The 57671-nt window shown below is 55.3% G+C and carries 51 protein-coding genes and 3 pseudogenes (1 of these 54 only partly in view); 45 read left to right on the forward strand and 9 right to left on the reverse strand.

What is annotated here, in order from left to right; all coding sequences use genetic code 11:
* From LKE23_RS09470 to tsaD, 14 genes are all read left to right on the forward strand, one after another.
* On the forward strand, positions 1 to 180 hold the 3' portion of the coding sequence (locus tag LKE23_RS09470; protein ID WP_291977099.1) for a YaaL family protein. The gene continues 69 nt to the left of window position 1, outside the view; only the last 180 of its 249 coding nucleotides appear in the window; the start codon falls outside the window, past its left edge; the stop codon is at positions 178 to 180.
* A gap of 14 nt (positions 181 to 194) precedes the next feature.
* Entirely contained in the window at positions 195 to 848 is a 654-nt protein-coding gene (gene tmk, locus LKE23_RS09475; RefSeq protein ID WP_291977100.1) for a dTMP kinase, read from the forward strand.
* 12 nt (positions 849 to 860) lie between these two features.
* A complete protein-coding gene (locus tag LKE23_RS09480) occupies positions 861 to 1181 on the forward strand; it encodes a cyclic-di-AMP receptor (RefSeq protein ID WP_291977101.1) in 321 nt (106 codons plus the stop codon).
* Positions 1182 to 1194: 13 nt separating this feature from the next.
* Positions 1195 to 2217: a DNA polymerase III subunit delta' gene (gene holB / locus LKE23_RS09485; protein ID WP_291977102.1), complete on the forward strand. Its 1023-nt coding sequence runs from the start codon at positions 1195 to 1197 to the stop codon at positions 2215 to 2217.
* Positions 2210 to 2560, forward strand: a complete 351-nt coding sequence (locus LKE23_RS09490; protein WP_291977103.1) for a DNA replication initiation control protein YabA — start codon at positions 2210 to 2212, stop codon at positions 2558 to 2560. The genes holB and LKE23_RS09490 overlap by 8 nt, the downstream gene beginning before the upstream one ends.
* A gap of 7 nt (positions 2561 to 2567) precedes the next feature.
* Positions 2568 to 3434, forward strand: coding sequence for a 16S rRNA (cytidine(1402)-2'-O)-methyltransferase (gene rsmI, locus LKE23_RS09495; RefSeq protein ID WP_291977104.1), 867 nt, complete (start codon positions 2568 to 2570; stop codon positions 3432 to 3434).
* A 13-nt stretch (positions 3435 to 3447) separates the two neighbouring features.
* Complete coding sequence (locus tag LKE23_RS09500; protein WP_291977106.1) at positions 3448 to 4203, forward strand: acyl-[acyl-carrier-protein] thioesterase; 756 nt, start codon at positions 3448 to 3450, stop codon at positions 4201 to 4203.
* 135 nt (positions 4204 to 4338) lie between these two features.
* A complete protein-coding gene (locus tag LKE23_RS09505) occupies positions 4339 to 5850 on the forward strand; it encodes an exopolyphosphatase (RefSeq protein WP_291977107.1) in 1512 nt (503 codons plus the stop codon).
* Position 5851: 1 nt separating this feature from the next.
* On the forward strand, positions 5852 to 8107 hold the full coding sequence (locus LKE23_RS09510) for an RNA degradosome polyphosphate kinase (protein ID WP_291977108.1): 2256 nt from the start codon (positions 5852 to 5854) through the stop codon (positions 8105 to 8107).
* Positions 8100 to 9053: a Ppx/GppA family phosphatase gene (locus tag LKE23_RS09515; protein ID WP_291977109.1), complete on the forward strand. Its 954-nt coding sequence runs from the start codon at positions 8100 to 8102 to the stop codon at positions 9051 to 9053. Before LKE23_RS09510 ends, LKE23_RS09515 begins: the two co-directional genes overlap by 8 nt.
* 148 nt (positions 9054 to 9201) lie before the next feature.
* Positions 9202 to 10197: a UDP-glucose 4-epimerase GalE gene (gene galE / locus LKE23_RS09520; protein ID WP_291977110.1), complete on the forward strand. Its 996-nt coding sequence runs from the start codon at positions 9202 to 9204 to the stop codon at positions 10195 to 10197.
* A 148-nt stretch (positions 10198 to 10345) separates the two neighbouring features.
* Positions 10346 to 11071, forward strand: coding sequence for a tRNA (adenosine(37)-N6)-threonylcarbamoyltransferase complex dimerization subunit type 1 TsaB (gene tsaB / locus LKE23_RS09525; protein ID WP_291977111.1), 726 nt, complete (start codon positions 10346 to 10348; stop codon positions 11069 to 11071).
* A complete protein-coding gene (rimI, locus tag LKE23_RS09530; protein ID WP_291977113.1) occupies positions 11055 to 11624 on the forward strand; it encodes a ribosomal protein S18-alanine N-acetyltransferase in 570 nt (189 codons plus the stop codon). Before tsaB ends, rimI begins: the two co-directional genes overlap by 17 nt.
* 2 nt (positions 11625 to 11626) lie before the next feature.
* Positions 11627 to 12658 (forward strand): tRNA (adenosine(37)-N6)-threonylcarbamoyltransferase complex transferase subunit TsaD, encoded by a 1032-nt coding sequence (tsaD, locus tag LKE23_RS09535; protein WP_291977114.1) that lies wholly within the window; start codon positions 11627 to 11629, stop codon positions 12656 to 12658.
* 48 nt (positions 12659 to 12706) lie between these two features.
* Here the strand turns inward: tsaD and LKE23_RS09540 are convergent, their stop codons facing one another.
* The 5 genes from LKE23_RS09540 to proB form a co-directional block, all read right to left on the reverse strand.
* A complete protein-coding gene (locus tag LKE23_RS09540) occupies positions 12707 to 12994 on the reverse strand; it encodes a DUF4160 domain-containing protein (protein ID WP_291977115.1) in 288 nt (95 codons plus the stop codon).
* Positions 12978 to 13238: a hypothetical protein gene (locus LKE23_RS09545; RefSeq protein ID WP_291977117.1), complete on the reverse strand. Its 261-nt coding sequence runs from the start codon at positions 13236 to 13238 to the stop codon at positions 12978 to 12980. Before LKE23_RS09545 ends, LKE23_RS09540 begins: the two co-directional genes overlap by 17 nt.
* A 111-nt stretch (positions 13239 to 13349) precedes the next feature.
* Positions 13350 to 14123 (reverse strand): pyrroline-5-carboxylate reductase, encoded by a 774-nt coding sequence (gene proC, locus LKE23_RS09550; RefSeq protein ID WP_291977118.1) that lies wholly within the window; start codon positions 14121 to 14123, stop codon positions 13350 to 13352.
* Between the two features lie 14 nt (positions 14124 to 14137).
* Positions 14138 to 15382 (reverse strand): glutamate-5-semialdehyde dehydrogenase, encoded by a 1245-nt coding sequence (locus LKE23_RS09555; RefSeq protein ID WP_291977119.1) that lies wholly within the window; start codon positions 15380 to 15382, stop codon positions 14138 to 14140.
* A gap of 21 nt (positions 15383 to 15403) precedes the next feature.
* A complete protein-coding gene (gene proB, locus LKE23_RS09560) occupies positions 15404 to 16192 on the reverse strand; it encodes a glutamate 5-kinase (RefSeq protein ID WP_291977120.1) in 789 nt (262 codons plus the stop codon).
* Between the two features lie 596 nt (positions 16193 to 16788).
* Here proB and LKE23_RS09565 point away from each other — a divergent pair.
* From LKE23_RS09565 to LKE23_RS09575, 3 genes are read left to right on the forward strand one after another with little or no spacing between them, the layout of a single operon-like run.
* The gene (locus tag LKE23_RS09565) at positions 16789 to 17574 is read left to right on the forward strand and encodes a carbon-nitrogen family hydrolase (protein ID WP_291977121.1); all 786 of its coding nucleotides are present in this window, start codon (positions 16789 to 16791) and stop codon (positions 17572 to 17574) included.
* Between the two features lie 14 nt (positions 17575 to 17588).
* Positions 17589 to 18767, forward strand: coding sequence for a pyridoxal phosphate-dependent aminotransferase (locus LKE23_RS09570; RefSeq protein WP_291977122.1), 1179 nt, complete (start codon positions 17589 to 17591; stop codon positions 18765 to 18767).
* Positions 18768 to 18782: 15 nt separating this feature from the next.
* Positions 18783 to 19745 (forward strand): ketopantoate reductase family protein, encoded by a 963-nt coding sequence (locus tag LKE23_RS09575; protein WP_291977124.1) that lies wholly within the window; start codon positions 18783 to 18785, stop codon positions 19743 to 19745.
* Positions 19746 to 19798: 53 nt separating this feature from the next.
* Here the strand turns inward: LKE23_RS09575 and LKE23_RS09580 are convergent, their stop codons facing one another.
* Positions 19799 to 21754 carry an ABC-F family ATP-binding cassette domain-containing protein gene (locus LKE23_RS09580; RefSeq protein ID WP_291977125.1) on the reverse strand — a complete coding sequence of 652 codons (1956 nt, stop codon included), beginning with the start codon at positions 21752 to 21754 and terminating at the stop codon, positions 19799 to 19801.
* A 227-nt stretch (positions 21755 to 21981) separates the two neighbouring features.
* Here LKE23_RS09580 and LKE23_RS09585 point away from each other — a divergent pair, with 227 nt between their 5' ends.
* From LKE23_RS09585 to LKE23_RS09610, 6 genes and pseudogenes are all read left to right on the forward strand, one after another.
* Positions 21982 to 22623, forward strand: a complete 642-nt coding sequence (locus tag LKE23_RS09585) for a redox-sensing transcriptional repressor Rex (RefSeq protein WP_291977126.1) — start codon at positions 21982 to 21984, stop codon at positions 22621 to 22623.
* A 190-nt stretch (positions 22624 to 22813) separates the two neighbouring features.
* Positions 22814 to 23098, forward strand: a complete 285-nt coding sequence (gene groES, locus LKE23_RS09590) for a co-chaperone GroES (RefSeq protein WP_047769278.1) — start codon at positions 22814 to 22816, stop codon at positions 23096 to 23098.
* A gap of 66 nt (positions 23099 to 23164) precedes the next feature.
* Positions 23165 to 24796, forward strand: a complete 1632-nt coding sequence (gene groL, locus LKE23_RS09595) for a chaperonin GroEL (RefSeq protein WP_291977127.1) — start codon at positions 23165 to 23167, stop codon at positions 24794 to 24796.
* A gap of 190 nt (positions 24797 to 24986) precedes the next feature.
* Positions 24987 to 26582 carry an APC family permease gene (locus tag LKE23_RS09600; protein ID WP_291977128.1) on the forward strand — a complete coding sequence of 532 codons (1596 nt, stop codon included), beginning with the start codon at positions 24987 to 24989 and terminating at the stop codon, positions 26580 to 26582.
* Positions 26583 to 26744: 162 nt separating this feature from the next.
* Positions 26745 to 28582, forward strand: a pseudogene (locus tag LKE23_RS09605) (APC family permease).
* Between the two features lie 53 nt (positions 28583 to 28635).
* Positions 28636 to 28896 (forward strand): hypothetical protein, encoded by a 261-nt coding sequence (locus LKE23_RS09610; protein WP_291977129.1) that lies wholly within the window; start codon positions 28636 to 28638, stop codon positions 28894 to 28896.
* Here LKE23_RS09610 and LKE23_RS09615 read toward each other — a convergent pair.
* Positions 28893 to 29537, reverse strand: coding sequence for a YigZ family protein (locus LKE23_RS09615; RefSeq protein WP_291977130.1), 645 nt, complete (start codon positions 29535 to 29537; stop codon positions 28893 to 28895). The genes LKE23_RS09610 and LKE23_RS09615 overlap by 4 nt on opposite strands.
* Positions 29538 to 29599: 62 nt before the next feature.
* Between LKE23_RS09615 and LKE23_RS09620 the strand changes: the two genes are divergently transcribed.
* The 13 genes from LKE23_RS09620 to LKE23_RS09680 all read left to right on the forward strand — a co-directional run bounded on the left by LKE23_RS09620 (position 29600) and on the right by LKE23_RS09680 (position 43567).
* A complete protein-coding gene (locus LKE23_RS09620; protein ID WP_291977131.1) occupies positions 29600 to 30931 on the forward strand; it encodes a DEAD/DEAH box helicase in 1332 nt (443 codons plus the stop codon).
* On the forward strand, positions 30928 to 31605 hold the full coding sequence (locus LKE23_RS09625) for a ComF family protein (protein ID WP_291977132.1): 678 nt from the start codon (positions 30928 to 30930) through the stop codon (positions 31603 to 31605). Before LKE23_RS09620 ends, LKE23_RS09625 begins: the two co-directional genes overlap by 4 nt.
* 132 nt (positions 31606 to 31737) lie before the next feature.
* On the forward strand, positions 31738 to 32280 hold the full coding sequence (gene hpf, locus LKE23_RS09630; protein ID WP_291977133.1) for a ribosome hibernation-promoting factor, HPF/YfiA family: 543 nt from the start codon (positions 31738 to 31740) through the stop codon (positions 32278 to 32280).
* Positions 32281 to 32482: 202 nt separating this feature from the next.
* Positions 32483 to 34846, forward strand: a complete 2364-nt coding sequence (secA, locus tag LKE23_RS09635) for a preprotein translocase subunit SecA (RefSeq protein ID WP_291977134.1) — start codon at positions 32483 to 32485, stop codon at positions 34844 to 34846.
* Between the two features lie 96 nt (positions 34847 to 34942).
* A protein-coding gene (gene prfB / locus LKE23_RS09640; protein ID WP_434737599.1) for a peptide chain release factor 2 occupies positions 34943 to 36059 on the forward strand; the annotation gives its coding sequence in 2 pieces (ribosomal slippage) (positions 34943 to 35014 and positions 35016 to 36059; 1116 coding nt in all).
* Between the two features lie 58 nt (positions 36060 to 36117).
* Positions 36118 to 36459: a PspC domain-containing protein gene (locus LKE23_RS09645; RefSeq protein ID WP_291977136.1), complete on the forward strand. Its 342-nt coding sequence runs from the start codon at positions 36118 to 36120 to the stop codon at positions 36457 to 36459.
* Positions 36459 to 36818 (forward strand): phage holin family protein, encoded by a 360-nt coding sequence (locus LKE23_RS09650; RefSeq protein ID WP_291977137.1) that lies wholly within the window; start codon positions 36459 to 36461, stop codon positions 36816 to 36818. Before LKE23_RS09645 ends, LKE23_RS09650 begins: the two co-directional genes overlap by 1 nt.
* A 15-nt stretch (positions 36819 to 36833) precedes the next feature.
* A complete protein-coding gene (gene hprK, locus LKE23_RS09655) occupies positions 36834 to 37787 on the forward strand; it encodes an HPr(Ser) kinase/phosphatase (protein ID WP_291977138.1) in 954 nt (317 codons plus the stop codon).
* On the forward strand, positions 37787 to 38608 hold the full coding sequence (lgt, locus tag LKE23_RS09660; RefSeq protein WP_291977139.1) for a prolipoprotein diacylglyceryl transferase: 822 nt from the start codon (positions 37787 to 37789) through the stop codon (positions 38606 to 38608). The genes hprK and lgt overlap by 1 nt, the downstream gene beginning before the upstream one ends.
* A 27-nt stretch (positions 38609 to 38635) precedes the next feature.
* Positions 38636 to 39652: an NAD(P)H-dependent glycerol-3-phosphate dehydrogenase gene (locus LKE23_RS09665; RefSeq protein WP_291977140.1), complete on the forward strand. Its 1017-nt coding sequence runs from the start codon at positions 38636 to 38638 to the stop codon at positions 39650 to 39652.
* Positions 39653 to 39713: 61 nt separating this feature from the next.
* Positions 39714 to 40628 carry a UTP--glucose-1-phosphate uridylyltransferase GalU gene (gene galU / locus LKE23_RS09670; protein ID WP_291977141.1) on the forward strand — a complete coding sequence of 305 codons (915 nt, stop codon included), beginning with the start codon at positions 39714 to 39716 and terminating at the stop codon, positions 40626 to 40628.
* A gap of 137 nt (positions 40629 to 40765) precedes the next feature.
* Positions 40766 to 41698, forward strand: a complete 933-nt coding sequence (gene trxB / locus LKE23_RS09675; protein WP_291977142.1) for a thioredoxin-disulfide reductase — start codon at positions 40766 to 40768, stop codon at positions 41696 to 41698.
* Between the two features lie 141 nt (positions 41699 to 41839).
* Entirely contained in the window at positions 41840 to 43567 is a 1728-nt protein-coding gene (locus LKE23_RS09680; RefSeq protein WP_291977143.1) for a phospho-sugar mutase, read from the forward strand.
* 105 nt (positions 43568 to 43672) lie between these two features.
* Here the strand turns inward: LKE23_RS09680 and LKE23_RS09685 are convergent, their stop codons facing one another.
* Positions 43673 to 44623, reverse strand: coding sequence for a glycosyltransferase family 2 protein (locus LKE23_RS09685; RefSeq protein ID WP_291977144.1), 951 nt, complete (start codon positions 44621 to 44623; stop codon positions 43673 to 43675).
* On the reverse strand, positions 44616 to 45503 hold the full coding sequence (locus LKE23_RS09690) for a glycosyltransferase family 2 protein (RefSeq protein ID WP_291977145.1): 888 nt from the start codon (positions 45501 to 45503) through the stop codon (positions 44616 to 44618). The genes LKE23_RS09685 and LKE23_RS09690 overlap by 8 nt, the downstream gene beginning before the upstream one ends.
* Positions 45504 to 45724: 221 nt before the next feature.
* Between LKE23_RS09690 and LKE23_RS09695 the strand changes: the two genes are divergently transcribed.
* The 9 genes and pseudogenes from LKE23_RS09695 (at position 45725) to LKE23_RS09735 (ending at position 57508) form a co-directional block, all read left to right on the forward strand.
* Complete coding sequence (locus LKE23_RS09695) at positions 45725 to 46711, forward strand: hypothetical protein (protein WP_291977146.1); 987 nt, start codon at positions 45725 to 45727, stop codon at positions 46709 to 46711.
* Positions 46708 to 47721 carry a hypothetical protein gene (locus LKE23_RS09700; protein WP_291977147.1) on the forward strand — a complete coding sequence of 338 codons (1014 nt, stop codon included), beginning with the start codon at positions 46708 to 46710 and terminating at the stop codon, positions 47719 to 47721. The genes LKE23_RS09695 and LKE23_RS09700 overlap by 4 nt, the downstream gene beginning before the upstream one ends.
* A 152-nt stretch (positions 47722 to 47873) precedes the next feature.
* Positions 47874 to 49048 (forward strand): annotated as a pseudogene (locus LKE23_RS09705) (glycosyltransferase family 8 protein).
* Positions 49049 to 49323: 275 nt separating this feature from the next.
* Positions 49324 to 50517, forward strand: coding sequence for an accessory Sec system protein translocase subunit SecY2 (gene secY2 / locus LKE23_RS09710; protein ID WP_291977148.1), 1194 nt, complete (start codon positions 49324 to 49326; stop codon positions 50515 to 50517).
* Positions 50518 to 50520: 3 nt separating this feature from the next.
* Positions 50521 to 52041 carry an accessory Sec system protein Asp1 gene (asp1, locus tag LKE23_RS09715; RefSeq protein ID WP_291977149.1) on the forward strand — a complete coding sequence of 507 codons (1521 nt, stop codon included), beginning with the start codon at positions 50521 to 50523 and terminating at the stop codon, positions 52039 to 52041.
* 12 nt (positions 52042 to 52053) lie between these two features.
* Entirely contained in the window at positions 52054 to 53562 is a 1509-nt protein-coding gene (asp2, locus tag LKE23_RS09720) for an accessory Sec system protein Asp2 (RefSeq protein ID WP_291977150.1), read from the forward strand.
* Positions 53562 to 54467 carry an accessory Sec system protein Asp3 gene (gene asp3 / locus LKE23_RS09725; protein WP_291977151.1) on the forward strand — a complete coding sequence of 302 codons (906 nt, stop codon included), beginning with the start codon at positions 53562 to 53564 and terminating at the stop codon, positions 54465 to 54467. The genes asp2 and asp3 overlap by 1 nt, the downstream gene beginning before the upstream one ends.
* Positions 54464 to 55033: pseudogene (locus tag LKE23_RS09730) on the forward strand (DEAD/DEAH box helicase); the annotation flags it as partial. The gene asp3 and the pseudogene LKE23_RS09730, both read left to right, overlap by 4 nt.
* Positions 55034 to 55300: 267 nt before the next feature.
* The gene (locus tag LKE23_RS09735) at positions 55301 to 57508 is read left to right on the forward strand and encodes a KxYKxGKxW signal peptide domain-containing protein (RefSeq protein WP_291977153.1); all 2208 of its coding nucleotides are present in this window, start codon (positions 55301 to 55303) and stop codon (positions 57506 to 57508) included.
* Positions 57509 to 57671: the final 163 nt, after the last annotated feature.

Consider the following 57671-nt stretch of genomic DNA (forward strand, 5'->3'; position numbering starts at 1 on the left):
GCGGTCAAGGGCAGCTGGGACCATGCCAAGGAGACGGAGCGGGCGGTCTACGAGGCCAACGTCAGCTCTGAGCTTCACGACCGGGCCCACATGCAGGAGCAGAAGTACCTTTACCTGTACCGCCTGGCGCGCAAGTACCACGTTCACGGCCAGCTCAACCAGGGCGTGATTGGCCGCTAGAGGGGATGAAGGCCATGAAGGGAAAATTTATTTCTTTTGAAGGGTCCGATGGTGCCGGAAAGACCAGTGTTCTGCGGGCAATCCGGGCCGACCTGGAAAAGCAGTTGGGAGATGCAGCGGTCATGTACACCCGGGAGCCGGGCGGTGACCACATCTCGGAACAGATTCGCCAGATCCTGATGGACAGCGAGAACACCGCCATGGACGCCCGCACCGAGGCGCTGCTCTTTGCGGCGGCCCGGCGCCAGCACGTGGTCGCCGACCTCAAGCCGGCCCTGGCGGCGGGGAAGGTGATCCTGTGTGATCGCTACGTCGATAGTTCGATTGCCTACCAGGGAGCGGCCCGCCACCTTGGTGAGCAGGAGGTCTGGCAGATCAACCAGTTTGCCATCGACGGACTGATGCCGGAGTTGACGATCTACCTGGACATCCCGACCGAACTGGGCTTAAAGCGGATCGCCACCCACCGGACGGATGAGGTCAACCGTTTGGATAAGGAACAGCTGGACTTCTACCACGCGGTTCGCCATTCTTACCTGCGCCTGGCGGAGAAAGAACCGGCGCGAATTAAGACGATTAACGCCAGCCAATCCCTTGACCGGGTGATTGCCGACGTCAAGGCCGCCATGCACGCCAAGTTTACCGATCTATTTGCCAATGAATTCTAAGAGGTGATTACTATGAAGATGCTCGTCGTGATTGTCCAATCCAAGGACAGCAACCGCCTGCGCAAGGCACTGACCGCCGCTAATATTCAGATGACCCAGCTTTCCACGACCGGGGGCTTTTTGCGTGAGGGCAACGCCACTTTCCTGATTGGAATTGAGGATGACCGGGTCCAGGATGTCCTGGACGTGATCAAGAAGAACGCCAAGTCGCGTGAACAGTACATCACGTCACAGATGCATGATGTCGAGGGCGGTTCGGCCTTCCCGGTCAACGTCAAGGTCGGGGGCGCCACCGTGTTCGTCCTGCCGGTTGATCAGTTTATCAAATTCTAAGTGAGGGATTAGCGTGACAACGAGTGCACAGCCACGGGCAGAACAGCTTCAGCCTCAAGTCGTTGAGCGATTAAAGCAGGTTTTAAATCATCATGAACTGGCCCACGCCTACCTGCTGGTGGGACCCACCGGCTCGGGCAAGGGAGAAATCGCGCGGTGGCTTGCCCTGCGCCTTTTCTGTCTGCACCCGGTGAACAATGAGCCGGACCTAACCTGTGCGGAGTGTCAGCGGATTCTGACTGGCAACCATCCAGACATCGTGACGGCCGCGGCCACGGGGCGGCAGATCAAGGTTGACGAGATTCGCCACCTGAAGGCCGAATTTACCAAGAGCGCGATGGAGGGCGACCAGAAGATCTTCATCATCCGGGACGCGGAGAAGATGACCACCGGGGCGGCCAACAGCCTGCTCAAGTTCATCGAGGAGCCCGGCCCGGGAGTCTACATCCTGATGCTGACTAGCAACAAGAGCGCCGTCTTGCCAACGATCCGCTCCCGGACCCAGGTAATCGAGATGCAGCCCTTGCCGCGAGCAGCGCTCTTAGAAGAGCTGGCCAAGGCAGAGGTGCCACTTGAGCAACGGTCCGTGGCGGTCGGCCTGACCGACTCGATCACTGAGGTGCAGAATTGGTGCCAAGACAATTGGCTCGGCCAAGCGATTGCCGGCGTCAGTAAATGGTACAATCAGGTCAGCCAGGGGAACATGTTGGCCTTTGTCTCGGTCCAGACCGTAATTCAAAAGCTGGCCACGGATCGGGAGAGGCAGCAGGTGCTTCTCGACCTGATCACCCTGATTTGGCGTGACACCCTCCTGGTAGCCAACGGCATTACCGGTGATGACCGCTTGCACTTCATCGGCGCCCAGTCGCAATTGCAGGCGGTGGCCGGCCAGTACACGATGGCCCAGCTGCTAGCGGTCAGTCAGCTGACCCTGGGGATTCGCCACCAGCTCAGCCAGAACATTAACTTTCAAAACATTGTTGAACAATTGACGATTCAGATCGTCCAGACCTTGCGGGGGCAAAAGCATGAGTGAACAAAAAGCAAATGAGAATATTTATGACCGCTTTGCCCAGGTGACCAAGCAGACCCGGGAATTGGTGGCCAACATGGAGCAGCTGCAGAATCAGATTACCGAGGTTCTGGAGCAAAACGTGGAGCTTTCCATCGAAAACGACCACCTGCGCCAAGCAATCAAGAAGATGAAGGATGCCAACGGGGAACCGCAGCTGTCGGGCTCACGGCAGAACTTAAAGGAGCTCTACCAGCAGGGCTTCCACGTCTGCAGCGAATACTTCGGCAAACGACTGGCCCCCGGCGAGTCCTGTGCCTTCTGCACCGACGTGATTTTCGGCCATGATCCGGACCAAGCAAAGTAGGTGAACCATGCAACAGATTAGCAGTTTCAAAAATCAAACGGGGGGTTGCCTCTACCTGGTACCAACCCCGATTGGCAACCTTGATGACATGACTTTTCGGGCGATCAAAACCCTCCGTGACGTCGACCTGATCGCCGCCGAGGACACCCGACACACCCAGCAGCTGCTCAACCACTTTGAGATCAGCACCCGGGAGATCAGCTTTCACGAACACAACACCGAGCAGCGCATCCCCGAGTTGATCGCCAAGCTCAAGGACGGGCAAAAGATCGCCCAGTGCAGCGACGCGGGGATGCCGTCGATTTCGGACCCCGGCAAGGAGCTGGTGGCCGCGGCGGTCAAGGAGGGAATTCCGGTCGTTCCACTGCCGGGTGCCAATGCCGGGCTGACGGCACTGATTGCCTCTGGCTTAGTTCCCCAACCCTTCTACTTTTATGGCTTCCTAGAGCGCAAGCACCAGCAGCAGGTGACCGCCTTAGAAGAACTGGTCAACCGGCCGGAGACGATGATCTTCTACGAGGCCCCACACCGCCTGAAAAAGACCCTGGCGGCGATGGCCGAGGTCTTTGGAGACGAGCGACCGGCCGTCCTCGCCCGGGAGTTGACCAAGCGCTACGAAGAGTTCAGCCGGGGAAGTCTCGGCGAGTTGCGGGACTGGTTTGAAAGCCACGAGGCCCGGGGCGAATTTGTCGTCCTCGTGGCGGGGAACCCGCATCCAAATAAACAAGAAGACGAGGGTCGGCCCCAATCGCTTCAGGAACAGATCGACGCGGCGATTGTCGACGGCCTGTCGACCAACGCCGCTATTAAGCTGGTGGCCAAACGTAACGGGATCAAGCGTCAGGACCTCTACAAGCAGTACCACAACCTCTAGGAAGGGGATTCGAATGGATTTACAACAAAACAAGCAAACCTATGAAATGCCCCACCTGTTGACCTATTACGAGTGTGACGATACCGGTCGCCCCAGCCTCAGCATGGTATTGAGCATGATGACGATGGTTTCCGATGCCCACAGCATGTCACTGGGGATGGATACCGCGACGGTGCAGTCCACCGGGGGTGCCTGGGTGATTACCGCCTACGAGGGGGAGTTCACCAAAGAGCAGCCAACCTTTGGCGACACCGTGATCCTGGGGACCCGGGCCCTAGCTTATAACCGCTTCTTCGCCTTGCGGGAATTCTGGCTGACCGACCCGGACCACCGGATCAAGTACGCCCACTTCCGGGCCAACTTTGTCTTCATGAATCTGGAGAAGCGGCGGTTGATGTCGATTCCCGAAGAACTGATCAGCCGCTTTGACTCGCCGCAGGAGAAGCGGCTGCCCCGCCTTGCCCAGCCCGCTGAAGTCACGGAGCCGGCCAAGGAGCAGGAGTACCGGGTGCGCTACTTTGACATCGACGTTAACCACCACGTCAACAACGCCCGCTACTTCGACTGGCTGCTGGATCCGCTGGGGAGCCAGTTCTTGCGGACTCACCACCTGACCAGAATGGCGATTAAGTATGAGCACGAGGTTCGCGAGGGTGCCACGGTCACCAGTCGCTGTCAGGTGCTTGACGAGCCAGGTCAGCTGACCAGCCGCCATGCGATCGTGGTGGACGGTCAGACCTGTGCCCAGGCCGAATTTCACTGGGCCTAAATAATTAGTAAAAGAAGTCATTTCGCGTGAAATGGCTTCTTTTTTATTAATATTTGGTCCTTTCGCTGTGGTGGCGGAGGTGAATGTTCTATAATTAACAATAGATGAAGAATTATCAAGATAGGAGTGGTTGGCGTGAAGAATTCATTGACTGCAGTGATTTATTTGGAGCCTGACCAGGTAAGCCTGCGCATCTTGGAACTGCCCAAGGGCCGGGTGATTAATGACGTCCGTTCGGGAGAACTGATGGTTGGCAGGGGCAACATTGCCAACTATGCCCAAAACATGGAAGCCATTGTGAACAACCTGGAGGGCTTCAAGCAGCTGCTGAAAGATTATCAAGTTGAAGACGTTCATTTCTACGGGGCAATTGAGGACCTTGATCCGGTCGACGCCCGTTACGTCGGCGATCAACTGGAGGTCCGGACCGGCCTGAAGGTACAGTGGCTCAACAACAACCAGCTGATGGCCCAGACGATGGGCTGCGTTGTGACCACCCTGCCTGAATTCAAGGAATTAAGCAAGCACTGCCTGTACCTGCTGACGCTGGGGCTGGACACGGTAACGCTGGCCTTCTTCCACCACGGCAATTTTGAAAAGCAGTGGGACCTCGATCTCGGGGGTGCCAAGATCAGCCGGCTCGTCCAGCGGCTCCGGCAGACGACCACGAACCCGCAGGAAATTATTCAGGACTACATCAACTCCAAACTGGAGTACATTTCACCTGAACTGAAGCGGAAGAAGCGGACGGTGCTGCTGATTCAAAACGCACCGGTTCTCAACCATCACTACATTCCACGTGGTGAGCACCTGGCAGAGGTTCCCGAAGCACCATTGGACAAGGTCGATCAGGAATTGGGCATTCGGCCGGGCAGCCACGGCGCTTGGATCAGCAGTGCGCTGACTGATGCGGAGCGGCGGGTTAACCTGCCGAACTACCTGGTCATTGCCCGGACCGCCCACCTGGTTCACCCGTTGAGCATCTACGTTACCGATATTTCGATGATGGATGGGCTGGTCAACGGGACGATCGACGCGGGCGCCCAGAGTCAGATCAATACGATGATCCGGACCTCGGCCGACGACATTGCCCAGCGTTACGGGATTGACATGGCCCACCAGGAGTTCGTGACCAAGTTTGCCTGCCAGTTCTTCGACCAGTTGCGGCCGATTCACCGGTTGGATAACCATGCCCGCCTGCTGCTGGAGATCGCCAGCAAGGTCGACGACATCGGGAACTTCATTAACCAGAAGGGCCACTACCGGCACTCAGCCTACATCCTGGAGGCTAACCCACTGATCGGACTGTCGGATAAGGATAACCAGATTATCGCCGAGGTGGCCCGTTACCACAGTGCCGAGTCGCCAACGGCCACCCAGGCCCACTATCGGCACATGGACGACGACATTCAATTGACGGTGGCCAAACTGGCGGCCATCCTGCGGTTAGTTGACGCACTGGATGACTCACGCCAGCAGAAGATCTCGGCCATTAAGTTAAAGCTGACGAGCGACCAGGTATTGAAGATCAAGGCCACGGCTAACGACGACCTAGTCCTTGAAAAGTGGTCATTTAGCAAGAAATCCAAGCTATTCAATGACGTCTTCGGCATTCAGCCGGTATTAATTGAGAGGGGCGAAAACTAACATGTACAAAGATTTCTATAAACCAGAAAACTATGTCAACCGGGAGTTGAGCTGGATCGACTTCAACGGCCGGGTCCTCGGTGAGGCAATCGACACCAACAACCCGTTGCTGGAACGAGCTAACTTCCTGGGAATCACGCAGAGCAACGTTGACGAATTCTTCATGGTCCGGGTGGCTTCCCTCCACAAACTGGCCGCTGCCAACGTCACGACGACCGATGCTTCCGGCCTGACGCCGCAGGAGCAATTGGATGCCGTCAACGAAAAGGAGCACCGGATGGTTGAGGAGCGTTACCGGGTCTACAACCAGGAGATCATCCCCCAGCTGGCAGAGCAAAACATCACCATTCTGCATATCGCCGACCTTGACGACAAGCAGTACGAATTCATCCGCCGGTACTTCAACGACGAACTGATGCCGGTGCTAACGCCGATGGCCGACGACAGCTCCCGGCCGTTCCCGTTTATCTCCAACAACTCCTTGAACATCGCCGTTCAGCTGCGTCGCGACCCGGAGCAGCGGGCTGAGTCGATGAAGACCAAGGAGATCCTGGAAGGGGACCAGGAAGTCGAACGCCACCAGAATGAGCCGCACGACGATTCCCGGGAGGCCGACATCAAGTTTGCCACCGTCCGGGTTCCGGACATTTACAAGCGGCTGGTGCGCCTGCCGGGTGAGAACAACTTCATCCTGATCGACGAGTTGATCAAGGAATTCATGTCCCTGCTCTTCCCGGGCTACCAGATCATCAAGACGGCAACCTACCGGGTCATGCGGGACATGGACCTCGATGTGGCCGAAGAAGATACCTCCGACCTGCTGCGGGCCGTTAAGCAGCAGCTGCGTGATCGGGAGCACGGTCAGGTAATGCGGCTAGAGGTCGAACACGACATCGACCCGTGGCTGGAAAACCAATTGATCGACAACCTCCACGTCAGCGAGCGGTCCCTCTACCGGGTGGACGGGCCGGTTGACCTGACCTTCCTGAAGAAATTATCTGGAATGGTCGACGGCCACGACGACCTGCGCTACAAGCCGTACAAGTCCTACCTCAACCCAAAGATGGACATGGATCACAACATTTTCCAGGCCATTCGGGAAAAGGACTACCTGATGCAGCACCCGTACGACAGCTTTGACGCCGTCGTCAACTTTGTCCACCAGGCAGCCCTCGATCCGAAGGTACTGGCGATCAAGATGACCCTCTACCGGGTTTCCGGCAATTCGCCAATCATCAAGTACCTGGGGATGGCCGCCCAGCGGGGCAAGCAGGTCACCGTCCTGGTCGAAGTCAAGGCCCGGTTCGACGAGCAAAACAACGTTCGGTGGGCCCAGCGGCTGGAACAGATGGGCTGCCACGTTATCTACGGTCTGGTTGGCCTGAAGACTCACTGTAAGGTCACCCTGGTCATTCGGCGGGACGAGGACGGCCTGCGGCGTTACATGCACCTGGGAACGGGGAACTACAACGACGTCACCGCTCATTTCTACACCGATATGGGCCTCTTCACCTGCGACCACGAGATCGGCATCGACATGACCAACCTCTTCAACATGCTGTCCGGGTTCGCCCGGCCGCCGTACTTCCGGCAGCTGCGGGTTTCACCGGACGGGATCCGGGAATTCATCAACCAGAAGATCGACGAGCAAATCGAGGTGGCCAAGAGCGGCAACCCGGCCCTGATCCGGATGAAGATGAACTCACTCTCCGACAAACAGATTATTGCCCGGCTCTATGATGCCGCCGCTAACGGGGTTAAGATCCAGCTGATCGTCCGGGGGATCACCTGCCTGAGAAACGATTTGCCGGAACTGCACGACAACATCGAGGTGCACTCCATCGTCGGCCGCTTCCTCGAGCACTCGCGGATCTACTACTTCAAGAGCAACGGTCACGAGGAAATCTACCTGGCCAGTGCCGACATGATGACCCGGAACCTGAACCGGCGGGTGGAAGAACTCTATCCGGTCAAGGAGGCGGACACCAAGGCCCGGGCAATCCACATTCTGGACGCGATGTGGCGTGACAACACCAAGGCCCGGATCCTGGAAGGGGACCACTACGAGCGGATTGACCGTGGGGATGCCCAGCCGTTCAACTCTCAGGAATACTTTGTGGCCGAGGCAGAAAAAATGTACAAGCAGGAACACCACCAACGCAAGAACCAGCGGCACCTGTCAACGGTCTTCGAGACCCTGAGCAAGCACGTGCCGTCACTGCACCTCGACCACGGGAAGGATGATTCTAATGACTAATAACCTGGCCGTGATTGACCTGGGTTCCAATTCGGTTCGTCTCAAGATCAGCGAGCTGACCAAGGATGGGCAGGCGGTGACCAAGCACTACGAGAAGCGCTACGTCCGCCTGTCATCCCAGATGGGGCCGGAAAAGGTCCTGAAGGCCGAGCCGATGGACCGCACCGTGGCGGCCCTGCGCGACTTCCGCCAGATTTGTGACCAGTATGACCACGGCCGGATCGTGGCGGTGGCCACCGCGGCGGTTCGCCAGGCCAAAAACCAGCAGGAATTTCTGGACCGGGTGCAACAAGAGACTGGCTTTAAGTTTCGGGTGATCACCGGCGAACAGGAGGCCTACCTGGATTACGTCGGTGTTGCCCGGACCCTGCCGATTGACCGTGGGATCATCATCGATACCGGTGGGGCCAGCATGGAGCTGATTGCCGTCGACAACGGGGCGGCCGAGGAAACGGTCAGCATCCCGATCGGTTCGGTGACCTTGTCGCAGCGCTACCAGCTCGGTGACGTGATCAACGCGGCTGACCTCTTTGACGCCATGGTCGAGGTCGATGAGATCCTGTCCCACCAGCGCTGGCTCAACCGCTTCCGTGACACCCGAATCGTGGCCCTCGGTGGCAGCAACCGGGCCCTTGGTAAAATTTACCGCTGGCGCAATGCCGTCGACGGCAAACCGGCCCCAATCCACGGACTGACGATGAGCTCACAGACGGCCTTTGGCATCATGCACCAGCTGGTCGAGGCCGATCAGGAGAGCCGTGCCCAAATGCGAGGCGTCATGAAGGCCCGGGCCGACGTGATCGTCGGTGGCCTCTTACCGCTCTTGGCCCTGATGCGTCAGCTGGCGATCGATAGCGTCAGTTTTAGCAATAGCGGCCTGCGGGAGGGGATCCTCTTCAAGTACGTTGAGCACGCCTTTGACATGGATAATTTAGAAACCCTCTAAGACTGGCAAATGAAGCGGTTCCAATTTTACGTAATTTTTACTAAAATTTACTCGCCGGGGCCAGAAAACTGTGCTACAATGCCTAGTGAAAGATAAAAACACTAGCTGGTTATATCGGTTAGGCAGTCGATATAAGGAGGAATTTGGAATGGCAATTTTAGTTGCTGGTGGTGCCGGTTACATCGGTTCCCACATGGTCAAGGATTTAATCGAACATGGTCAAGACGTGGTTGTGGCCGATAACCTGTCAACGGGTCACCGGGACGCAATCAACCCGAAGGCAAAGTTCTACGAAGGTGACATCCGGGACCGGAAGTTCCTGGACAAGGTCTTTGACAGTGAAGACATCACGGCGGTTGTTCACTTCGCTGCTTTCTCAATTGTTCCCGAATCAATGGAAAAGCCACTGAAGTACTTCGACAACAACACTGGTGGCATGATCACCCTGCTGGAAGCAATGCGTGACCACCACATCAAGTACATTGTCTTCTCATCCACGGCGGCAACCTATGGTGTTCCTGAACACATGCCGATCAAGGAAACCGACCCACAGAAGCCAATCAACCCGTATGGCCTGTCTAAGCTGATGATGGAAAAGATGATGGCCTGGGCTGACAAGGCATACGGCATCAAGTTCGTTGCCCTGCGGTACTTCAACGTTGCCGGGGCTGCTCCTGACGGCACGATCGGTGAAGACCACGGCCCTGAAACCCACCTGGTTCCAATCATTCTCCAGGTTGCCCAGGGCAAGCGCAAGGAACTGAGCATCTTCGGTGACGATTACAACACCCCAGATGGCACCAACGTCCGTGATTACGTTCACGTCATGGATCTGGCCGATGCTCACATCCTGGCCCTCAAGTACCTGGAAGCCGGCAATGAATCCAACGTCTTCAACCTGGGCTCCTCCACTGGCTTCTCCAACAAGCAGATGCTGGAAGCCGCCCGTGAAGTTACCGGCAAGCCGATCCCGGCTAAGATGGCTCCTCGTCGTCCCGGTGACCCCGACTCACTGGTCGCTGCCAGTGACAAGGCCCGGACGATCCTCGGCTGGAAGCCAAAGTACGATGACGTTCACGACATCATCGCGACTGCCTGGAAGTGGCACTCCACTCACCCAAAGGGCTACGACGATCGCGACTAGTCCGCGTTCAATATAATAGTAAAATCCGTTGCCAAATTCGGCAGCGGATTTTTTGTTCTCAAATCGGTCCGGCCGATCAAACATCGGCGACGAAGCGGGCCAGTTGTGATAAGATGTTAGGTGTGATTGAAAGGACGTGCAAACAACAATGAAAGTCTTAGCGATTGATACCTCGAACCACCCGATGAGCGTTGCCCTGGTGGAGGACGACCAGCTGCTGGCCACCACGACGCTGAACATGGTTCGCAACCACAGTATTTATCTGATGCCGACCATTGACCGGCTCTTTAACCTGGTCAAGTGGCAGCCGGCAGACATCGACCGGATCGTCGTCGCCCAGGGTCCCGGTTCCTATACCGGCATCCGGATTGCCGTCACTACGGCCAAGGTTCTGGCCGATACCCTAAAGGTGGAACTGGTGGGTGTTTCCAGCCTGGAAGTCGTTGCCCGCAACGTCCTGCCAACGACGACGGCAATCATCGTTCCCTTCTTCGACGCGCGCCGGGGCAACGTCTTTGCCGGGGCCTACCAGTGGAAAGACGGCCAGCTGGTCAACCGGATTGAAGATCAGCACCTGGGGATGGCTACCCTGCTGGACCAGCTGGCAGCAGTCGACCAGCCTGTCATCCTGGTGGGCCACCTGACCAAGCGGATTGAAGACCAGTTTGAGGTCTTGCCGGATAACGTCACCCTGGCGCCGCGCGCGTACGGTATTCCGTCGACCTATCAGCTGGCGTTGGCGGGCGAAAACCGGCCAGCCGTCAAAGAAATTGATCCGTTCGTGCCACACTACCTTCGGATTACAGAGGCCGAGGCCAACTGGCAGAAGCTTCACCCGGGCGAGACCCGTCAGAACTATGTTAGAGAAGTTTAAGCACTGGTGCCGCTTCAAATTTGAGGGAAACCGGTGGCCGCTGTTGGATTTTGCCCGGCGCGTGGTAATGATCAACGGGCACCAGTACGTGGTCCGGATGGCCGCCGAGGACGACATCCAAAAAATGGTCGACATCGAACGGGCCATTTACGGGGAAGAACCCTGGAGCTACGCCGCCTTTCAAATTGAGCTGCGGCGGCCCCACGACCGGCTCTACCTGGTGATTGTCGACGACGGCTTGGTGATCGGCTTTATCGGCATGTCGGTCGACTGGTTCAAGCTCGACCTACACATCACCAACCTCGGCGTGACCCCCGGCTACCAAAAAAAGGGTATCGGGACCTACCTGGTGGGAACGGCGATCAACTATGCTCGTCATACCCAGCTGCACTCGGTCAGCCTGGAGGTACGGGTTCACAACTTGGTGGCACGCAAGTTGTACGAGCACCTTGGTTTTCGCGAGCGACAGATCAAGCACCGCTACTACCTCGACAACCATGAGGACGCGGTGGACATGGAAGCAGACCTATTGAAAAAAGGGGAGTCAAAGTAATTATGGCAGAACGTACGCTGATTTTAGCGTTTGAAACCAGTTGTGACGAAACAAGCGTGGCCGTGATCGAGAACGGCACGAAAATTTTGAGTAACGTGGTGGCCACCCAGATCGACAGCCACCAGCGCTTCGGAGGCGTGGTGCCCGAAGTTGCCAGCCGCCACCATATTGAGTGGATCACGCGCTGCATCGACCAGGCCCTAGACGAGGCCCAGGTCGGCTATGACGACATTACGGCCGTGGCGATTACCTACGGACCGGGACTGGTCGGTTCGCTTTTGGTCGGGGTCACGGCGGCCAAGGTGATCGCCTGGGCCCACCACCTGCCGCTGATTCCGGTCAACCACATGGCCGGCCACCTCTATGCGGCCCGCTACGTTGGCGAATTCAAGTACCCGCAGATGGCCCTCTTGGTTTCTGGTGGGCACACCGAACTGGTTTACATGCCCAAGGAACACGAGTACGAGATCATCGGCGAAACCCGGGACGACGCGGCTGGCGAGGCCTATGACAAGATTGGCCGGGTGCTGGGCGTCAACTACCCGGCCGGCAAGACGATCGACCAGTGGGCGGCCCAGGGTGAGGACACCTTCCACTTCCCGCGGGCGATGGAGAAGGAGGCCAACTACGACTTCAGTTTCAGCGGGTTGAAGAGTGCCTTCATCAACACGGTCCACAATGCCGACCAGCGCGGTGAAACCCTCAACAAGTATGACCTGGCCGCCAGCTTCCAGCAGAGTGTCGTCGACGTCCTGGCGGAGAAGACGATGCGGGCATTGGACCGGTACCCGGTAAAGCAGCTGATCCTGGCCGGTGGGGTGGCCGCCAACCAGGGACTTCGGAAGCGCCTCGACCACGACATGGCTAAGTACCACCCGGAGGTTTCGATGCTCCAGGCGCCACTGAAGCTCTGCGGTGACAACGCGGCGATGATTGGTGCGGCGGGCTACGTTAACTACCGCCACGGCGATCGCGCCGGGATGGACCTCAATGCGGTGCCCGGCCTGATGTTTAAGCGGATGGAAGTTGAATAAAAGTCAAAAGGATGTTCATGGTGCTGAGTCATGAACATCCTTTTATAGTTATTTATAAAATTTAATGCTATCAACTTCAAAGTAGTTTTTCCATGCAGCTAGGATGAAGTTGTAGTTTTGAGTAATAAAGAAGCTAAGGCGCTTGATTGACTTGCGTGATAATTCGGCATGGTTATTTGCTAGTTCTACAGAACCATCTTTTAATAACCAGAATTTTGTGGATTGGTTCGATGGCCTTTTGACTGAAACATGAACATGAATTGGTTCACCACTTTCGTTGGACCAAAAATATATACAATATCCGGCGAAGTTAAATAAGTTAGGCAAGCTCCACACCGCCCTCTTCGGCGAATTCAACAATCAGCTTTTCGTTTTTGGCGAGGATTTCTTCATTTAGTTTAGTTTCGCTTGGTGTAAAGCCATCATTGAAAAGAACCTTGTGTGAAGGCAGTGAGTAGCGTGCTTCCTTAAATCCCCAATCGGTTGGCTGCTCAAAGTTGACGTGGATAGTCTTATCGGGTTTGACTTCTGAATAAGTGATGATCAAATGATTTGGAAATTCGGCGTACGGGTATAACATTTTTGAACCCTCCTTTGCTTAGCCTTATTTTAGCATGGTTTTGTGCTGTTATACGAAAATTGGCACCCGATAAACCTGCAGATTTATCGGGTGCCAATTGTGACTTTTGCGTTATTCTTCGCCGTTGGCCTTGTTGACGGCGTCGATCACGGCGTAGCGGAGACCGTGCTTCTCCAGGGCCTCGACGCCCCGGATGGTGGTGCCGGCCGGCGAGGTGACCTGGTCGCGCAGCTCGGCCGGGGTCTTGCCGGTGTCGTAGGCCAGGGTACCGCTGCCCTTGATCATGCTGGCGATCAGCTCGTAGGCGGTCTGCCGGTCAAGACCGAATTTCACCGCGGCGTCGCTCAGGGCGTCCATGAAGACGTCGACGAAGGCCGGGCCGCAGCCGCCAACCACGCCGACGATGTCCAGCTTGTCTTCGCTGACCGTGACGATGTCGCCGAGCTGCTCGAGGACGTGATTGATGGTCGGTTGCGCGGCCGTTGCGCCATCATGTGGCAGGGCCAGGCCAATCGTTCCGGCGTTGACGGCCACCGGAGTGTTGGGGATGATGGTGGCAATCGGGTTATCCGGCAGGGCGGACTTCAGCTGATCCTGAGTGACGCCCGCGGCCGCGGAGATCACGACTGCCTTTGAATTCAGTCCATTGAGCTCCCGGGCCACGGCCACCGTGATCTTAGCCGGGGTCGTGAGGATCACCACGTCCGGCTGGGCCTTGACCACTTCCGCGGCGGTGTGAAAGAGGGTGAAGTGGAGCTGGTCGGCGAGCTTGCTGACGCGGGGGTTGGTCGGGTTCATCCCGCTCACCTCATCAACGCCGCTGTTTACGAGTCCCTTGACGATGGCGCCGCCCATGTTGCCGACGCCGATAATTGTTACCTTCATGTTGAACTTCCTTTCTATTGCCGAACCTGACCGTTACCGGTGATTTCGTACTTAATGGTGGTCAATTGATCCAAGCCCATTGGTCCGCGGGCGTGGAGCTTCTGGGTGCTGATGCCAATCTCGGCCCCAAAGCCGAAAACCCCGCCGTCCGTGAAGCGGGTCGAGGCGTTGACGTAGACGCAGGCGGAGTTGATCCGCCGCTGGAATTCCTGGCCCCGGGCAATATCCTTGGTGACGATGACCTCGGAGTGGTGGGTGCTGTGGCGGTTGATGTGCTTGATGGCCGCATCCAGTGAGTCGACCACCTTTACCGCCATGATCAGGTCGTTGTATTCCGTGTCCCAGTCCGCTGCGCTTGCTTCCTGCATGGCGGGAACCAGCCGACGGGCGCGCTCGTCACCACGGAGCTGGACGCCGTGATCCATCAAGGCCTGGGCAATTTGTGGCAGGAACTTCTCCGCCACGTCCTGGTGGATCAGAAGCTTTTCGGCGGCGTTGCAGACGGATGGGCGCTGGACCTTGGCGTTGACCGTAATGTCGGTTGCCATCTTCAGGTCGGCGTCCCGGTCGATGTAGACGTGGCAGTTGCCGGCCCCGGTCTCGATCACCGGCACGGTTGCCGTCTTGACAACCCGCTGGATCAGGCCCTGGCCGCCCCGGGGAATCAGGACGTCGATGTAGTCGGTCAGGTTCATCATCTCCTGGGCCAACTCGTGGCTGGTGTCTTCGATCAACTGAACAGCGTCTGCGGGCAGCTGGTGGGCAGCCAAAGTATCGCGCAGGATCTTAGCCAGGGCGATGTTGGTGCGGATTGCTTCCTTGCCGCCCCGCAGGATGACCGCGTTGCCGCTCTTAAAGGTCAGTCCGGTGGCGTCGACGGTGACGTTTGGCCGGGCCTCGAAGATGATGCCAATGACGCCGAGTGGGACCCGGCGCTGGAGAATCTGCAGGCCGTCAGCGTTGATCCAGCCGCGGTCGATCCGGGCAGTTGGGTCGGCCAGACTCGCGATGGCGCGCAGGCCGTTTGCCATGTCGGCGATCCGCTGGGCGTTGACCAGCAGACGGTCGGTGAACTTCTTCGGCATTGCCGTGGCATTTGCCATATCTTCTTGATTGGCGGCGATGATCTCGTCTTGATGGTTATCGAGGGCGTCCGCCATGGCGTTTAAGGCCGCGTTCTTGGTGGCCGTGTCGAGCTGGGATAGAATGTCTTCGGCGGCTTGGGCCCGCTGACCAATCTTAATTAATTCCTGATTCATGATTAATTCCTCCTTTATGTTCTACTTGCCAAATCGAGTGCCGACCGCTTCGCCCTTGACGACTCTGAAGATGATCCGGGGATCGGCGCCGGAACAGAGAACCATCTGCTGGTGGTGTTCCATGGTGGTGGCGGCGGCGTGGAGCTTGGTGACCATCCCGCCGGTGCCGAAGCGGGTGCTGGAGCCGCTGGCGGCCGCCCGCAGCTCCGGCGTTAATTCTTCGACCCGGCGAATTGGCTGGGCGTCGGGATACTTGTGGGGATCCTTGTCGTAAAAGGCGTCGATATCCGAAAGCACGATCAGCAGGTCGGCGCCGATTCGGGTTGCCACCAGGGCCGACAGCTCGTCGTTATCACTGAAGGTCGTGTGATGATCCAGCTCGTCGACCGAGACGGGGTCGTTTTCGTTGATGATCGGCACCACGCCGTCGTCCAGCAGGGTCGAGATCGTGTTAAGAACGTGCTGGCGACTGACGGGGAAGTGGAGCACGTCGCGGGTCAAAAGCAGCTGGCCGACCTTGGTCTGATAGTCGAGGAAGCGCTGGGAATAGATCCGCATCAGTTCGGTCTGCCCGATGGCGGCCAGGGCCTGCTGTTTGGCGATCGGCTTGGGACGTTCCCGCAGTCCCTGGCTCGCCAGGCCGACCCCCATCGCCCCGGATGATACCAGCACCATTTCATAGCCCTGGTGATTGAGGGTCGCCAGGGTGAAGGCCAACCGGTCGATGGCACGCAGGTTGGTTTGGCCATTGGGCAGGATCAGGCTGCTGGTCCCGACCTTGACGACGATTCGTTGCTTCTTTTCTGCCATTGGGCAATTCCCTCCTTAAAACAAAAGCACGCCCTTAATCGAGACACCAGTGACGGCGTTACCATTCTCGTTTAAAGACGTGCTTTACTCTTTTTCTAAAAATTTATTTACATGTTAGTTCGATGTGGCTTGGATTCGGTATTGGTGGCGGGGCTTGCAGCCGATGACCCCGCTCTCTGGTCTGACCTACTATGACCACACGCTTAGTTTACCGTCCCGGCGATTTATTTGTCAAGTCTGAGAATTAATTAAAATTATATTAGAAAACTATTGACTTTTTCTTAATCGTTAATTAGAATAAGCGACAACAAGTTAAGAGAACGTCAGTCAGATGAGTAGCGGTGGCGCAATTTTCAGAGAGTCCCTGGGCGGTGCGAAGGGATGGTTGCCAGCCGTGAAGATGGTCTGCAAAAATGACGCGCCGGCGAGGCCTAGCTGAGCTGGCGACGGGGTGGTAGCCGTTACCAATACCGGGAGTTGATTGACTCCACGAGGCCGTCCGTGTGAGCGGGCGGCGAACTAAGGTGGCACCACGGGAAAGAGCACTCGTCCTTAAATATAAGGATGAGTGCTCTTTTTTGTTTGAGGTGGAGAAAATGAGTTTGAAAGTGGCCCTAGCACAGATTGACATTGCCTTTGCGAACCCGCAGGCCAACGCGGCCAAGGTGGCGGCCTTTACCAAACAGGCGGCCCAGGGCGACGCGGACGTGGTTGTCTTCCCGGAGATGTGGAATACCGGCTACGCCCTGGATCAATTGGACCAGCTGGCTGACCCGGACGGCGCCCAGACCCGGGAGCTGTTGAGCCGCCTGGCGCGCCAGTACCAGATCAATATCGTCGGCGGTTCGGTTGCCACTAAGCACGGCGACCAGTTTTACAACACCACCTTGGTCTACGACTCAACCGGGCAGGCGGTCGCTTCCTACGACAAGGTCCACCTCTTTGGCCTGATGAAGGAGGACCAGTACCTGACCGCCGGGGACCGGGAGAACTTCTTCCGCCTGGCGGGCGTGTCGAGTGCCAGCTTCATCTGCTACGACCTGCGCTTTCCGGAATGGATCCGGACGGTGGCTCGTCACGGGGCCGACATCCTCTACCTGCCCGCGGAATGGCCGGCCGTGCGGATCCCGCAGTGGCGGATCATGCTGCAGGCGCGGGCGATTGAAAATCAGGCCTTCGTGGTGGCAGTCAACCGGGTCGGGGACGATCCCGACAACCACTTCGACGGTCACTCACTGGTGATCGACCCGCTGGGGAAGATCATTGTCGGTGACGGCAGCGGCGAGCAGCTCTACTTTGCCGATTTAGATTTGGATGAATTAAAAGCAGTGCGGGGACCGATCCCAGTCTTCTCGGATCGGCGGCCGGACCTGTATCGTTAGGGAGGAAGATTATTATGAAATTTGAACAGTCAGACTTACTCAATCACTTACCGAAACAATTCTTTGCCAACCTGGTCGCTAAGGTCAATGCCAAGGTGAACGCCGGGGTCGACGTGATCAACCTCGGCCAGGGGAACCCGGACAAGCCGACGCCGGACTACATCGTCCAAAGCACCCAGAAGTGGGTGGCCGACCCGGCCTGCCACAAGTACTCCCCGTTCCAAGGCCTGCCGGAATTCAAGAAGGCCGCGGCCAAGTTTTACCATGAAAAGTACGGCGCCGACATTGACCCGAACTCCGAAGTCGCCATCCTCGGCGGGTCCAAGATTGGCCTGGTTGAACTGCCCTGGGCGCTGATGAACCCCGGCGATACCTACCTTCTGCCGGATCCCGGCTACCCGGACTACTTCTCCGGCGCGGCCCTGGGCGAGGTCAACTTCGAGACGGTGCCGCTCCTGGAGGAAAACGACTTCCTGCCGGACCTGGATGCCATTCCGGAAGAGACGGCCAAGAAGGCAAAGTTCTTCTACCTGAACTACCCGAACAACCCGACCGGTGCGGTGGCGACGGCGGAGTTCTATGAGCACCTGGTTGCCTGGGCCAAGAAGTACCACGTCGGCATCATCTCCGACTTTGCCTACGGGGCGATCGGCTTCGATGGCCAGCAGCCGCGCAGCTTCATGCAGACGCCGGGGGCCAAGGAGGTCGGGATCGAATTCTACACCTACTCCAAGACCTTCAACATGGCCGGCTGGCGGATCGCCTTTGCGGTCGGCAATTCCGACATCATCGGGGCACTGAACCTGATCCAGGACCACCTCTTCGTCAGCCTCTTCCCGGCGCTGCAAAAGGCGGCCATCGATGCCCTGACCGCGCCGGAGCGGGACGAAGAAATCGCCAAGATCGTTGCCCGTTACGAGACGCGGCGGAACGCCTTCGTGGGCGCGGCCGAGAAGATCGGCTGGCACGCCTTCAATCCACAGGGGACCTTCTACGCCTGGATGCCGGTGCCGAAGGGCTACACCAGCGAACAGTTTGCCGACCTGCTGCTGGATAAGGCGGGCGTGGCCGTGGCGCCGGGCAACGGCTTCGGTGAGCACGGTGAGGGCTACGTTCGGATCGGCCTGCTGATTGAACCAGAACGGCTAAAGGAAGCCGTGGACCGGGTTGCTAAACTGCACTTGTTTGACTAAGAGGGGGAAATGAGAATGACTTTGAAATATACTGTATTAGGTGCCGGTGCCATGGGACTGCGCTTCGGGGTTCTGCTCCAGGAACTGGCGGGTGCCAAGGTGGACTTTGTTGATAACTGGGCACCCCAGGTAGAAACGATTCAAAAGCAGGGCGGGGTATACGTTTCCCGTGATCACGAGGGCCGCCACCTGGTCCCGATCAACATTTATTCGCCCGAGGACTATGATGGTGATCCCGACGTCTTCATTGTCTTTGCCAAGCAGATGACCTTAGATGACCTGCTGACCCGCAGTGCCCACTTCTTCCATCCGGACCACCAGTACGTTTTCTCCGGCATGAACGGGATGGGGCACATCGAAAAATTAAACCGCTACTTCCCAAAGGAACACGTTGTTGCCGGGACCTGCCTGATTGGGACCGTCCTGAATAAGGCGGGGGATGTCGACTTCATCGGGAAATCCGGCGCAGGCTCGATCAACCTGGCACCCCAGGTTGGCGAACCGGACGCGCGGGTCAAGGAGATCGTCGCCGACTTCACCACGGCCAACATCAATCCGCACTTAAACGACAACTTCTACGGCACCCTGCTTACCAAGGTGGTCTTCAACTCGGTGATCAACACGATCTGCACCCTCTTTGAAATCCAGATGGGTCAGTTCATCGACTATGATGGTGCCGAAAAGCTCGGCAAGCAGCTGATCAACGAGGCCTTCGACGTGGCCGAGCGGGCGGGCATCCAGCTGCTGTCCACCCGGGAGGAAGAATGGCAGACGATCAAGTACGTCAGCTCCGTCACCAACCCGCTGCACTACCCGTCGATGTACCAGGATATGTCTAAGGGCCGGGCAACCGAGGTTGATTACATCAACGGCTACATTTACGATCTCGGCAAGAAGTACAATTACGAGGCCAGCACGCACGACTTCCTGCGTAACCTGGTCCACCTCGCGGAAAACACCCGGAAGTTTAGAAAATAAAGTATAAAAGGGACCAAGCAATTTGACTTGCTTGGTCCCTTTTATAGACTTTACTATTGATTTTCTTGGTCGAATTCCTCAAGCTTTTCGGCGGCCTCGGTCCAGGCCAATTCAACCTCGTCCGACTTTTCCTTGGCGGCGTCGAGCTCCTTTTGCAGGTCGGTTAGTTTGCCGATATCGGTGGCAATTTCCGGCTGGCTCATCTTTTCTTGGATTTCCTCCTGCTTGGCCTCCAGGTCGGTCATCTCGGCCTCGAGCTTGTCGACCTGGCGCTGCAACTTGCGCCGGGCCTTCTGAGTTTCCTTGCTCTGTTGGTAGGATTGTTTGCCCTTGGAAGGCTGGCTAGCCGGCGTTGAGCCTGCCGGATTATCCTGCTGTCCGGCTGCAACGGTTGCGGCCCGCTTTGCCTGTTCGGCCAGGTAGTCGTCGTAGTCACCTTCGTAGTGGGTGATGCCGTCCTTGCGCATGTCCAGCACGTCGGTGGCCACCTGGTTAATGAAGTACCGGTCGTGGGAGACGAAGAGGACCGTTCCGGTGAACTCGTTGATGGCGTTTTCGAGGACCTCGCGGCTGTCGATGTCCAGGTGGTTGGTCGGTTCATCGAGGATCAGGAAGTTGATCGGCTTGAAGGAGAGCTTGGTCAGCTCCAGCCGGGCCTTTTCACCCCCGGAGAGCTCGTGGACGACCTTGTAGACGTCATCACCGACGAAGAGGAAGCTGCCGAGCAGGGAGCGGATGTCTTTTTCCGGGACCTCGGGATGCTCGTCCCAGACCTCATCGAGCACCGTCTTATCGGGATGGAGCTGCTGCTGTTCCTGGTCGTAGTAACCGATGTCCAGGTTGGCCCCGAACTTGACCGTCCCGCTGATCAACGGGATCTGGTGCAGGATCGACTTCAAAAGGGTCGACTTCCCAATCCCGTTGGGGCCGATGATCCCGATCCGCTGCGGCTTGCGGACGGTGAAGGAGAGTGGCCCGGCCAGGACCTGCTCATCGTAGCCGACCTTGGCGTTTTCCACGTCGAGGACCTCGTTGCCGCTGTCCTTGTCACTGTGGAAATGAAAGTGGATCGATTGGTCGTCGGTTTCGGGCCGGTCGAGCCGGTCCATCTTTTCCAGCTGCTTGCGCCGTGCCTGGGCCCGCTTGGTCGTCGAGGCCCGGACGATGTTGCGGTTGACAAAGTCTTCCAGCTTGGCGATCTTTTTCTGCTGCTGATCGTAGTGCTTCCATTCGGCCTTCAGGCGTTCCTGCTTGTGGGCGACGAACTGGGTGTAGTTGCCGGTGTAGTGAAGCAGAGTTCGGTTATCGAGATCGTAAACGTCGGAAACAACGTGGTCGAGGAAGTACCGGTCGTGGGAAACCACCAGCAGGGCGCCCTGGTAGCTCTTCAAATAGTCTTCCAGCCAGGCCAAAACATTCATGTCGAGGTGGTTGGTCGGTTCGTCCAAGATTAACAGCTGGGGGGCTTGGAGGAGAATCTTAGCCAGGGCCAGCTTCGTCTTTTGTCCCCCGGACAGGGCGTCGACCGGCGTGTCGTAGTACTCCTCGCCGAAGCCAAAGCCCTTCAGGATTCCCCGCATCCGAGATTCATACTCAAAGCCACCGCGCTTCTTGTAGTCGCTCTGCAGGCGATCGTACTTGTTCATCACCTGCTGGTAGCGCTCGTCGGCAGGGTCAATGTCCGCAAGTTCGGTTTCAAGTTGGTGAATCTCGTCCTCCATGGCGTGGAGGGGTGCGAAAACCAGGTCGAGCTCGGCCCAGATATTGTTTTGGCTGTCGAGCCCCTGGTCCTGGGCCAGGTAGCCGATCGTCAGGTCGCGGACCTTGCTGATCGTGCCTTCGTCGGGGGTAGTGATGCCGGCAATCATCTTCAGCAGGGTGGTCTTCCCGGCACCGTTGCGGCCAACCAGGGCGGTCCGGCCGTGATCCTGGATCTGCATGTTGATATTGTGAAATAAAACGTCGGCCCCAAAACGGCGCATGACGTCATTGGCTTGTAATAGTATCATTGAAGAAACCTCATTAATATGGATGTAATAAATTCTTATCTATTCTAACAGATTTCAAGAAATTTATAAAAAATGCACTTTTTATTGTGGATCGGTTCACAAAACCGCCGAAGGTTGCTAGAATGTATTGTGATGTGAATTTCACAAAGTTCTCAAATCGAGCTGGCAATTTGCTCAACAATAAGCGTGAGAGTTAAGAGTAAACGATCAATGATAGGGGGATAATTATGCCAACTAAGAAAATACCACGTGCAACTGCCCGCCGGCTGCCAATCTACTACCGTTACCTCACCGTTCTGATGAGTGCCAACAAACAGCGGGTTTCTTCGACGGAACTGTCTGAGGCCGTTCAGGTCGACTCGGCCACGATCCGGCGGGACTTTTCCTACTTTGGTGAGTTGGGGAAGCGGGGCTATGGTTACGACGTGGCCAGCCTGCTCAAGTTCTTCAAGGGCATCCTGCATCAGGACTCCCTGGTCAGCGTGGCCTTAGTCGGGGTCGGGAGCCTGGGGAGTGCCTTATTAAACTACAACTTCCACCAGGACACCAACCTGCGGATCAGTGCCGCCTTTGACACCAAGCCGGAGATGGCTAACACGGTCAAGAGCGGGATTCCGATCTACCCGGCCGAGGAAATGATGACCCAGTTAAAGGAACAGCAGATTGACGTTGTGATCCTGACGGTGCCGGGTGACAAGGCTCAGAAGGTCACCGACCAGCTGGTTGAAGCCGGGGTCAAGGGGATCTTAAACTTTACTCCGGTCCGCCTGTCCGTGCCGAAGAACGTTCAGGTGCAAAACATTGACCTGACCAACGAGCTGCAGACCCTGATCTACTTTATTAAGAACTATTCCGAAGACAACAAATAAGAATTGATCAACGTCCCGAAAGCCTAGTGCTGACGGGGCGTTTTTTCGTTGGTTAAAAAATAGTCAAATTTGGTCAAACTTTTTTATTGCAATTCGGACAAAAGATGTTATAGTAATAACTGTGGTTAGCACTTAAGCACAGTGAGTGCTAAAGTGACAAAATTAAATTTAACAAGATGGAGGGATTAACGTGTTAAAACCATTAGGAGACCGCGTTGTTCTAAAAGCTGAAACTGAAGAAGAAAAGACGGTTGGTGGAATTGTCCTGGCATCCAACGTCAAGGAAAAGCCAACTACTGGAAAGGTTATTGCCGTTGGTGAAGGTCGGACCTTAGACAACGGACAAAAGCTTGCTCCAGCTGTTAAGGAAGGCGATCGGGTACTCTTTGACAAGTACGCCGGCAACGAAGTGGAATACGACGGTGAGAAGTACCTGGTCGTTCACGAAAAGGACTTAGTCGCAGTGCTCGACTAGTTCGAACCACGTTGATTAGGAAACTAAAGCTTAAAAATAATTATCGATTCGATGAGGTGACAATAAATGGCAAAGGAAATTAAGTTTGCTGAAGACGCACGGAACGAAATGCTCCGCGGTGTTGACAAATTAGCTAACACGGTTAAGACGACGATGGGTCCTAAGGGGCGTAACGTTGTCCTGGAACAAAGCTACGGCAACCCAACCATCACTAACGACGGTGTGACGATTGCCAAGAGCATTGAATTGGAAAACCACTTCGAAAATATGGGTGCTAAGCTCGTGAGCGAAGTTGCTTCCAAGACTAACGACATTGCCGGTGACGGGACCACGACTGCTACCGTTCTGACCCAGGCAATTGTTAACGCCGGGATGAAGAACGTGACTGCCGGTGCTAACCCAGTTGGCATTCGCCGTGGGATCGACAAGGCGACCCGGGCAGCCGTTGAAGCTTTGAAGAAGATGTCACACGACGTTAAGACTAAGGATGACATCGCCCAGATTGCCTCCATCTCTGCTGACAATAAGGAAGTTGGTAAGCTGATTGCCGACGCCATGGAAAAGGTTGGTAACGACGGGGTAATCACCCTGGAAGATTCTCGTGGTGTTGACACCAGCGTTGACGTTGTTGAAGGGATGAGCTTCGACCGTGGTTACATGTCTCAATACATGGTTACGGACAACGACAAGATGGAAGCCGACCTCGACAACCCATACATCCTGATCACGGACAAGAAAATCTCCAACATCCAGGACATCCTGCCACTGCTGCAAAGCGTTGTTCAGGAAGGCCGTGCTCTCTTGATCATTGCCGATGACATCACCGGTGAAGCTCTGCCAACCCTTGTTTTGAACAAGATTCGTGGAACCTTCAACGTGGTTGCCGTTAAGGCTCCTGGCTTCGGTGACCGGCGGAAGGCTCAACTCCAGGACATTGCCGTTCTGACCGGCGGGACCGTTATTTCCGACGACCTGGGCATGAACCTGAAGGACGCTACCGTTGATCAATTAGGTCAAGCCAACAAGGTTACGGTTACCAAGGACGCTACCACGATCGTTGACGGTGCCGGTGCCAAGGAAGCCATTGCTGAACGGGTTGACCAAATCAAGCAGGCCATCTCCAAGACGACCTCTGACTTTGATAAGGACAAGCTCCAAGAACGGCTGGCAAAGCTCTCTGGTGGGGTTGCCGTTGTTCGGGTCGGTGCTGCTACCGAAACTGAAATGAAGGAAAAGAAGTACCGGATCGAAGACGCCCTGAACGCTACCCGGGCTGCCGTCCAAGAAGGTTTCGTTCCTGGTGGTGGTACGGCACTGGTAAACGTTCTGCCTGCCCTGGACAAGGTTGAAGCCACCGGTGACGAAGCAACTGGTGTTAACATCGTTAAGGACGCCCTGGAAGCTCCAGTTCGTCAAATCGCTGAAAACGCCGGTGTTGAAGGCTCTGTTATTATCAACCAGCTGAAGAGCGAAAAGCCTGGTATTGGTTACAACGCTGCTGATGGCAAGTTCGAAGACATGGTTGAAGCCGGAATCGTTGACCCAACCAAGGTTACCCGTTCCGCTCTGCAAAACGCTGCCTCCGTTTCCGCACTGCTGCTGACGACGGAAGCCGTTGTTGCTGACAAGCCTGACGACAACAAGAACAATGCCCCTGCTGCTCCACAAGGCGGCGCCGGCATGGGCGGCATGATGTAATCTCTGCCGTTACATAAAATCAAATAAGTAAAAATAGTCGATGGGGAAATTTCCCGTCGGCTATTTTTATTTCCCGGGAAATATCTATCTGGGGAAATTTTGGAAAGCCTTTTCAGCACCGCACGGGTCCGCGGGTGTGGTAAAGTAGACTTTGCAATTATTTTCAATCACCGGTACAGAAAGGACTAACATGGAAAAACTAAAAGTACACAAAATTAGCCTCTTTTCCGGGATCATGCTGGCGCTGAATTCACTGATCGGCTCCGGCTGGCTATTCGGGGCCGGGACCGCGGCCAAGGTGGCCGGCCCTGCCGCCATCATTTCCTGGATCCTTGGGGCGGTCATTATCATTAGTATCGCAATTACCTACGTTGAACTGGGGGCGATGTTTCCCGAGAGCGGGGGCATGAGCCGCTACGCCCAGTACAGCCACGGTCAGTTGCTCGGCTTTATTGCGGCCTGGGCCAACTGGATTTCGCTCATCACCCTGGTGCCAATGGAAGCGGTGGCCTCGGTTCAGTACATGAGTTCCTGGCCGTGGTCCTGGGCCAACTGGACCCACCACTTTCTCTCTCACGGCAACGTGACTGCCCAGGGAATGTGGGTGGTTGTGCTCTTCATGCTGATCTTCACTTTAATCAACTTCTGGTCGGTTAAACTGATGACCCGCTTCACCAACCTGATCTCGATCTTTAAGATTGTTCTGCCGACCCTGACCATCGTGATGCTGTTGGTCAGCGGCTTCCATCCGGGCAACTTTGGTCACAGCGCGGCGACCTTCATGCCTTACGGCAGCCGGTCGATCTTTGAAGCGGCGGCCGTCTCCGGGATCATCATGTCCTACGACGCCTTCCAGACGATCATCAACATGGGTGGCGAGATGGTGAACCCCCGCAAAAACATCGTGCGCGGGGTGCTGATCTCGATGATTATCACCGCGGTGATCTACATCATGCTCCAGGTGGCCTTCATCGGGGCGGTGGACCCGGCACTGCTGGCCAAAAACGGCTGGCACGGGGTGAACTTCACCTCGCCCTTTGCCGACATTGCCATCCTGCTGGGGATGAACTGGCTGGCCATCCTGCTCTACATGGACGCCTTTGTCTCGCCGTTCGGAACCGGGGTGGCCTTCGTGGCGACGGCCTCCCGGGCCCTGGCGGCAATGACCCACACCAAGCACCTGCCACAGTGGTTGGGACGCCTGGCCCGGCGCTACATGATTCCCCGTTTCGCCATGGTGACCGACTTCATTCTGGCCGTGATCCTGGTCAACACCTTCCGGAACTGGAGCCTGCTAGCGACGGTCATTACTGGATCGACCCTGATCGCCTACCTGACCGGCCCGGTCACCGTTACGGCCCTGCGCCGGATGCGGCCCGATCTGAAACGGCCCTTTGCCCCACACTACATGTCCTGGCTGGCCCCGGTTGCCTTTGTCCTCGCCAGCCTGGCGATCTACTGGACGATGTGGCCGACGACCATTCAGGTGATTGTGGTGATCGCCCTCGGCCTGCCGATCTACCTTTACTATGAGGTACGCTACCAGCACTCCAAGTGGGGCCAGCAGCTGAAGAGCTCTGCCTGGCTGATCGCCTACATGGTCTTCATCTCGCTGGTCTCCTATGCCGGCAGCACAGGCTTTGGTGGCCGTGACTGGATCCAGTACCCGTGGGATTTTGTGCTCATTATCATCTGCTCGCTCGGCTTCTACTGGTGGGGTGTTCACAGTCACCTGCCGGAGATGGACCCGATCGCCGAAGAAGTCAATGCGCGGGTCAAACTTTAGGCCTAATTTGTCCTAATCGGTGAAAAAAGTCGCAGATTGCTTGTTGCAATGCCGGTGAATAAATTATAATATTGTTCAGTTATCCAATCGGGGTAACGATCAAGTTAACAAAATTTCCACAGACTGATTAAAATTCAGCTAAGTTGGGAGGGAGAAAATGATATGTGGCGTTATCTAAAACGCGTGTTAATTGGGAAGCCACTGAAGACCCTGGATGAGGGTCAAACCCACTTAACAAAATTCAAGGCGTTAGCGATGCTGTCGTCCGACGCCATCTCGTCAGTCGCCTATGGTCCTGAGCAGATTACCACCGTCCTGGTAACCCTGTCGGCCGCCGCTATCTGGTACTCGATTCCAATTGCGGCGATCGTCCTGATCCTCTTGCTGGCGATCACGCTATCGTATCAACAGATTATTCACGCTTACCCCAGTGGTGGGGGTGCCTATGTCGTTGCCACCCGCAACTGGGGGAGCACCGGGGGACTTTTTGCCGGGGGGTCGCTTCTGGTCGACTACATGCTGACCGTGGCGGTTTCAACAACCTCTGGGGTGGAGGCGATCACCTCCGCCGTCCCAGCGCTTTACCGGTTCTCCATACCGATTGCCATCATTATCGTTCTGTTGATCATGTTCATGAATCTGCGGGGGATGAGCGAGAGTGCCAACTTCTTGACGGTCCCGGTCTACTTCTTCGTCGTGATGATCACGATCATGATTATCTGGGGTTTCTACAACGTCGCCACCGGTAACATTCACTACCACGCGGTCGTGGACTATGGGACGCCGGTTAAGGGCATGTCACTGGTCCTCTTCATTCGGGCCTTTTCTGCCGGTTCTTCATCCCTGACCGGGGTGGAAGCCGTCAGCAACGCGGTGCCGAACTTTAACAAACCCAAGGAAAAGAACGCGGCCACGACCCTGGCGATCATGAGCTTGATTTTGGCGACCTTCTTCAGTGCCATCATCTTCTTCAGCTTCTACCTGGGAATTATTCCAAACTCCCGGACAACGGTGCTATCGCAGATGGGGCCCAGATCTTTGGCGGTCATGGGGTTGGTTTTTACCTGCTTCAGCTGGCAACGGCCATGATCCTGGCGGTTGCCGCCAACACCGGGTTCTCCGCCTTCCCAATCCTGGCCTTCAACATGGCCAAGGATAAGTACATGCCGCACGCCTTCATGGACCGTGGTGATCGGCTGGGCTATTCCAACGGGATCATCTCACTGGCGGTCGGTGCCATCATCTTGATCCTGATCTTCCATGGTCAGACCAACAACCTGATTCCGCTGTACGCGGTCGGGGTTTTCGTGCCGTTCACGCTGTCCCAGTCCGGAATGATCATTCACTGGTTCCGTGAACGCCAGGGCTTCTGGCTGGGTAAGGCCTTCATCAACCTGGTCGGAGCCTTGATTTCCCTGGTCCTGGTCATCTGCCTGTTTTGGCAGCACTTCGTCAACGTTTGGCCGTACCTGATCATCATGCCGGTCCTGCTGTGGATCTTCTACGCGATTCACTCGCACTACACCAAGGTGGCCGCACAATTACGGGTGGCCGAGAAGACCAAGGTGCAGCTGCACGATTACGACGGCTCGACCGTGATCGTCCTGGTCGGCAACGTGACCCGGGTGACCCGGGGTGCGATCAACTACGCGCGGTCAATCGGTGATTACGTCATCGCCATGCACGTTTCCTTCGACGAGAATCCGGGGAAGGAACACAAGACGGCCAACGAATTCAAGGCCGAGTACCCGGATGTTCGGTTTGTCGACATCCACTCGTCCTACCGGTCAATCGCCAAGCCGACGTTGCGGTTCGTGGACGTGATTGCCAAGCGGGCCGAGGCACGGAACTACTCGACGACCGTCCTGGTTCCGCAGTTTATCCCGAAGCACCCGTGGCAGTTAATCCTGCACAACCAGACCAGCGTCCGGCTGCGGGCGGTGCTGAACTCGCGGGAGAACATCATCGTCTCAAGCTACAATTACCACCTGCATGAGTAAAAAACAAATCGGTGCTTCGACATTCTGTCGGCACCGATTTTTTGGAGAAGCACATGAACAAAAAACAGTTGCTATTCGGCGGCCTCTTCGCCCTCGGCCTGATCTTCACGGCCAGTTACTCGATCGATAACCGGGGCTTTCACTCCGGTGTCTTTGGGATCATCGGCTGCGTCTTGATGCTGGCGTCCTACGTCGGCTTCAATCAGGAGAAACTAAAAGCCCACGACCACCACACGCGGGTGATCCTGGGCTGGCTGAGCGGCATTCTGGCCTTTCTCGTTATTTTAGATATTGCCGAAGTCCTCTTGGCTTAGGACTGGGCGGCATAGGGCACCTCGTGATTGCGGGGCTGCCCTTTTTTGATTGTCAGCTGGTCGTTGAAGCGGGTCGTCAAATCGGCAATCAACTGGTCGCAGGCGTCCTGGTCGACGAAGATGGTGACCACGACGTTGACCCCGTACTGTTCGTCGGCGACCGTGATCTGCTTTTCCTTCAGAAAGTAGAGCAGCTGGTCGTGCTGGGCGTAGGAGGCGGTGATCGCCACGGAAGTCTGGATGACCCGCTGGACCAACCCCGCCTGGTGGACAGCGTTGGTGGTGACGTTGCTGTAGGCCCGGATCAGGCCACCGGCGCCGAGCTTGATGCCACCGAAGTACCGGGTGACGACGGCCACGACATTGTGCAGTTTCGCCAGCTGGAGCGACTCGAGGATTGGCACCCCGGCCGTTCCGCTGGGCTCGCCGTTGTCACTTTCCCGCTGAATCTGGTCGTGGTCACCGACCAGGTAGGCATAACAGTTATGATTGGCCTTGCGATTGTCCCGCTGTACCTGGGCGATGAAATCCTGGGCCTCCTGCTCGCTGTTGATGCGACCGAGCTGGCAGATGAACCGTGACTTTTTGATCACCATCTCAAAGGCGGTGTTCTTGGCAATGGTAAGGAATGGTTCTGGCATGAAAAAACTTCTTTCGTTAAAAATTGAAAATTTCCCGTACTTATTAAGTAGGGGGGATGAAAATGAAATTAACAGAGTATTACGGCCGCCGGGTCATAATCGACCGGCCAGAATGGCAGGGAAAACGACCACCGGCGCCGGTCCAGGTCCTGGAGACCATCGAGCTGGGCCGTCACGAGATATATTGCCAACGCTGTGGGCAAAGAACGGCGAAGAAGGTCGCGGCACTGCCCAACGGTGAATTCTATTGCCCGCGCTGCATTAACCTGGGCCGGGTGGCCACGCTAAATAAATTTTATCATGTTCCGGAGCCAAATCAATTTGTGGTCAAGGAACCGGTGCTAACCTGGCAGGGCCACTTATCGCCCCTGCAGCAGGGGGCCGCCAAGCGGGTTGCATCGGGGATGCGCAACCACCAGCACCAGCTGCTCTGGGCGGTGACCGGGGCCGGCAAGACCGAGATGATGTTTCAGGGAATCGCGGCGGCCCTGCGCCGGGGTGAGCGCTTGGCGGTGGCCTCGCCCCGGGTCGACGTTTGCCTGGAGCTTTACCCGCGCCTGCAAGCGGCCTTTGCCAACACGACGATGGTCCTGCTGCACGGCCGCCAAGAGCTGCCCTACCGCTATGCTCAGCTGACAGTCTGCACGACCCACCAGCTCCTGCGCTTCTACCGGGCTTTTGACAACCTGATCATTGACGAGGTCGACGCCTTTCCCTATGCGGCCAATGCGGCCCTGCTGTACGTGACCGGACAAGCGGTGAAGAAGACGGGTGGCTGCCTTTATCTGACCGCGACGCCGGGCCCATCGCTGCTGCGCCAGGTCCGTAGAAAAGAGCTGATGGTCAGCTACCTGCCGCTGCGCTACCACGGCCACCTGCTGCCGGAGATTCGGTTGCGCCTGACGCCCCGCTGGCGTCGGGAGCTGGGCCAAAAGCGTTTGCCAGCCAGCCTGGTTGCGGAGCTGCGCCGAACGCTCGCGGCCGGGCACCGCTTCCTGTTCTTTGTGCCACACGTTCGCGACTTACCCGGGATCGCGACGGCGCTGGAGGAGGCCGGCTTTGAACGACGGATCTTTACGACGGTGCACGCCGCGGATCCCGAGCGCCTAGAGAAGGTCCAGGGGATGCGGGACGGCCGATACGATTTTTTGGTGACCACCACAATCATGGAGCGGGGCGTGACCTTTCCGGAGATCGACGTCTTCGTGTTGGGAGCCGATGATCCGGTCTTTTCCTCCTCGGCCCTGGTACAGATCGCCGGTCGGGCCGGTCGAGCGAGCAGCCGGCCCGAGGGTAAGGTCGTCTTCTGGCTCGGCTGCCCCTGCCGGCAGGTGCGGGAGGCGGTCCGCCAGATTCACTTCATGAACCGGAAGGGCCAGGCCCTGCAGCGATGAATTGCCTGCTTTGCAACGCTCCGCTCACCTACCGCCTCACGATTCCCGACCTGGTGCTGCTGCGGCCGATTCAACCACCACTCGTTTGCCAACGGTGCAGCAAGCAGTTCGTACACATCGACCCTTGTACGGCCTGCCCGGGCTGTGGTCGCCCCAAGAGTGCCGGCCGCCTTTGCCCGGAATGCCAGCGTTGGCATCAGCACTATGGCTGGCACCTGCACCACACGGCCCTCTATACGTACAACGAAGCGATGCGTGATTTCATGCGTCGCTACAAGTTCCAGGGGGACTACCACCTCCGCCGGGTCTTTCAAAACGAGTTTTTCCGGCATGTGCGAGAAGCGGGCGCCGACTTAGTGATCCCGATCCCGGTGACGACCACCACCATGGCGACGCGGGGCTTCAACCAGGTGCTGGGTCTACTGGGAATGGAAAAGGAAGTAGGGCTGCTCGTGCACCGCGCCGGTGATAAGGTTGCCCAGTCACACAAGACCCGTCAGCAACGGCTGCACACGCCCCAGCCGTTTCAGCTGGCCAATCCGGCAGCGGTTCGGGGGAAGCGGGTCCTGCTGGTTGACGACGTCTATACGACGGGGCGAACCCTCTACCATGCTGCCAGCCTGATCCATGCGGCTGGTGGAAGCGAGGTCTGCAGCCTATCTTTGGCACGTTAAGGAAGGTTAAATGATTCTGAAAACGGTTTGTTAATTGATCAGAACTACACTATAATGGAATTAGGATATGAGAAGAGTGGTCCTTCTGATATCAGATCAAGCGATTGCTTGGACTGAAAGGAGAGATGTCTGATGTTAAAGTTCAATATTCGTGGTGAAAATGTCGAAGTTACTGACTCAATCCGTGACTACGTAGTCAAGCGGATCAGCAAGCTTCAAAAGTTCTTTGAAGATAGCGTCGAAGCTAACGCCCACGTGAACTTAAAGGTATACCCAAACCGGACCTACAAGGTTGAAGTAACGATTCCACTTCCATACCTGACGCTGCGGGCCGAAGAGACCTCCAACGACATGTACGGCAGTGTGGACCTGGTTACCGATAAGCTTGAACGTCAAATCCGGAAGTACAAGACCAAGGTTAATCGGAAGTCCCGTGAAAAGGGCTTTAAGAACGTTGAATTCGTTCCGAGCGATGACGATAGTACCAGTACTGACGATTTGAAGATCGTTCGGACCAAGCAAGTTTCCTTGAAGCCAATGGATCCCGAAGAAGCAGTCCTGCAGATGGACATGCTGGGACACGACTTCTTCGTCTTCCAAGATGCTGAGACCAACGGCACGAGTATTGTTTACCGTCGTAAGGACGGTCGCTACGGCCTGATCGAAGCAGAATAAACGGACGCTAACGAGCGTTTCAAAAGGGGATTACGGCAAGTATTTTGCCGTGATCCCTTTTCGTTTTTCCCTTGATCAGTTTGGTTTTCAAAGCCTGGTGAACGTGGTAAAATACATAAGTTAGATTAAAAATATAATTGGCTTGAGTAGCACTTTTTTAATCGTTCTTAGCTCGAGCTAATGAATTAGGAAGGACGCTTTTATGGCCAACATTTTAAAAAAATGGATTGAAAGCGACCGTCGTGAACTGCGGCGGATTGATAAAATCGCTGATAAAGTTGAAGCCTATGCCAAGACCATGGCGGCAATGACTGACGACCAGCTGAAGGCAAAGACGCCAGAGTTCCGCCAGCGCTACCAGAAGGGTGAATCACTCGATCACATGTTGCCGGAAGCCTTTGCGGTTGCCCGGGAAGGTGCCAAGCGGGTGCTGGGTCTGTACCCATTCCATGTCCAGATCATGGGTGGGATTGTCCTGCACGAGGGGAACATCGCCGAAATGAAAACCGGTGAAGGGAAGACCCTGACCGCCACCATGCCGGTGTACCTGAACGCGCTCTCCGGCAAGGGGGTTCACGTTATCACCGTCAACGAGTACCTGTCCAAGCGTGATGCCGTCGAGATGGGTCAGCTTTACAACTGGCTGGGCTGCAGCGTCGGCATCAACAACTCCGAGATGAGCCCCGACCAGAAGCGGGAAGCCTACAAGGCCGACATCATGTACTCAACCAACAGTGAAATCGGGTTCGACTACCTGCGTGACAACATGGCCGTCTACAAGGAAGACCAGGTTCAGCGGGGATTGAACTACGCAATCGTCGACGAGGTGGACTCGATCTTAATCGACGAAGCCCGGACGCCACTGATCATTTCCGGACCAGGGACGGGAACCTCGAAGCTCTACAAGCAGACGGACCGGTTCGTTAAGCAGCTGAAGAACGAGGTGGACTACAAGGTCGACCTGGAGTCCAAGACCGTTTCCCTGACCGACGAGGGAATCCAAAAGGCCGAGAAGTACTTCAACCTGAAGAATCTCTATGATCCCGAGAACACGCCGCTGACCCACCACCTTGACCAGGCGCTGCGGGCCAACTACATCATGTACCGGGACAAGGACTACGTGGTTTCTGACGGCGAAGTCCTGATCGTTGACTCCTTTACCGGACGGGTCATGCAGGGACGGCGGTTCTCTGACGGCCTCCACCAGGCGATCGAAGCCAAGGAAGGCGTTGAGATCCAGGAAGAAAACAAGACGATGGCCAACATCACCTACCAGAACCTCTTCCGGATGTACAACAAGCTGGCCGGGATGACCGGGACCGCCAAGACCGAACAGGAAGAATTCCGTGAAATTTACAACATGGAGACGATCACGATTCCAACCAACAAGCCGGTTATTCGAAAGGACGAACCGGATCTGCTCTACCCAACGTTGAAGAGCAAGTTTGCGGCCGTTGTTCGCCGGATCAAGAAGCTCCACGAAAAGGGCCAACCGATCCTGGTCGGGACCGTGGCCGTTGAGACCTCGGAATACCTGTCGCATTTGCTGGATAAGGAACACATTCCGCACGTGGTCTTGAACGCCAAGAACCACGCCAAGGAAGCCGACATCATCAAGAACGCCGGTCAGCGTGGTGCCGTTACGATCGCCACCAACATGGCCGGGCGGGGGACCGACATCAAGCTCGGCCCCGGCGTTCGTGAACTCGGTGGTCTGGCCGTCATTGGGACCGAACGGCACGAATCGCGGCGGATTGATAACCAGCTGCGTGGTCGTTCCGGTCGGCAGGGTGACCCGGGCCTGTCCCAGTTCTACCTGTCACTGGAAGATGACCTGATGAAGCGGTTCGGTGGTGACCGGATCAAGAACTTCCTGCAACGGATGAAGGTTGACGACGAGGATGCCGTGATCAAGAGTCGCTTCCTGACGCGCCAGGTGGAATCCGCCCAGAAGCGGGTTGAAGGGAACAACTACGACTCACGGAAGAACGTCCTCCAGTACGATGACGTGATGCGTGAACAGCGTGAGATCATCTACAAGGAACGTCAGCAGATCATCACCGAGGACAAGTCTTTAAAGTGGGTTCTGATGCCAATCTTTAAGCGGACAATCGAACGGGAAGTCGAGCAGCACACCCTGGGTGACGAAAAGGAATGGGATCTCAAGGGGATCGTCGACTTTGCTGAAGAGGTCCTGGTCAAGCCGAATACCATCACGGTCAACGATTTGAAGGGCAAGACCAAGGAAGAAATGGTGGACTACCTGATGGGCTTTGCCAAGGGCGTCTACAAGGACAAGCAGCGTCAGCTCTATGATCCAGCCCAGATGCTGGAATTCGAGAAGGTCGTGCTCCTGCGGGTGGTTGACTCCCACTGGACCGACCACATCGACGTGATGGACCAGTTCCGGCAGTCTGTCGGTCTGCGGGGCTATGGTCAGTTGAACCCGCTGGTTGAATACCAGACGGCCGGCTACCACATGTTCGAGCAGATGATTGCCGACATCGAGTACGAGACGACCCGGCTCTTCATGAAGTCCGAGATTCGTCAGAACGTGACCCGGTAAAATTCAATATGATTGACTACTACTAGATTTTAGGTACGGCAGTAAGGTAACCCATGGCGGTACCGCTGCCGTATGTTTGTATGTGGAGGTTTTGTTGTGGAATTAAGTGAAGCAAAAAAACAAGTAGAAGCAATGCAACAAGAAGTTGCCCGCTTCGGGAGGTCTCTTTGACCTTGATGCCTTAGACGAGAGCATCGCGGAAAACGAGCAGAAGATGGCCCAGCCGGACTTCTGGAACGATAACGAAGCGGCTCAGAAGGTCATCGGTGAAAATAACGCGCTCAAGGACAAGCGCGATACCTTTGTCCACCTGCGCGACCAGATTGCCAACCTGCAGACCAATATCGAGCTTCTCGAACTGGAGCCTGACCCGGACCTGCAGCAAGAATTTGATACCAGCTTTGCCCAGACGAAGAAGGACCTGGAGCAGTACCGGCTCAGCCAGCTGCTGGACGGGGAGTACGACTCCAAGAACGCCATCTTGGAAATCCACCCCGGTGCCGGGGGGACCGAAGCCCAGGATTGGGGATCGATGCTTTTGCGGATGTACGTTCGCTGGGGCGAGCAGCACGGCTTTACCGTCGAAACTGCCAGCTATGAGGCCGGGGACGAGGCCGGCATCAAGAGCGTGACCCTCCTGATTAAGGGACACAACGCCTTTGGCTACCTGCGCAGCGAAAAGGGGGTTCACCGGCTCGTCCGGATCTCGCCATTTGACGCGGCTGCTCGGCGGCACACCTCCTTTGCCTCGGTCGACGTCATGCCCGAATTGGACGAGAGCGTTGACATCAAGATTGACCCGTCCGATCTCCGGGTCGACACCTTCCGTTCCAGCGGGGCCGGTGGTCAGCACATTAACAAGACCGAATCGGCCGTCCGGATTACCCACCTGCCAACCGGGATCGTGACCTCCTCGCAGGCCGAACGTTCCCAGCTGCAGAACCGGGTGACCGCGATGAACATGCTGAAGTCGAAGCTGTACGAATTGGAGGAGGAAAAAAAGGCCAAGAAACGGGCCGAGATCGAAGGGGAACAGCTGGAGATCGGCTGGGGCTCCCAGATTCGCTCCTACGTCTTCCACCCCTACACGATGGTCAAGGATAACCGGAGCGGTTACGAGACTCACGATGTCCAGGCGGTGATGGATGGTGACCTCGATCCTTTCATCAATGCCTACCTGCAGTGGAAATTAAGCCAAAAGAACCCGCAATAAAGAAGATTGCGGTTAGTTGGAAAAGCAAGTAAGATTAAATTAACAAGGAGTGGTGTTTATGCGCGAAAATCGCAAACGTCGGCTGACCCGCTCGGCGTCCGACCGTATTCTAGGTGGCGTCTTTGGCGGACTCGGTAAATATCTCCATGTTTCACCGAATTTTTTGCGGGTGATCTACGTGATCCTGACGATCCTGACCGCCGGTATGCCGGGGGTGATCGTCTACCTAATCCTGCTGATCATTATGCCGCCTGACCCGGAGCATCCCGGCATCATGGGCTTCTTCCAGGCTTTCAACGACCTGAACAAGAAGATGACTGATTCGGATGACCATTCCCGGTCCCGGCGGCAACTGACCGACGTAGAAGAAAAAGACATTAAAAGAAATGGGCGATCATAATGGGATTTTGGAAAAGAGTATTAATTGATACCATTTTGTTCATTGCCCTGGCCGGCCTCTTTGCCGGAACGGGGATGTTCTACATCAGCAGCGCCTGGATTGCGCTGCTGGCCAGCTTTGTCTTGGCCATCTTAAACGTCTTGGTCAAGCCAATCCTGGTGATTCTTTCCCTGCCGATCAACGTCTTGACCCTCGGGCTCTTCAGCATCGTGATTAACGGGGCGATGCTGATGTTGACGTCGGCATTTATTGGTGCGGACTTCTTTCACTTCTCCTCGTTTTGGAGTGCCATGCTGATTGCCATCATCATGTCGATCTGCAACACCATTATCACTGATCACCAAGAAAATCATTATTAAAAGGAGTGAAGCATCGTGCCAAACCACGTTACCGTTCAAGAATTAGTTGACCAGGTCCGCTTAAAGGTCCTCCAGGGCAAGGAATACCTCGACCGGCCGATCACCACCAGTGACATCTCCCGGCCAGCCCTGGAATTTGCCGGTTACTTCAAGCACTATCCAGCCCTGCGGATCCAGCTGCTGGGGATCACCGAAACCTCCTTCTCCAAGGACCTGACCCACGAGAAGATGGAGAAGTACATGACGAAGATGTGCACGCCCCAGACGCCGTGCTTCGTCATCTCAACGAACCTGCCGATCCCGCCGGAACTGAAGACGGCGGCCGCTAATGCCAACATCCCGATTCTGGGAACCCACCTGACCTCGTCACAGATCCTGTCGAACATGACCTCCTACCTGCTGGGCCGTCTGGCACCACGGAAATCAATGCACGGGGTCCTCGTCGACATCAACGGGGTTGGGGTTCTGATCACCGGTGACTCTGGGGTCGGTAAGAGTGAAACCGCCCTGGAACTGGTCCGGCGGGGACACCGGCTGGTTGCCGATGACCGGGTCGAAGTCTACGCCCGGGACGAACAGACCCTGATCGGGACGGCGCCGGCGATCCTAAAGCACCTGATGGAAATTCGGGGAATCGGAATCATCGACGTTTCCACCCTTTACGGGACCGGGGCGATCATGCCGGATGACAACATCAATCTGATCGTTCACCTGGAGACCTGGACGCCGGACGCCAAGTTTGACCGGCTCGGCGACCGGGGCGATACCCAGACCATTCAGGGGGTCATCATCCCGAAGGTGTCAGTCCCAGTTAAAACCGGGCGGAACCTGGCGATCATCATTGAATCGGCCGCGATGAACTACCGGGCCGAAACGATGGGCTACGACGCCACGGAAACCTTCGACCGCAACCTGAACAAGCTGATCAAGGAGAACTCGGCCCGCGATAGCAAGAGGGTTCAGAAGTAATGGGAACCAGGCTAACAGCGGCGCTTAACCCAATCGCCCTTCAATTTGGTCCCTTCACGATTCACTGGTACGGGGTCATCATTGCGACCGGGGTGGTCCTGGCCCTCTGGCTGTCCGTTCGCGAGGGCAAGCGCCAGGGGATTCCCGAAGACTATTTCTATGATTATCTGCTCTGGGCTTTGCCGATTGCCATCATCTGTGCCCGGCTCTACTACGTCACCTTCCAGTGGCCGTATTATGCCGCCCATCCCGGCGAGATCATCGCCATCTGGGACGGGGGGATCGCCATCTACGGGTCGATTCTCGGGGGCTTTGCCGTCCTCTACTTCTTCTGTCGCGCCCGGCACCTGTCGATGTGGACAATGCTGGACGTGATCGCGCCAACGGTTATCCTGGCCCAGGGGATCGGTCGCTGGGGCAATTTCATGAACCAGGAGGCCTTTGGTGTGATTACGACCAGAGCCGCCCTAGTGGCCCAGCACATCCCGAATTGGATCATCGCCCAGATGTACATCGGTGGTCATTACCGGGTGCCAACCTTTCTCTACGAATCGCTCTGGGACCTGGCGGGCTTTGCCATCTTGATGCTTTTGCGGCACCGGCACCACTTCTTCTTGCGTGGGGAGGTCTTCTTATCCTACGTGATGTGGTATGCCTTTGGCCGCTTCTTTATTGAGGGAATGCGGACCGACAGCCTGATGCTGGGCAGCGTCATCCGGGTTTCCCAGCTGCTGTCACTGGTGTTCTTTGCCGGTGCCCTGGTCTTAATGATCGTGCGGCGGCGACGGGGGACGGTTCCCTGGTATGATCAATCAAAGTAAGATGAATTAAGGAAAGAGAGAGATTTTATGACTGAAAAAGTAGCAGTACTCGGCGCGGGCTCTTGGGGCAGCGTGCTGGCAAACATGTTGGTAGAAAACGGTCACGATGTGCTTCTCTGGTCACGGGACCAGGACCAGGTTGATCAGCTCAACCGGGAGCACGTCAACCCGGCCTACATGAAGGATTTTACCTATTCCAGTGATCTTCACGCTACGGCCGACATGAAGGAGGCCGTGGCTGGGGCCGACGTGGTGCTGATCGTGATCCCGACCAAGGGGATCCGGGAGGTTGCCAAGAAGCTCAACGCCGTCCTGGCCGACCTCGGCCAGCAGTCGCTGATCATGCACGCCACTAAAGGGCTGGAACAAAACACCTACAAGCGGCCGTCCGAAATGATCAAGGAAGAAATCGCCCCTGAATACCGTCGCGACGTGGTGGTGCTGTCCGGGCCAAGCCATGCCGAATCCGTGGCCATCAAGGATGTGACCGCCGTCACGGCCGCCTGTGCCAACCTGGCTGATGCTCAAAAGGTACAAAAACTCTTTAGTAACGATTACTTCCGGGTCTACACCAACGATGACGTGATCGGCGCCGAATTTGGTGCGGCCCTGAAGAACATTATTGCCATTGGTGCCGGGGCCCTGCAGGGATTGGGTTACCACGACAACGCTCGTGCCGCCTTGATCACCCGGGGCCTGGCCGAAATCCGCCGGCTGGGCGTGGCCTTTGGCGCCAACCCAATGACCTTCATCGGCCTGTCCGGGGTGGGGGACCTGATCGTTACCGCCACCAGCAAGAATTCCCGGAATTGGCGTGCCGGCTACCAGCTTGGCCAGGGCCAACAGCTCGACGACGTCATTAAAAACATGGGGATGGTCATCGAGGGAGTTTACACCACCAAGGCTGCCTATGAGCTTAGTAAAAAACGTCAGGTAAAAATGCCAATAACCGAAGCATTGTACCAGGTTTTATACCAGGGCGAGAGCATTAAAACCGCAATTTCTCAGCTAATGAGCCGAGATCTTACGTCAGAGATGGAATAATTATGGTAAAATACAACCGGGTACAATGAGAGATTGAAGTTATGGAAAGGATTTTTTCGTTATGAAACGTGTTAGAAAAGCGATTATTCCGGCAGCCGGGTTGGGGACCCGTTTCCTGCCTGCTACCAAGGCCTTAGCCAAGGAAATGCTGCCCATTGTTGATAAGCCAACGATCCAGTTTATCGTTGAGGAAGCACGCAAGTCCGGCATCGAAGACATCGTTGTCGTTGACGGCAAGAACAAGCGCTCGATCGAGGACCACTTCGATTCCAACCCTGAACTGGAAGACAACCTGCGTGCTAAGCACAAGGATGCCATGCTGAAGCTGGTCGAAGAAACGACCGACATCAACATCTACTTCATTCGGCAGTCACACCCACGCGGCCTCGGGGATGCCGTTTTGACCGCCCGCGACTTCATCGGCGACGAACCATTCGTGGTCATGCTCGGTGACGATCTGAACAACATCAACAACAACGGTGAACCGCTGACCAAGCAGCTGATCGAAAGCTACGAACAGACCGGGGCCTCCACCCTGGCCGTAATGCGAGTACCACACGAGGACACCGCCAAGTACGGCGTTATCAACCCAAGCAAGGAAGTTACGCCGGGCCTGTACAACGTGACGAGCTTTGTTGAAAAGCCGGCCCCGAAGGACGCACCAAGCGACCTGGCCATCATTGGTCGCTACGTCTTCACCCCAGAAATTTTTGACGTTCTGGCCAAGACGAAGCCGGGCAAGGGCAACGAAATTCAGCTGACGGATGCCATCGACACCCTGAACCAAACGCAACGGGTCTTCGCTCGTGAATACAAGGGCGACCGTTACGACGTTGGTAACAAGTTCGGCTGGGTTAAGACCAACATTGAATACGGTCTGCAGCACCCACAAGTTAAGGATGAGCTGCGTGCCTACATCAAGGATCTCGGCGCCAAGCTGGCGGCTGAGGACAAGAAGTCCAGCGCAAAGAAGTAATTTAAACAATCAAGAAGTTGAGTTAATTCCCAACTTCTTTTTTTACACTTGTGCTTATAAAAAGTAAGCAAAACGATGGACATTTGGATCCGCGGCCAGTATGATATAGTCAAGAATTTATTTGTGGAGGAATCAAAATGGCAGAAGAAAAGCACTATGATGTTGTGGTGATCGGTGCGGGTCCCGGTGGCCTGACCACCGCCATGTATGCTTCCCGGGCCAACCTGTCCGTCGTGATGCTTGACCGGGGGATCTACGGTGGCAATCTGAACAATACCGCCACAATTGAAAACTACACCGGCTTCAAGAGCGTCAAGGGGCCGGACCTGGCCAAGGACATGTACGAGAGTGCCACCCAGTTTGGCGCCGAATACGCCTACGGGACGGTCACCAAGGTTGAGGACCAGGGCGCAACCAAGAAGATCACGACCGACATGGGCGACACTTACATCGCCAAGGCAGTCGTCATCGCCACTGGTTCTGGCCAGCGCCACCTGGACGTGCCGGGCGAAGAGGAGTTTGGCGGCCGGGGCGTTTCCTACTGCGCGGTCTGCGACGGGGCCTTTTTCAAGGGACTGAACTTGGCCGTAGTCGGTGGCGGGGATTCCGCAGTCGAAGAGGGAATCTACCTGACCCAGCTAGCCAAGAAGGTGACCGTCCTGGTCCGTGGCGACCACCTGAAGGCCCAGCCAATGCTACAGGACGAGGCCGCTAAGAACGACAAGCTGGACTTTGTCTACAACACCAGCGTGACTGAGATCACGGGCGACGACGTTAAGGTTCGTGGCGTCAAGACCCACAACAACCAAACCGGTGAGGACGGCGAGATGCCAGTCGACGGGGTCTTCATTTACGTCGGGGCCTACCCGATGACCGCTCCCTTTGCCAACCTGGGAATCCTCGACGACCAGGGCTGGGTCAAGACCGATAACGAGATGAAGACCAGCCTTCCCGGGATCTTTGCGATCGGGGATGTCCGCGAGACGCCGCTGCGTCAGATCGCAACGGCGGTCGGCGACGGTGCCATTGCCGGCCAGCAGGTTTATAAGTACATCAGTAGTTTGAACTAAGATTAAGGGTCGTGCCTGTATCGCAGCACGTCTCTTTTTTGGTACACAAGTAAAACTTTAGTAAACTTTGCTGGGAGGGCGGCAGGTCGGTGCAGAATGCGGTATACTAGTGGCAGAGAAAAATGTAAAGGGGACATCACTGTGAGCTGGAAAGATACTTACCAAGTATGGAAGAAACAAACTGATCTCGATCCAAAGCTGAAGCAAGAATTGGACGAATTAAGCGATGATAAGGAAATCGAAGACGCCTTTTACGGTCCGCTGTCATTTGGGACGGCCGGCATGCGGGGCTTGATGGGTCCCGGGATCAACCGGATGAACATCTACACGGTTCGGCAGGCAACTGAGGGCCTGGCAACCCTGATGGAATCACTGGGTGACGACATCAAGGCCCGGGGTGTGGCGATCGGCTACGACTCTCGTCACAATTCCTATCAGTTTGCCCACGACTCTGCCCGGGTCCTGGGTGCTCACGGCATTAAGGTTTACATCTACGACAACGTTCGGCCAACCCCTGAACTGTCATTTGCCGTTCGTCACAACCACACCTACGCCGGAATCATGATTACGGCGAGCCACAACCCGAAGGAATACAACGGCTACAAGATCTACGGTGAAGATGGTGGTCAGATGCCACCGAAGGAATCCGACATGATGACCGGCTACATCCGGGGCATCAAAGACATTTTCGACATCAAGCTGGCTGATGAACAAGAAATGCTCAACAGCGGCCTGGAGACGGTCATGGGTGAAGATGTCGACCACGCCTACCTGCAATTAGCCAAGGAAGTCACGGTCAACCCTGAACTGGCTAAGGAATACGGCAAGGACATGAAGTTCGTCTTCACGCCACTATGCGGGACTGGTCGGATGCTGGGTGAACGGGCCCTGCGCCAGGCCGGCTTTACCAACTTCACGATTGAACCAACCGAAGCCCAACCAAACGGTGACTTCCCAGGTCTGGAACACCCGAACCCGGAATTCCCCGAAGCCTTTGTTCGCTCCATCAAGCTTGGCAAGCAGATCGACGCCGACGTGCTGATCGCCACCGACCCCGATGCCGACCGGCTGGGCTGCGCCGTTCGTCAGCCAAACGGTGAATACCAACTGCTGACCGGGAACCAGATCGCATCGATCATGCTTCACTACATCCTGGAAGCCCACAAGCAGGCGGGTACCCTGCCGAAGAACGCGGCGGCCGTTAAGTCGATCGTTTCCACCAACTTCGCGGCCAAGATCGCTGCGGACTACGGTGTCAAGATGATCAACGTCCTGACCGGCTTCAAGTGGATTGCCGACCAGATTCACCAGTACGAGACTGGCAAGGCTGACCACACCTTCATGTTTGGCTTCGAGGAAAGCTACGGCTACCTGATCAAGCCATTCGTTCGGGACAAGGATGCCATCCAGTCCCTGACCCTGCTGGCCGAAGTAGCGGCCTACTACCGGAGTCGCAACATGACCCTGTACGATGGCCTGCAAGAACTCTTCAAGAAGTACGGTTACTTCCGTGAAAAGACGATTGCTAACACCTACGCCGGGGTTGACGGTCCAGCCAAGATCCAGGGCCTGATGAAGAAGTTCCGGGAAGAGGCACCAAAGGACTTCGCTGGTCACCAGGTTGTCGTTACCGAGGACTTCTCCAAGGGCACCAAGACGACCGCCGATGGCAAGGTCAGCGAATTGGGCATTCCAGAATCCAACGTGCTGCGTTACGTTCTGGATGACGAGACCTGGATTGCCATTCGTCCATCCGGCACTGAACCAAAGCTGAAGTTCTACATCGGCACGAGCGCTGATTCCCTCGACGCCGCCAATGCCAAGCTGGCCGACTTTGAAAAGGCCCTGCAGGCATTCGCTGAAGAATAAACGGCGACACTAATTTAAAGTCAAAATAAAATTTCCACCACGATCCTGAGTGATTGTGGTGGAAATTTTTGTTAATGCTCGAAATGATTTAGTGGATGTAAGCCGTCAATCATCGCTGCTCGTTGTCGACTGGGACGGTGATTGTTCATCGTTGGCTTTCAAATCGCTAATCGGGGTCCAGTGGAGCTGCTTCAAAAGCAGTGGCTGCTTAAACTTAGTGTCCTGGTCGGCGAAGAGATTGTTTTGGGACAGGGCATCCCGGTTGGTGTTCATCACGTCATTGAGGTATTGATCGGCGAAGTAGTGAATGGGAACGCCAAGGATGCTGAGCAGGGAAATGACCGGCTCGATGTATTCGTAGGGGTGGGCGATTGTCGTGGCTGACGAGCGACTCTGCGAATCGAGGTGGACCTCGAACTGGTAGAGGTTGGCGTTGACGAAGGTGATCCGCTTGGCGTTAAAGTAGGGCTTCCACATCGTGTAGACATCGTCAACCACCTGATTCTCCGGGAAGCGAACGTGATCAAAGACCCGCGTGCGAAAAAGCTTGACGCAAGGGGTCCAAAAGACCTGCCGGATGTGGGGGAAGAGGTCGCCGAACCATTCCTTGGGGGTGTACCAGGGTTTGATTTTCACCTTGTCGATATTCTTGCTGCCAAAGTCGTAGTAGTGATCGTGGTCGGAGTTATAGCCATGAACGTAGCCGACCGCGATGTCGCTGTTCGTCTCCTGCATTCGCTGGTAGAGGGTGGTCAGGAAAATTGACTCGAACTGGTCATCACCGTCCAGAAAGGTAAACAGGGACGTGTCGACCAGGTCCAGGGCGGAGTTGCGGTTGGCGGAGATGCCACGGTGGGGGAAGCGGAAGTATTTAATTCGTTTGTCCCTGGCCGCGTAGAATTTGCAAATTGCCGGGGACTCGTCCGTCGAGCTGTCGTCCACTAGCAGGAGTCGCCAATTCGTGTAGGTCTGCTTAATCACCGATTCAATGCACTTGGCCAGGTACTTGGCCTCGTTGTAGAAGGGCACGACAACGGTGATGGTTTCATCATTCATCGGCGTCCCCCTCTTCAAGCCGGTCCAGAATGCTCAGCTTCTCGACGGCATCCTGGTAGGCCCAGAGTTGGTTGCCATCCAGGGCGTGATCCTTGATGAACTGCAGCTGCTGACGGTAGCAATTGGCAATCGCCTGGGTATCGGCACCGAGAATGTTCAGAATTGCCAGGGCCGCTTCCAGACCGGTTACGGACAGGTTGAACACCTTCTTTTGCTGGAGACTGCCGGGCCGGTTAATACGGCGGCAGTACAGTGGGTCCGTCAAGTAGGCGATGCGCTGGGCGTTCAGGTAGAGCTTCCAGACGGTCATATCGTCCGGGAAGTTGTTGTCCGGGAACATGACGCTATCGAAGACGGCCCGCCGATAGAGCTTGCCGGTTGAAGTCCGGTGGAGCTGATTGATCCAGTTGGGCTCATAGTCGGCGTACCGGAACCATTCCAGGGGAGTATGGGTTCCCGCCAGTGAGTTTTCGACCGTCGTGTCATGGTAAAGGGTGGCCTGGCGCGGATCGTCGAACTGGGTGAAGTTGGTAATGGCGATATTCGCCTGGTCGTCCTCAAGCGCCCGGGTCGTTTGCGCCAGAAAATCTGGGTCGAGGAGATCATCGCCGTGCACGAAGGTAATCAGATCGCCGGTTGCCAGCTGCAGGCCGAGGTTGTAAGCCGCCCCGAGCCCAGCGTGATGCTGGCTGATGAAGCGAACCCGGTGGTCGGCCAGGGCGTAACGAGCAGCCACCGCCAGCGTGCCGTCGGTGGACTGGTCATCGACGACGATTACTTCGAGGTTGTGATAGGACTGGTTAAGGATGCTATCGAGGCAGGTTGCCAGGTAGTCCTTGAGGTTATATGCGGGAACAATTACAGAAACTTTTTCAGACATGCGCTTTTCCTTCCTTGCTTGATAAAAACGAGATAATTTATCTGGTGATTTATAAAACGACAATGAAGCACTATTTGATGACACCCAGGAGTTAATGCTCCCGGCAACAAATTGCCACCTCCCTCACTTTAATTTGATTTTACAACATTTATTAGCAAAATTGCGCTCAATTATTAAAACACTTATAATTAAATTAAATCTCAACTAGAGGGGGTGGCAAAATGGCGTTTTATATCACACAGATATACGGTGGTGGCAGCCGGGATGACCAGCTGCAGGCCCGCGTCGCGCAGGCGGCCGCGTCCATTGGGATTTCGACAATCGGCATTCGTCAGTGTCAGCAGGAGCGGCTTGCAACTGAGCTGTTAGCTGCTCTGCGACCACTCAGTGCGGGGGATGGGCTGATTGTGCAGCTGCCGCTGGCGAGCGATCAGGTTGTCGGCGAGACTCTGCTGGCCGTCCTCGACAGCCTTGACAAAGACCAAGCGAGTATCCCCCTGGTGCTTTTCCTGCACCGGTTGCTGTTTAGCCGGCCGGGCCTGCTGGAACAAAGTCGTGCCTTGCTTAAGCGCTCGAATGCCGTGATTGTCCCTGACTCGCCGGCTGGCAGACGCGTGGCCCAGCTGGACGTAACTGACCGGCCAGTCATCACTTGCCAGCTCCTGGATGCCGTCAGCAACTTGAGCTTTTCCCAGCTTCCGACATTTAGTCGGCACCTCAACGTCTGTGATCCACCGACGCCAGCGGCCCTTAATTCTTGGGCAGTTGCCGCAGTGCCAGAGCATGTTTACAATGCGGGCTTTGCGGTTGATAACCCGGCTTGCATTGACCGGGGACAGGCGGAGAACGACGCCCTTATCCTTGCCCTGCATCAGGAGGGTGGCTTTGGCCTGCTGCTGGATGACGATGCCTTGCAAATGAATCTGGGGAGTTTTGTTGCCGCTAGCTTGCCCCTGGTGGTTGCCAAATCAAATCCCCAGTCGGCCTGGGTTTACCGCTATGGCCTGGGTCACGTTGTTGAATCGCCTGCTGGTGCCGCCCGGTGCATTCGGCAAACGCCGGCGGCCATTTACGAGGCGATGGCCCGTCGCGTTGAGCAGTTTGGTCGATTGAGCCGCCGGGGTTATTTCCTACGGCGCGCCCTGCTTGAGGGGGAATACCGGGCACTATTAGATGGACAAGGCCTTGCGAAGGGGGCGGAGCAATGACCGTTTGGATAACGAGCATGAAGGGGATGGCGGGAGCAGCCCAATTGGGTCAAGATCTTGAAGCGCAGGTTGGCCGTGAGCTTGGCTTTCGTGAGCTGAGCTTCCCGGTGAGCTTTGAAGACGTTAAGGCCGATGGTCAGGAAGAGCTCCGGTCAATATCCGCCAAGGTCCACGCTGGGGACGTGGTGATTATTCAGTCCCCGCTGTGGTTTCAATTTGCGTTTGAACAGTCCTTGGTTCGCCTTTTGAAAAAGCAAGGGGTTAGAATCGTCTATTTTGTCCACGACGTCGAGCCACTTGAATTTGGCGCGACCGAGCAAAAGGAGCTGACAACCTGGATTCATCTTTATAATCAGGCGACCGTAATGATTTTGCCCAACCGCCACACGGCAAAATGCCTCCGCGGTTATGGGCTGATCATTCCGTCAAGCCAGATTGTTTACCAGGAGGTTTGGGACAACCGGGTTGAGTTTGACCGGCTGGACCAACCAATTAGCAAGTACACGCCGATTATCCAGTTCGCCGGTGACCGGGACAAGTTCGATTTTATCGATACCTGGCCGAGCGCTGAGGTGCCCCTGGTGAACTATTCCCGGACGCGGGTTCGGAGCAAGAATGTTTTTAACGGCAATTTTTTGCCCAACGATATTCTAGTGCTGAAGATGCATAACCTTGGGGGCTACGGCCTTTTGTGGGAAGCCGACGAGCGCTGGTATAACTACATGAAAATCAACACCTCCTTCAAGTTGGGGGCCTACCTCAGCGCAGGGTTGCCGGTGATCGCGCATCGAGGAGTTGCGCAGGAAAAACTGATCACCCGTGAACACCTGGGCATCGTGGCGGATTCAATTAGCGATGCGATTGATCAGGTGATGAAATTGCCGCCGCAGCAGTACTTCCGTTTAGCCCAAAACGCCTGGCGCTTAGGGCGGCTGACGCGTCAGGGACTCTTTTCAAAGCGGGTCCTCACCGCAGCTGTTTTCCGTGCGCTGGCACCGTGGACAGTCTGACAAGTCATGGGATTAGTGTCAAAAACATTTAGAAAAGTGTACGCTGGCTACGGAAAATAGGATACAATGTTATTAAGAATAGAAAATAATTTATATTTGGGGTGAGGGGTATGAAAAAAATAATAGTACTTTCGACCGACATGACCTTTCTCATGCCAGCGGAAACGCTGATCAAGTCCATCGCTTGTCACAATGACAATGTTAAAATCTACGTCCTGAACGAGGACCTTCCACAAGAATGGTTTGCCAATATTAATCGGCGTCTGCACTTCTTGGACATCCAGGTCGTTGACGTGAAGTACGACCCGACGCTCCTGGACAACGTGGTGGTCTCCAATCAGTTCCTTACCAAGATGACGTTCGGTCGTTTTCTGATCCCCAAGCTCATCCCAGAAGACGGGTCATCTACATGGATGTCGACATGGTTGTCGACGGGTCCCTGGACGGACTCTATCAGTACCCGCTCCATGGTCACACCCTTGGTGCCGTCCTGACCCCGATGGATCCGAACGTCTTTAACGCGGGCCTTTTACTGATAGATAATACCCGATTGCGGGCCACTAACTTCACGGCTGAAATGCTGGAGAAGGGAACGGTTAGCCACAAGAAGGACGACCAGTCAATTCTCAACGAGGTCTTCAAGGACGACTTCGAAAAATTACCCGGGAAATATAATGTCCAAATCGGTGACGACCTTTCCGTGGTCTACAATAACGAATACGACCGTTTCTCGAAGAACCTAGAGGAGTCGCGCCCCTTTACGATCATTCATTACACGGGGGTCAACAAGCCCTGGTGGCTGATGAGCGCAATGCGGCTCCGTGAAAAGTGGTGGGAATACCGTAACCTTGATTATCCCGAACTCATCGCTCAGCGGCGGGTAGCGATGCTCAGAAAGCAGGCCACCCAGCGCCCGCAGTTTTTCACCTTTACCTATACCCAGGATCTCAGTCAATTGGAAGCACTGGTGAAGGCCTTTCCAGACTGTGACTTCAATATTGCCGCCCCGACAATGGTGGGCCCGGTCCTGCAGGTGATGCTGCGCTACCCGAACGTGAGAATCCACGAGCAGGTTAACAAGTACATCTTAAAGGAAAACATCGACAAGACGACGATTTACCTGGACATCAATGCACAGCCGCGCGATAAACAAAACATGGAGATCATGCAAGAAATGCTCAATCGCCAGGTGCCGATCCTGACCTTTGCCGATGTCAAGACGGATATGCTTGAGAGCGAACCGGACTACACGGTTATTCCGGCGGGGGACGTTGATAAGATGGTCGCTACCATTCGACAGCTTTTGGCGGCCAGACCAAATGATTAGCTTCGATCAAAAGAGGCGGGGGACAACCCAGCCTCTTTTTAACTATCAATCGATAAGAAAAAAACTGCAAATGGCCATTTTCCAGAGCAAAGTATGGAAGGGCGACTGTGATTGCAATGCAATAAATTAACCGCGCACGGCGGGCAAAAATGTTCATGAATGTTTCGATAATACTGAATTATAAGAATATAAGTGCTAAAATGAATTTGTTTATAAGCTTAAAAGTTTTTAACGGTTTAAGCTGAATGAAAATTGATGTTGGGGGAGAATAAGCAATGAAAAAGCCCTATCAACTAAATATTCTCCGCGACCGCGTGGCCTTCAGCCTCTTTGTGCTGCTGATATATATCTTGGGAAGCAGTATTCCCCTGCCCTTTGTCCGGATGACGGAAATGTACCGGAACATGCTGGCTAAGACCCCAATCGGCCTGATGAGTTTCATGGGCGGGGCCAACTTGCAGACGCTCTCGCTGTTTTCCGTGGGACTGAACCCGTTGATGATCGCGATGATGATTGTCCAGCTGATGTCGATGACCAAGCTCTTCTGGACCGATTCGCTCTCCCAGCACCAGACGATGATCGTGCAGCAGTGGCTGATGCTGATCCTGGCGACCGTGCAGGCGATTGCGATCACCCTGACCTTCCATTTGACCGCCAACTATCGGCAGGCGACCGCGGTGGTGATCATCCTGGTGGCCGGCAGTATGTTGGTGGTTTGGCTGGGCTTCATGAACATGCAGTTTGGCATCGGGGGAACGATGACCCTGATCCTGTTCAACATGATTTCCGGTTCAATCCAGCCGCTGGTGCGCTCGATCAAACGAATGCAGGTCATTCCACACGCTGAGGTCTGGCTGGCGATGCTGATTCTGGTTGGCCTGGTGGAGATTATCTTCTGGGTTGGCTTCAACCGGGCCTACTACCGGGCCTCGATGATTGACGTCACCCTCAAGAGTTCGGTGAAACCGCTGGCCTTTCCAATCGCACTTAACCTCGGTGGGATGATGACCTACATGATGGGGATGGCCATCCTGACTTTGCCAATGATCCTGGCCCAGACGACGAGTTGGCGGGAAAAGATCAACGATTGGCACTTTCAGGTCGTCTTCTGTATGGTAGTTACTTTTCTGTTGTTCTACTTCTTTGCCTATCTGCAGCTCAACCCTAAGGACCAGGCAAAGGAACTGCGAAACAAGAACAACTATATCCTCGACGTCCGGCCCGGGAAGCCGACGTCCCGCTTTATTCGCAATCACCTGCTATGGCTCAGTCTGCCCGGCGCCCTGCTCAACGGTGCCCAGCTGACCCTCGGCCTGGTGGGTTCGCAATTCTTGGGGCGGTACACGGCCTTTGCGCTGATTCCGCTGGACGTGGTGATGATCGTGATGTTCATGAACCTGATTAAGGACCAGCTTCTGGTACTGGTGATTCCGCATCGCTACGAGAAATTGATGAAAAAAGAGGGGTAGAGCATGGATTACATGGTGCCAGCATGGCATGAGTTATTTATTGATTGGGCATACAACGTTCCACACCTTGATTTTGATGACGCGACGGGCCAACTCCGGCTGCTTCAGGATAACAAGCAGCCAGTGGGCCTTTTTCTGCTTAATTACCAGCCCAATTTATTGGAGCGCCTGGGGCAGATGGCCCTGAGCCCGAATTCCATTTTGTCGGTATTTGACTACATTCAAGACGTCCATCACCAGGAGGGGCAGAGCCTGAGCTACAAGGACTTTGCATGGCCAGCTGGAGCCTACCTCAAGTTTTCCTCCTTCCACATTCAGGTAATAGTCAACAAGAAGATGTACGCCCAGGTGATCTTTAGCGTGTCCGGTCGAATCATCCTGGTGCAATATTACGACGAAAATGAGCAGCTAACTAAGCAGCTGCGCATCGATAGCCGGGGCTTCATTTCACGGGAGGAAGACTTCCGCGGCGACAAGGAGACCCAGCACATTTACTTTGACGAGCAGGGTAACTGGCGGATCAACCATAACCTGGAAAGCGATCAGGTAATCGTCAACCCGATGTTCAAGGACCAGTTTGCCCACGGCGAGTACGACCACCTGGATGAGCTGATCAGGGAGGTGGCCTTAACCGACCTGATGCCGCAGGTTTATAAGGACGGCGGGCGCATGGTCATCGCATTGGATGACAAAATGCCAGTGGCCCCGGACCTCTTTAGCACCGTGCCGACGGTCTACTCAATCAGCCAGTGGCACCCGTGCAAGAAGATCTTAGCCGGCCTGCAAAATCCAGATCTGGTAACAATGGTGGCGGACCGTGAGAAGACGGCCGAGAGCGTTCAGGAGCTTCTCCACCTCGATAAGCCAGTCACCACCATTCCGATCTTTTATTCTCAGTTTCGGCTGGGGCACAGTCAGCGGATCGCGCAGCAGCGGATCGCCATTTTTAACGAAAACATGACGGGCCAGGAGCTGATGGACCTGGTCAATCGGCTCTACAGCCGCCTATTAAAAAACTACAAGAAGGAGCAGCTCCTCTTCCTAAACTACAGCCAGGAAAAGGAGCTGGAGGCCAAGCAGATTATCAACCAACTGTGTGCCGACCATCCCGGCGAATTCCGGCTGCATAAGGACCATCCTGCCATGATCGAGGTTGATCTCGAGGGAGCCAAGAAACTGCCGGAGCTCTACCTCAAGTCAGTCCGGCTGCCCAGCGTGGGGGATGCGATGACGGTGCTTGATAAGGTGCGGTTGATGATCGACCTTGGTGAAGAGCCGGACGAATTCCTGCAGATGGCGTCCGTCAGCACCGGGATTCCCCGTCTGCAGCGCCACGCCACGGAGGAGGTTCATGACCATCAAAACGGACTGGTGGTTACCGACAATGACCAGGTGCTGGCGGGGATCAGCTACTACCTGGATCACTTAAAGCACTGGAATGAGGCCCTAGCTAGTGACGTTCAAATCATGAACACCCACTCCAGCCAGCGGCTCTTCCAAAAATGGCAAGAACTATGGAAGTAAGGTGAGAAGACGATGGCAACCAACGTTTTACAATTGGGCGGCCGTGATGATTGGTCGGAAAAGTACAAGATGTCCGATGAGATTACCTGGAACTATAATAATTTTCCGCCCAAGAAGCCGGCAATCTACTCGGTCGTAATCATTGACGGGGCGGTTAACCTGACACCAAAAAACTGGGAAAAATTGATTTGGGCTTCCACCCCCTATGCGGTCTTCTACCGTCCCGGAACGGAAAAGCAACTGGGAGCGGCCGGTCAGCGCTTCATCAAGCTGGATGCCGGCAAGCCATTCACCTGCTCACCGGAACAGATGATTAAGGACATCTCGGACAAGTACTACTTCGGCCAGACCGGGATCCGGGTCTTGCCCAACAACATCAACCTCAACCAGGAGCTGTTTGACGAACTGAACTACCCGGACGGCGGTCACCTGCAGCTGAGCGTGGATAGTGACGAATGGCAGACCTTTGGCCACTACCGCAACCAGCTCTATGTTGACCCCTACCGGCGGCTGCGGATCTGGCTGGAGGCGAGCCGGGAGCCCGGCGTCGAGCTCCGAATCGTGGTCAATGAACTGGTTGTTGGCGATCGTCAGTGGACCTTTCCGGTGACGACTAAGGACGCTGAGGAAATCATTCCCACCAAGCTGCAAACGGAGGGCCAGTTCGTCAGCGTCAGCCTGCAGATGCGGGGACACGGCAAGTTTACCCTAGGGCCTTTCCACTACAGTTGGGCACGATACGGGGCCGGTATCTTTATCGTCGGCGCCAAGCGGCTGATCGAGCCGCACAACGGCGAGCAGGTGGCCTACTACCTTAATCCCGGCAACCTCAAGCCGCCATTAAACGTCTACTTTTCCGGTGCCCGGAGTGCCGAGGGTTTTGAAGCCTACCCACTTTTTCGGAGCTTCAAGGCGCCGAGCCTGCTCTTTACGGATCCGCGGCTCGAAATCGGCCAGTTCTACACCGGTGACTACATGGAGCCGGCCATCAAGCGGGTCATCATGCGTTCCCTGCTCAAGCTCGGGATGACCACTGACGACCTGGTTATGTGCGGAGTGTCAATGGGGACTTACCCGGCCATCAAGCTCGGCAGCGAATTAGGAGCACACGCCATCGTGGTAGCCAAGGCGCTGACCAACCTCGGCTACCTGGCCGAGCGGGGAAGGCTGCAGCGGCCAGACGAATTCGAGACCATCTTCGATATCGACCGGCAGCTAACCCAGACGGACTTTCCGAAAGGCCTCCACGAGATTGACCAAAAGTTCTGGCGCCAGTTCGATGAGGACAACCTGGCCCGGACCCGGCTCTTTATCACCCACATGTACCAGGATGACTACGATGACCGGGCGGTTGCCAAGATTAAATCCTCAAACGCCATCCAGCACGTCAAGGAGTTTGCCACCAAGGGCTATCCCGGCCACCACAACGACAACACCGATGGCACGGTTAGCTGGATGATCTACCGGATCCGTCAGGTGATGCGTGATGACTTTGGCAATTACCAGGAGGATGATCAATAATGAAGCAAAACATTATTAACCAAATCTACTGGGGCCCCGGATATCAGGATGGCTATCACTTTGGCTCCCGGATTAAGATCCGAAAAAATGGCCACGTCAGCTTTGACAATAAGCTAATGGCGTCCGGAAAGATCATCATGTCCTGGCAGTCGAAGCTTAACTACCAGTTTTCCAAAATGGTGCCCCAGCTCCCGGTACTTGCCGTTGGTCGGCGGTATCGGCTCTACCTCAAGGGACAGGAAAAACCGGCCGGGACGATGATTACCCGACTGATCTTTCGCAACATTCAGGGGGACGAGATTAAGCAGCTTAACCTGGAGGGCCACGACAACGAGTTTGTCTTTCCTGAAGGGACGGTGGATTACGAGCTGCAACTGATTAACGCTGGCTGCACCCACCTGGAGTTTGACCGGATTGAAATCTGCACGGCCGACCTGCCCAAGGACGTCCACGATGATCTCTGGCTGCAAGACCCAATTACCGACTACCCGGACAAACCGGTCCACCTGCTGGTAATGTCGGCGGGGAAGCGGGCCAAACGTGACTTTCCGTGGCTCAAGCGCTTGGCGGGTGACCTGGCAGTGCAGATCATGCTGGTTTCCTGGCAGCACCGTGACGACGTCGGTCAGGACATTACCGATCTGCTGAAGGAAAACCGGGCCTACAACACCCACATTATTTCCTGTGAGCCGCGCTTTGATCGGGCGGTCATCGATGCCTGCAACTCGTTTCCGGCCTTCCAGGGGTTGGTAACCAACCGCGCCTACTTGGCGGATCGGCCACAGAACATTTACCGTTACGTTTGGCGGCCGAACGTGCACCAGCTGAAGGAAGCCGTCTCGGAACCGGACTGGGTCAGCCTGTTTTCGGTTATTCATGCCATCTGGGGAGGTGATCAAGGATGATTCTTGATAAAGTTGACCTCCACCATGTCCGGGCGATCCTGGGAAAGGTCAATGCCTGGGCACCCAAGATGCGGAAGATGTCAGATGCGGAGCTGCGCAACCAAACCAACCTTTTGCGTGACCAGCTCAAAGGCGGCAAGACCGTCGACGACGTGCTTCCGCAGGCCTTCGCCACGATTCGGGAAGCCGATTACCGGATTCTGGGAATGTTTCCCTACGACGTTCAGGTAATGGGCGCAATTATCCTCAACCAGGGCTACATTGCCGAGATGAAGACCGGGGAGGGGAAGACCCTGATGGCGACCATGGCGATCTACTTAAACGCCCTGGAAGGCAAGGGCTCGATGCTGGTGACGCCAAACGGCTACCTGGCATCCCGGGATGAGGCCCAGCTGGCCCCGGTCTACGAATGGCTGGGGATGACGGTGAGCCTCGGTTTCGACGAGAAGATCAAGCACCCGAAGCCGGCCCTGAAACGCAAGTGGTACAACGCGGACATCACCTATACCACCGCCAGTACCCTGGCCTTTGACTACCTGTTCAACAACCTGGCGGATAGCCTGGAGGGCTAGTTAAACAAGGTCTCTTCTATCGAATGATTTATCAAATATCAGAAACTCAACCGGACAAAATGGCAATTGCGTGAAAGCGCTAAAATTTGGTGGGGGGGGGGTAGAAAGCCACCCCTAAGCGAGTTTGTTTTATAAAATTTTATGTAAAAAATATAATTTAAAATATAAAACTTTAAATTAAAAATTGTTTATATCATTGTGAAACAATGTTCGGGTTTGGCCATGCTAGCTCTTGCTCAATGCGGTTTTGCTCAATAAAATATGATAATTGTAAAACGAATTATCATTGATAAAGGAGCAAGAACATTGGAAAAGATTGACGAAATAAAACATTATAAGTTGTACAAAGCCGGTAAATTGTGGCTTACCATGGCGATTGCGACGTTCTCACTCGGGGTAATGGTTTCGTCAGTCAACGCTGACCAAGTAAGTGCTAATAGTAGTGCAAGTGCTGTTAGTGAACGGGTTGTATCGAGCAGTGCCGCTGTAAATTCGTCCGCAGCCGTTCCAGCAACTTCTGCTGGATCAAAGAGCACAACACAACAAAGTCTAGCACCCGACCAGCCAGGTGCTTCACAGGCCACTACTAGTGCACAATCAGCAGCTAAGGTTGACAGTTCAGCTGCTAAATCATCCGCTAACCAAGCTACTAAAGATAATACGAAGGCTAACAGCAGTACGAAAAAGGAAGCAGCCCTTCCAGCACTGCCTGACTTGGATAACAATCTGTTGTCCAAGGCCGGATCATTCCATATTTTTGCAAATGAGGTTCAAATTGGCGCTGATGTTAACGGTAACATTGCCACCCAGCATTACATCAGCGGTAACGAATTTGGAACACGAAATGAGTCTCACAACTACACCAAGGGAGACGTTTACTACATTGAAACTGTTGACCAAATGGGTTCCAACGCCTTTCGAAACAGTGAAAACTATGTTGTCTTTGGCGAAGACACAAAAGTTGAAATAAAAAATGGTCAGGTTTTTGTAAATGGGACCCGAATGGATCACCTGAAGGCTAGTGCTGTTTATAAGAAGAGTGGCTACATTGATTTTCAAAAAGAATTCGACAACCTGACATCTCTGGCCAATTATTATGCACGGCAGAAACAGACTGATGGTGTGAAGGTCAACTTTGAGAATAACAATAATAATTATATTGATGTAAGTAATGTTGCTGCTGGTACAAAGATTATCTACGTTACTGTGCCGACTGGTTGTTTGACATCCTCCCAGCCACTGACTATCAAGGGGTTAAGTTCTTCAGAAGACGGTCCTGTTGTGGTTATGAATGTCAATGGTTCCGTTAATTTTAATACTCAAACAAAGCTGGAGTATGATGATGGCCAAACCATTTCTCCAAATGAAGGACATAGTAAGCCAAACCATGTGCTTTGGAACTTTGGTGCTAATGGTGGAACGTTAAATATTAACAGTGGCTATCTTTTAGGCAGTGTTCTGAATCCTCAGGGTGAAGTAAACGCAAACGTTAACGTCGATGGAAATTTGATTGCCAACCGGGTTAACATTAGCGGTGGTGAATCTCACCGTTGGGACCTCCGGGGTGGAACGTATGTAGATATCCACCAACCAAGTACACCAAGCCAGAGCAGTCAAGTAACACAGCCAAGTCAAACTAGTCAAACGACGCAGCCAACACAGCCAAGTCAAACCAGTCAAACGACGCAGCCAACACAGCCGAGTCAGACTAGTCAAACGACGCAGCCAACGCAGCCGAGTCAAACTAGTCAAACGACGCAGCCAACACAGCCGAGTCAGACTAGTCAAACGACGCAGCCAACACAGCCGAGTCAGACTAGTCAAACGACGCAGCCAACACAGCCAAGTCAAACTAGTCAAACGACGCAGCCAACGCAGCCAAGTCAAACCAGTCAAACGACGCAGCCAACGCAGCCGAGTCAGACTAGTCAAACGACGCAGCCAACACAGCCGAGTCAAACTAGTCAAACGACGCAGCCAACACAGCCGAGTCAGACTAGTCAAACGACGCAGCCAACACAGCCGAGTCAGACTAGTCAAACGACGCAGCCAACACAGCCAAGTCAAACCAGTCAAACGACGCAGTCAACGTCACCTGCTTACCCGGTAATCCCAGATAATCCGAAGTCAAGCACGCCAACGCAACCAAACCAGACGCAGCCGACCTCAATTCAGTCGACGACTCCTGCTCAATCACAGCAGCCGACTGAACCAGCAACGTCTGAAACGAACCAGCCAACCCAACCGGTTCACCAAACTGACCAGCAGCAACCAAGCTCACCAGTTGAGACCCAAGCGGTGAAGACCACTCCTGCCCAGTCACAGCAAGCACAAAGTCAGTCTGCTACCGCTACTGCTGCTGGACTGCCACAGACCGGTAACCAGAACGAAACTGCAGTAACCGTTCTTGGCCTCCTTACCGCCAGTTTCGGAATGCTTTTCGGCCTGAAGAAGCGTCATTTTGAATAATTTTAGCTAGCCCGAAAAAGTCGCAATTACCGTTGCGGCTTTTTCCTTTTCCGGTGTGCCAATCAATAGACGAATGCATGTTTGGGTGATAAACTAAATTGTAATTAAATAAAAGGCTGGGAATTAACCCGGCCTTTTTGCTGTCGTATAGTTAAAAATGCTA

This window comes from Limosilactobacillus sp., assembly GCF_022482365.1.
GTDB lineage: Bacteria > Bacillota > Bacilli > Lactobacillales > Lactobacillaceae > Limosilactobacillus.

Coding starts and splice junctions, on each gene's coding strand:
- tmk (WP_291977100.1), top strand. CDS start 195: ATGAAGGGAAAATTTATTTCTTTTGAAGGGTCCGATGGTGCCGGAAAG.
- LKE23_RS09480 (WP_291977101.1), top strand. CDS start 861: ATGAAGATGCTCGTCGTGATTGTCCAATCCAAGGACAGCAACCGCCTG.
- LKE23_RS09490 (WP_291977103.1), top strand. CDS start 2,210: ATGAGTGAACAAAAAGCAAATGAGAATATTTATGACCGCTTTGCCCAG.
- rsmI (WP_291977104.1), top strand. CDS start 2,568: ATGCAACAGATTAGCAGTTTCAAAAATCAAACGGGGGGTTGCCTCTAC.
- LKE23_RS09500 (WP_291977106.1), top strand. CDS start 3,448: ATGGATTTACAACAAAACAAGCAAACCTATGAAATGCCCCACCTGTTG.
- LKE23_RS09510 (WP_291977108.1), top strand. CDS start 5,852: ATGTACAAAGATTTCTATAAACCAGAAAACTATGTCAACCGGGAGTTG.
- LKE23_RS09515 (WP_291977109.1), top strand. CDS start 8,100: ATGACTAATAACCTGGCCGTGATTGACCTGGGTTCCAATTCGGTTCGT.
- galE (WP_291977110.1), top strand. CDS start 9,202: ATGGCAATTTTAGTTGCTGGTGGTGCCGGTTACATCGGTTCCCACATG.
- tsaB (WP_291977111.1), top strand. CDS start 10,346: ATGAAAGTCTTAGCGATTGATACCTCGAACCACCCGATGAGCGTTGCC.
- rimI (WP_291977113.1), top strand. CDS start 11,055: ATGTTAGAGAAGTTTAAGCACTGGTGCCGCTTCAAATTTGAGGGAAAC.
- tsaD (WP_291977114.1), top strand. CDS start 11,627: ATGGCAGAACGTACGCTGATTTTAGCGTTTGAAACCAGTTGTGACGAA.
- LKE23_RS09545 (WP_291977117.1), bottom strand. CDS start 13,238: ATGTTATACCCGTACGCCGAATTTCCAAATCATTTGATCATCACTTAT.
- proC (WP_291977118.1), bottom strand. CDS start 14,123: ATGAAGGTAACAATTATCGGCGTCGGCAACATGGGCGGCGCCATCGTC.
- LKE23_RS09555 (WP_291977119.1), bottom strand. CDS start 15,382: ATGAATCAGGAATTAATTAAGATTGGTCAGCGGGCCCAAGCCGCCGAA.
- proB (WP_291977120.1), bottom strand. CDS start 16,192: ATGGCAGAAAAGAAGCAACGAATCGTCGTCAAGGTCGGGACCAGCAGC.
- LKE23_RS09565 (WP_291977121.1), top strand. CDS start 16,789: ATGAGTTTGAAAGTGGCCCTAGCACAGATTGACATTGCCTTTGCGAAC.
- LKE23_RS09570 (WP_291977122.1), top strand. CDS start 17,589: ATGAAATTTGAACAGTCAGACTTACTCAATCACTTACCGAAACAATTC.
- LKE23_RS09575 (WP_291977124.1), top strand. CDS start 18,783: ATGACTTTGAAATATACTGTATTAGGTGCCGGTGCCATGGGACTGCGC.
- LKE23_RS09580 (WP_291977125.1), bottom strand. CDS start 21,754: ATGATACTATTACAAGCCAATGACGTCATGCGCCGTTTTGGGGCCGAC.
- LKE23_RS09585 (WP_291977126.1), top strand. CDS start 21,982: ATGCCAACTAAGAAAATACCACGTGCAACTGCCCGCCGGCTGCCAATC.
- groL (WP_291977127.1), top strand. CDS start 23,165: ATGGCAAAGGAAATTAAGTTTGCTGAAGACGCACGGAACGAAATGCTC.
- LKE23_RS09600 (WP_291977128.1), top strand. CDS start 24,987: ATGGAAAAACTAAAAGTACACAAAATTAGCCTCTTTTCCGGGATCATG.
- LKE23_RS09610 (WP_291977129.1), top strand. CDS start 28,636: ATGAACAAAAAACAGTTGCTATTCGGCGGCCTCTTCGCCCTCGGCCTG.
- LKE23_RS09615 (WP_291977130.1), bottom strand. CDS start 29,537: ATGCCAGAACCATTCCTTACCATTGCCAAGAACACCGCCTTTGAGATG.
- LKE23_RS09620 (WP_291977131.1), top strand. CDS start 29,600: ATGAAATTAACAGAGTATTACGGCCGCCGGGTCATAATCGACCGGCCA.
- LKE23_RS09625 (WP_291977132.1), top strand. CDS start 30,928: ATGAATTGCCTGCTTTGCAACGCTCCGCTCACCTACCGCCTCACGATT.
- hpf (WP_291977133.1), top strand. CDS start 31,738: ATGTTAAAGTTCAATATTCGTGGTGAAAATGTCGAAGTTACTGACTCA.
- secA (WP_291977134.1), top strand. CDS start 32,483: ATGGCCAACATTTTAAAAAAATGGATTGAAAGCGACCGTCGTGAACTG.
- LKE23_RS09645 (WP_291977136.1), top strand. CDS start 36,118: ATGCGCGAAAATCGCAAACGTCGGCTGACCCGCTCGGCGTCCGACCGT.
- LKE23_RS09650 (WP_291977137.1), top strand. CDS start 36,459: ATGGGATTTTGGAAAAGAGTATTAATTGATACCATTTTGTTCATTGCC.
- lgt (WP_291977139.1), top strand. CDS start 37,787: ATGGGAACCAGGCTAACAGCGGCGCTTAACCCAATCGCCCTTCAATTT.
- LKE23_RS09665 (WP_291977140.1), top strand. CDS start 38,636: ATGACTGAAAAAGTAGCAGTACTCGGCGCGGGCTCTTGGGGCAGCGTG.
- galU (WP_291977141.1), top strand. CDS start 39,714: ATGAAACGTGTTAGAAAAGCGATTATTCCGGCAGCCGGGTTGGGGACC.
- trxB (WP_291977142.1), top strand. CDS start 40,766: ATGGCAGAAGAAAAGCACTATGATGTTGTGGTGATCGGTGCGGGTCCC.
- LKE23_RS09685 (WP_291977144.1), bottom strand. CDS start 44,623: ATGAATGATGAAACCATCACCGTTGTCGTGCCCTTCTACAACGAGGCC.
- LKE23_RS09690 (WP_291977145.1), bottom strand. CDS start 45,503: ATGTCTGAAAAAGTTTCTGTAATTGTTCCCGCATATAACCTCAAGGAC.
- LKE23_RS09695 (WP_291977146.1), top strand. CDS start 45,725: ATGGCGTTTTATATCACACAGATATACGGTGGTGGCAGCCGGGATGAC.
- LKE23_RS09700 (WP_291977147.1), top strand. CDS start 46,708: ATGACCGTTTGGATAACGAGCATGAAGGGGATGGCGGGAGCAGCCCAA.
- secY2 (WP_291977148.1), top strand. CDS start 49,324: ATGAAAAAGCCCTATCAACTAAATATTCTCCGCGACCGCGTGGCCTTC.
- asp1 (WP_291977149.1), top strand. CDS start 50,521: ATGGATTACATGGTGCCAGCATGGCATGAGTTATTTATTGATTGGGCA.
- asp2 (WP_291977150.1), top strand. CDS start 52,054: ATGGCAACCAACGTTTTACAATTGGGCGGCCGTGATGATTGGTCGGAA.
- asp3 (WP_291977151.1), top strand. CDS start 53,562: ATGAAGCAAAACATTATTAACCAAATCTACTGGGGCCCCGGATATCAG.
- LKE23_RS09735 (WP_291977153.1), top strand. CDS start 55,301: ATGATAATTGTAAAACGAATTATCATTGATAAAGGAGCAAGAACATTG.